General features: G+C 57.7%; 49 protein-coding genes and 1 tRNA gene (2 of these 50 only partly in view). 24 read left to right on the forward strand and 26 right to left on the reverse strand.

Features of this window, described 5'->3' with window-relative positions; all coding sequences use genetic code 11:
* From HUS57_RS08705 to HUS57_RS08730, 6 genes are all read right to left on the reverse strand, one after another.
* Window positions 1-431 carry the 5' end (the start) of a Re/Si-specific NAD(P)(+) transhydrogenase subunit alpha gene (locus tag HUS57_RS08705; RefSeq protein WP_173932787.1) on the reverse strand. It extends 913 nt beyond the left edge of the window, so 431 of the gene's 1,344 nt are visible here — the first part of the coding sequence; it begins with the start codon at window positions 429-431; the stop codon falls past the left edge of the window.
* Window positions 432-501: 70 nt separating this feature from the next.
* On the reverse strand, window positions 502-729 hold the full coding sequence (locus HUS57_RS08710; protein WP_173932789.1) for an aa3-type cytochrome c oxidase subunit IV: 228 nt from the start codon (window positions 727-729) through the stop codon (window positions 502-504).
* Window positions 730-889: 160 nt separating this feature from the next.
* Complete coding sequence (locus tag HUS57_RS08715; RefSeq protein WP_173932791.1) at window positions 890-1,033, reverse strand: DUF3096 domain-containing protein; 144 nt, start codon at window positions 1,031-1,033, stop codon at window positions 890-892.
* 111 nt (window positions 1,034-1,144) lie between these two features.
* Window positions 1,145-1,891 carry a hypothetical protein gene (locus HUS57_RS08720; protein ID WP_173932792.1) on the reverse strand — a complete coding sequence of 249 codons (747 nt, stop codon included), beginning with the start codon at window positions 1,889-1,891 and terminating at the stop codon, window positions 1,145-1,147.
* Window positions 1,892-2,025: 134 nt separating this feature from the next.
* Window positions 2,026-4,335 (reverse strand): EAL domain-containing protein, encoded by a 2,310-nt coding sequence (locus tag HUS57_RS08725; RefSeq protein WP_173932794.1) that lies wholly within the window; start codon window positions 4,333-4,335, stop codon window positions 2,026-2,028.
* A gap of 96 nt (window positions 4,336-4,431) precedes the next feature.
* Window positions 4,432-7,911, reverse strand: a complete 3,480-nt coding sequence (locus tag HUS57_RS08730; RefSeq protein ID WP_173933252.1) for an indolepyruvate ferredoxin oxidoreductase family protein — start codon at window positions 7,909-7,911, stop codon at window positions 4,432-4,434.
* A gap of 331 nt (window positions 7,912-8,242) precedes the next feature.
* On the opposite strand from HUS57_RS08730, the gene HUS57_RS08735 reads away from it, so the two are divergent.
* Window positions 8,243-9,106, forward strand: coding sequence for a gamma-glutamyl-gamma-aminobutyrate hydrolase family protein (locus HUS57_RS08735; protein ID WP_246727807.1), 864 nt, complete (start codon window positions 8,243-8,245; stop codon window positions 9,104-9,106).
* On the opposite strand, the gene HUS57_RS08740 is transcribed toward HUS57_RS08735, so the two are convergent.
* Both HUS57_RS08740 and HUS57_RS08745 read right to left on the reverse strand, forming a co-directional pair.
* A complete protein-coding gene (locus HUS57_RS08740) occupies window positions 9,055-9,459 on the reverse strand; it encodes a hypothetical protein (protein ID WP_173932796.1) in 405 nt (134 codons plus the stop codon). The genes HUS57_RS08735 and HUS57_RS08740 overlap by 52 nt on opposite strands.
* An 87-nt stretch (window positions 9,460-9,546) precedes the next feature.
* Entirely contained in the window at window positions 9,547-10,539 is a 993-nt protein-coding gene (locus tag HUS57_RS08745) for a 2-hydroxyacid dehydrogenase (RefSeq protein WP_173932798.1), read from the reverse strand.
* 167 nt (window positions 10,540-10,706) lie between these two features.
* On the opposite strand from HUS57_RS08745, the gene xylB reads away from it, so the two are divergent.
* The 3 genes from xylB (at window position 10,707) to HUS57_RS08760 (ending at window position 13,853) form a co-directional block, all read left to right on the forward strand.
* A complete protein-coding gene (xylB, locus tag HUS57_RS08750) occupies window positions 10,707-12,158 on the forward strand; it encodes a xylulokinase (RefSeq protein ID WP_173932800.1) in 1,452 nt (483 codons plus the stop codon).
* Window positions 12,158-13,468: a xylose isomerase gene (gene xylA, locus HUS57_RS08755; protein ID WP_173932801.1), complete on the forward strand. Its 1,311-nt coding sequence runs from the start codon at window positions 12,158-12,160 to the stop codon at window positions 13,466-13,468. Before xylB ends, xylA begins: the two co-directional genes overlap by 1 nt.
* Window positions 13,469-13,616: 148 nt before the next feature.
* On the forward strand, window positions 13,617-13,853 hold the full coding sequence (locus HUS57_RS08760; protein WP_173932802.1) for a hypothetical protein: 237 nt from the start codon (window positions 13,617-13,619) through the stop codon (window positions 13,851-13,853).
* A gap of 14 nt (window positions 13,854-13,867) precedes the next feature.
* Here HUS57_RS08760 and HUS57_RS08765 read toward each other — a convergent pair whose 3' ends face one another.
* A complete protein-coding gene (locus HUS57_RS08765) occupies window positions 13,868-14,653 on the reverse strand; it encodes an IclR family transcriptional regulator C-terminal domain-containing protein (protein ID WP_173932803.1) in 786 nt (261 codons plus the stop codon).
* A gap of 69 nt (window positions 14,654-14,722) precedes the next feature.
* Here HUS57_RS08765 and HUS57_RS08770 point away from each other — a divergent pair, with 69 nt between their 5' ends.
* From HUS57_RS08770 to pcaF, 3 genes are read left to right on the forward strand one after another with little or no spacing between them, the layout of a single operon-like run.
* Window positions 14,723-15,571 (forward strand): CoA transferase subunit A, encoded by an 849-nt coding sequence (locus tag HUS57_RS08770; protein ID WP_173932804.1) that lies wholly within the window; start codon window positions 14,723-14,725, stop codon window positions 15,569-15,571.
* 4 nt (window positions 15,572-15,575) lie between these two features.
* On the forward strand, window positions 15,576-16,358 hold the full coding sequence (locus tag HUS57_RS08775) for a CoA-transferase subunit beta (RefSeq protein WP_173932805.1): 783 nt from the start codon (window positions 15,576-15,578) through the stop codon (window positions 16,356-16,358).
* A gap of 12 nt (window positions 16,359-16,370) precedes the next feature.
* The gene (pcaF, locus tag HUS57_RS08780) at window positions 16,371-17,576 is read left to right on the forward strand and encodes a 3-oxoadipyl-CoA thiolase (protein WP_173932806.1); all 1,206 of its coding nucleotides are present in this window, start codon (window positions 16,371-16,373) and stop codon (window positions 17,574-17,576) included.
* A gap of 155 nt (window positions 17,577-17,731) precedes the next feature.
* Here pcaF and HUS57_RS08785 read toward each other — a convergent pair whose 3' ends face one another.
* The 3 genes from HUS57_RS08785 to puuE are packed head-to-tail and all read right to left on the reverse strand — an operon-like array spanning window position 17,732 to window position 20,513.
* The gene (locus tag HUS57_RS08785) at window positions 17,732-18,235 is read right to left on the reverse strand and encodes an ureidoglycolate lyase (protein WP_173932807.1); all 504 of its coding nucleotides are present in this window, start codon (window positions 18,233-18,235) and stop codon (window positions 17,732-17,734) included.
* The gene (locus tag HUS57_RS08790; protein WP_173932809.1) at window positions 18,232-19,080 is read right to left on the reverse strand and encodes a bifunctional allantoicase/(S)-ureidoglycine aminohydrolase; all 849 of its coding nucleotides are present in this window, start codon (window positions 19,078-19,080) and stop codon (window positions 18,232-18,234) included. The genes HUS57_RS08785 and HUS57_RS08790 overlap by 4 nt, the downstream gene beginning before the upstream one ends.
* Complete coding sequence (puuE, locus tag HUS57_RS08795; protein ID WP_246727808.1) at window positions 19,077-20,513, reverse strand: allantoinase PuuE; 1,437 nt, start codon at window positions 20,511-20,513, stop codon at window positions 19,077-19,079. The genes HUS57_RS08790 and puuE overlap by 4 nt, the downstream gene beginning before the upstream one ends.
* A 170-nt stretch (window positions 20,514-20,683) precedes the next feature.
* On the opposite strand from puuE, the gene uraH reads away from it, so the two are divergent.
* From uraH to xdhC, 4 genes are all read left to right on the forward strand, one after another.
* Window positions 20,684-21,043, forward strand: coding sequence for a hydroxyisourate hydrolase (gene uraH / locus HUS57_RS08800; protein ID WP_173932811.1), 360 nt, complete (start codon window positions 20,684-20,686; stop codon window positions 21,041-21,043).
* Window positions 21,044-21,108: 65 nt separating this feature from the next.
* Window positions 21,109-22,587 carry a xanthine dehydrogenase small subunit gene (gene xdhA / locus HUS57_RS08805; RefSeq protein WP_173932813.1) on the forward strand — a complete coding sequence of 493 codons (1,479 nt, stop codon included), beginning with the start codon at window positions 21,109-21,111 and terminating at the stop codon, window positions 22,585-22,587.
* Window positions 22,584-24,929, forward strand: a complete 2,346-nt coding sequence (xdhB, locus tag HUS57_RS08810) for a xanthine dehydrogenase molybdopterin binding subunit (RefSeq protein WP_173932815.1) — start codon at window positions 22,584-22,586, stop codon at window positions 24,927-24,929. Before xdhA ends, xdhB begins: the two co-directional genes overlap by 4 nt.
* 112 nt (window positions 24,930-25,041) lie before the next feature.
* Window positions 25,042-25,854, forward strand: coding sequence for a xanthine dehydrogenase accessory protein XdhC (gene xdhC, locus HUS57_RS08815; RefSeq protein WP_173932817.1), 813 nt, complete (start codon window positions 25,042-25,044; stop codon window positions 25,852-25,854).
* A gap of 800 nt (window positions 25,855-26,654) precedes the next feature.
* Here xdhC and HUS57_RS08820 read toward each other — a convergent pair.
* The 9 genes from HUS57_RS08820 to metC form a co-directional block, all read right to left on the reverse strand.
* The gene (locus HUS57_RS08820; RefSeq protein WP_173932819.1) at window positions 26,655-28,397 is read right to left on the reverse strand and encodes an ABC transporter permease subunit; all 1,743 of its coding nucleotides are present in this window, start codon (window positions 28,395-28,397) and stop codon (window positions 26,655-26,657) included.
* A 7-nt stretch (window positions 28,398-28,404) separates the two neighbouring features.
* Complete coding sequence (locus HUS57_RS08825) at window positions 28,405-29,499, reverse strand: ABC transporter ATP-binding protein (RefSeq protein WP_173932821.1); 1,095 nt, start codon at window positions 29,497-29,499, stop codon at window positions 28,405-28,407.
* Window positions 29,500-29,560: 61 nt separating this feature from the next.
* Complete coding sequence (locus HUS57_RS08830) at window positions 29,561-30,559, reverse strand: extracellular solute-binding protein (protein WP_173932823.1); 999 nt, start codon at window positions 30,557-30,559, stop codon at window positions 29,561-29,563.
* Between the two features lie 125 nt (window positions 30,560-30,684).
* Window positions 30,685-31,080, reverse strand: coding sequence for a carboxymuconolactone decarboxylase family protein (locus HUS57_RS08835; protein WP_173932825.1), 396 nt, complete (start codon window positions 31,078-31,080; stop codon window positions 30,685-30,687).
* Between the two features lie 12 nt (window positions 31,081-31,092).
* On the reverse strand, window positions 31,093-32,469 hold the full coding sequence (locus HUS57_RS08840) for an FAD/NAD(P)-binding oxidoreductase (protein WP_173932826.1): 1,377 nt from the start codon (window positions 32,467-32,469) through the stop codon (window positions 31,093-31,095).
* Window positions 32,466-32,783 (reverse strand): (2Fe-2S)-binding protein, encoded by a 318-nt coding sequence (locus HUS57_RS08845; RefSeq protein WP_173932828.1) that lies wholly within the window; start codon window positions 32,781-32,783, stop codon window positions 32,466-32,468. Before HUS57_RS08845 ends, HUS57_RS08840 begins: the two co-directional genes overlap by 4 nt.
* Window positions 32,767-33,882, reverse strand: a complete 1,116-nt coding sequence (locus HUS57_RS08850; RefSeq protein WP_173932830.1) for an FAD-dependent oxidoreductase — start codon at window positions 33,880-33,882, stop codon at window positions 32,767-32,769. The genes HUS57_RS08845 and HUS57_RS08850 overlap by 17 nt, the downstream gene beginning before the upstream one ends.
* A 10-nt stretch (window positions 33,883-33,892) precedes the next feature.
* Window positions 33,893-34,603 (reverse strand): aspartate/glutamate racemase family protein, encoded by a 711-nt coding sequence (locus HUS57_RS08855; protein WP_173932832.1) that lies wholly within the window; start codon window positions 34,601-34,603, stop codon window positions 33,893-33,895.
* A gap of 55 nt (window positions 34,604-34,658) precedes the next feature.
* Window positions 34,659-35,846: a cystathionine beta-lyase gene (gene metC, locus HUS57_RS08860; RefSeq protein ID WP_173932835.1), complete on the reverse strand. Its 1,188-nt coding sequence runs from the start codon at window positions 35,844-35,846 to the stop codon at window positions 34,659-34,661.
* A gap of 153 nt (window positions 35,847-35,999) precedes the next feature.
* On the opposite strand from metC, the gene HUS57_RS08865 reads away from it, so the two are divergent.
* The 4 genes from HUS57_RS08865 to HUS57_RS08880 all read left to right on the forward strand — a co-directional run bounded on the left by HUS57_RS08865 (window position 36,000) and on the right by HUS57_RS08880 (window position 40,613).
* Entirely contained in the window at window positions 36,000-36,689 is a 690-nt protein-coding gene (locus HUS57_RS08865; protein WP_173932837.1) for a GntR family transcriptional regulator, read from the forward strand.
* A 58-nt stretch (window positions 36,690-36,747) separates the two neighbouring features.
* Complete coding sequence (locus HUS57_RS08870) at window positions 36,748-39,072, forward strand: molybdopterin guanine dinucleotide-containing S/N-oxide reductase (protein ID WP_173932839.1); 2,325 nt, start codon at window positions 36,748-36,750, stop codon at window positions 39,070-39,072.
* Window positions 39,073-39,088: 16 nt separating this feature from the next.
* The gene (locus HUS57_RS08875) at window positions 39,089-39,430 is read left to right on the forward strand and encodes a RidA family protein (protein ID WP_173932840.1); all 342 of its coding nucleotides are present in this window, start codon (window positions 39,089-39,091) and stop codon (window positions 39,428-39,430) included.
* Window positions 39,431-39,632: 202 nt separating this feature from the next.
* A complete protein-coding gene (locus tag HUS57_RS08880; RefSeq protein ID WP_173932842.1) occupies window positions 39,633-40,613 on the forward strand; it encodes a zinc-binding dehydrogenase in 981 nt (326 codons plus the stop codon).
* A 1,070-nt stretch (window positions 40,614-41,683) separates the two neighbouring features.
* On the opposite strand, the gene HUS57_RS08890 is transcribed toward HUS57_RS08880, so the two are convergent.
* From HUS57_RS08890 to HUS57_RS08910, 5 genes are all read right to left on the reverse strand, one after another.
* Window positions 41,684-41,759, reverse strand: a tRNA-Phe gene (locus HUS57_RS08890).
* A gap of 279 nt (window positions 41,760-42,038) precedes the next feature.
* Window positions 42,039-42,887 (reverse strand): ABC transporter permease, encoded by an 849-nt coding sequence (locus tag HUS57_RS08895; RefSeq protein ID WP_173932846.1) that lies wholly within the window; start codon window positions 42,885-42,887, stop codon window positions 42,039-42,041.
* The gene (locus HUS57_RS08900) at window positions 42,877-43,647 is read right to left on the reverse strand and encodes an ABC transporter ATP-binding protein (RefSeq protein ID WP_173932847.1); all 771 of its coding nucleotides are present in this window, start codon (window positions 43,645-43,647) and stop codon (window positions 42,877-42,879) included. The genes HUS57_RS08895 and HUS57_RS08900 overlap by 11 nt, the downstream gene beginning before the upstream one ends.
* Before the next feature lie 46 nt (window positions 43,648-43,693).
* On the reverse strand, window positions 43,694-44,719 hold the full coding sequence (locus HUS57_RS08905; protein ID WP_173932849.1) for an ABC transporter substrate-binding protein: 1,026 nt from the start codon (window positions 44,717-44,719) through the stop codon (window positions 43,694-43,696).
* 230 nt (window positions 44,720-44,949) lie between these two features.
* The gene (locus HUS57_RS08910) at window positions 44,950-45,690 is read right to left on the reverse strand and encodes a response regulator (protein ID WP_173932851.1); all 741 of its coding nucleotides are present in this window, start codon (window positions 45,688-45,690) and stop codon (window positions 44,950-44,952) included.
* Window positions 45,691-45,973: 283 nt separating this feature from the next.
* On the opposite strand from HUS57_RS08910, the gene HUS57_RS08915 reads away from it, so the two are divergent.
* From HUS57_RS08915 to HUS57_RS08955, 9 genes are all read left to right on the forward strand, one after another.
* Entirely contained in the window at window positions 45,974-46,780 is an 807-nt protein-coding gene (locus HUS57_RS08915) for a helix-turn-helix domain-containing protein (RefSeq protein WP_173932853.1), read from the forward strand.
* 325 nt (window positions 46,781-47,105) lie between these two features.
* Window positions 47,106-48,014, forward strand: a complete 909-nt coding sequence (locus tag HUS57_RS08920) for a hypothetical protein (protein WP_173932855.1) — start codon at window positions 47,106-47,108, stop codon at window positions 48,012-48,014.
* A gap of 10 nt (window positions 48,015-48,024) precedes the next feature.
* A complete protein-coding gene (locus HUS57_RS08925) occupies window positions 48,025-49,143 on the forward strand; it encodes a hypothetical protein (RefSeq protein ID WP_173932857.1) in 1,119 nt (372 codons plus the stop codon).
* Window positions 49,124-50,656, forward strand: a complete 1,533-nt coding sequence (gene pelF, locus HUS57_RS08930) for a GT4 family glycosyltransferase PelF (protein WP_173932859.1) — start codon at window positions 49,124-49,126, stop codon at window positions 50,654-50,656. The genes HUS57_RS08925 and pelF overlap by 20 nt, the downstream gene beginning before the upstream one ends.
* Window positions 50,644-52,140 carry an exopolysaccharide Pel transporter PelG gene (pelG, locus tag HUS57_RS08935; protein WP_173932861.1) on the forward strand — a complete coding sequence of 499 codons (1,497 nt, stop codon included), beginning with the start codon at window positions 50,644-50,646 and terminating at the stop codon, window positions 52,138-52,140. Before pelF ends, pelG begins: the two co-directional genes overlap by 13 nt.
* A gap of 25 nt (window positions 52,141-52,165) precedes the next feature.
* Window positions 52,166-53,587 (forward strand): polysaccharide biosynthesis/export family protein, encoded by a 1,422-nt coding sequence (locus tag HUS57_RS08940; protein ID WP_173932863.1) that lies wholly within the window; start codon window positions 52,166-52,168, stop codon window positions 53,585-53,587.
* Window positions 53,588-53,793: 206 nt separating this feature from the next.
* The gene (locus tag HUS57_RS08945; RefSeq protein WP_173932865.1) at window positions 53,794-54,576 is read left to right on the forward strand and encodes an endo alpha-1,4 polygalactosaminidase; all 783 of its coding nucleotides are present in this window, start codon (window positions 53,794-53,796) and stop codon (window positions 54,574-54,576) included.
* Window positions 54,577-54,578: 2 nt separating this feature from the next.
* Window positions 54,579-56,867: a hypothetical protein gene (locus HUS57_RS08950; protein ID WP_173932867.1), complete on the forward strand. Its 2,289-nt coding sequence runs from the start codon at window positions 54,579-54,581 to the stop codon at window positions 56,865-56,867.
* Window positions 56,864-57,671: the 5' portion of a hypothetical protein gene (locus HUS57_RS08955; protein WP_173932869.1), read on the forward strand. It continues 590 nt past the right edge of the window; the window shows 808 of its 1,398 coding nt (coding positions 1-808); its start codon is at window positions 56,864-56,866; its stop codon lies off the right edge, out of view. Before HUS57_RS08950 ends, HUS57_RS08955 begins: the two co-directional genes overlap by 4 nt.

A 57,671-nucleotide genomic window follows, 5' to 3' on the forward strand; every position in this document is an offset into this window, starting at 1 on the left:
ATGACAGCGCGATACCCGGCTAGATTCGCCTGGCTCGAAAGAACGTCCATCACCTGCGCACGAGTGATTCGCGGCATGAACTCCATGGCAAAGGCCGAAACACCCGCCTTTGCCATGGAGTTAATTGCAGCGCCAGCCTGATAAGGATCCATGGTGGCGATGACTATCGTGCCGGACCTGTAACGTGAGACTTCGGCGTCAGCCGGCCGGCGAACCTTCAGCACCACATCCGCTTTTGTCGCGTCCGCAGCCTTGCCGATCGATGCGCCCGCCGCTTCAAACTCTTCGTCCGTAAACCGCGAACCAAGACCTGCACCGGCTTCCACCACGACGTTAAGCCCAAGCCCCACCATCCGCTTCACTGTGTCTGGAGAGGCCGAAACACGCAGCTCCCCATCCAATTCCTTGGGCACGAAAACGGTCTGTCCCACCTTGCAATCCTTGTCGTTGGGAACCCCCTCTACGATCCGCGGCAGCGGATCGCCACGTTCACCCCAGTCCTTAACGCAGGATCCAGGTGCCGAGAGCGCAGATGATGAGGAAGAGAATGGTGCTGGAGATAAATCCGGCCGACGTGAAGAAGCCGAAGGCCATTGCGATCAGGATAGCGCTGACCACAAGCGAGGAATATTTGATAATAGTCAGGAAAAGCTTGTAGGTGCGCTCGTGTTCCGCATAGTCCATTTCGGCACCTGTTTCAGCCGGACCGACCGATATGTCATCTGCCATCGCGTAACCCCCTCGGGATTGAATTTGCAAGGGCAATAGCGAAAAGCACGGTGAAGGGCAATGGGCGCATGGACGCAGGCTGCAAGGAGAAAGGATTGATTGGGGAAGAGTTCCCGAGATTACAATCGTAATTTTGCATCAAGCATCCGCATCTTGCGTCTTAGCCCAGCAGATTCGGGAAAAGACCGATCAGGCCGACTATGATGAGGTAGAAAGCAACGATGTAATTGAGCAGCCGGGGCATGATCAGGATGAGAATACCCGCAATCAGCGAGACAAGCGGCGCAAGGGCTATAGTGTTCATGAAACCTCTTCCTGCTCTCTTCAAAAGATCGAGGGCTGAACATGCCCCCAGTGTCCACAATACTCGTGACGGGCGAAAGATCCCTTCTTCCGCGAGCGGCTGAAGGTATGCTCAGGCGGCTCGCTTCTGGTACTTTGCCGTCGGCAGGATGGTAAGCGGCGCAAGCTCCCCATTCTTTGGCCGCTCGAACAGCATCCTGCGCTCAAAGGCGGTGGAGCGAAAGAATGGAAAACGCTCGATCGTGTTCTCCATGTTTTCCGAGCATTTCGACTGCAGGAGGTGTACGGGCACCGTCAGGCCTGGATAGTTGCGCGCATCGGTAGCAGGAACTGAGCGGAAGATGCGCTGGTAGAATGCGGAATGCTCTTCCTTGATGGCCGTCAAGCAATAGGTCGGGGTGAAGTACTTGCAGGCCAGAACGGCCAGACGGAGAGTGACATATGGCAGAACGCGCAATGTCCGCGACCACTCGGCGGCGGCAGCAAAACGGCTCGGATCAACGAAACTCTCCCCTGCCTTGATTCGCGGAGCGAGGACATCGTCAAAAACCTCGCTGCTGGGTGAAACTGGCATGGAGGCATCCACGTAATGGAGCCGAATTGTGCTGACCAGGATGCCGTCATAGTAAATGCCGTAACGGAAGGCATTCGGCAGGTCATCGAACTGGTCGGTAACCATGCGGGCTGCATCTTCCCTGACCATGCCCGCGGATAGATACGAATCATAGCGCAGGCGATAGATGGCTTCGAGGTCTTCACCACTTTCGCAGAAACGGTACTCCGTCCTCTCCAGAACGCTCAAGACCGTTCTGACAAATGGAGACTCTGCATCGTGCGATGCGGTCGGATGAACAGACATTTGCGGACCCCTAGAGACTTTACCGGCACGATACTGAAAGCATTTAGTTCAAAAAATATAAAAGTTATCCGAAATATCTAAAGATCATCAGGGTCAAAAATACAAAAAAGCTCTGGGGGTTGGCCTCGGGATGTTCAGTGCTGTGCGGAAATCCTGCGGACCTGGAAACTGTCGTCGACCGACCAGACAGTGTTCGACATCGTCTCGATGCCTGAAGAGGAAAGCGCTGCGCCGAAAAGGAAGCCTTGCACACGATCCGGCCTGATCGCTTCACCGAGCAGCTTAAGTTGCTCGAAAGTCTCCACACCCTCGACTGTCACTCCAAGCCCAAGATTACGCGAAAGCTCCACCACGCCCTTGAGAAGCTGGCGGGAGCGCATGTTTGCTGTGATGTCGTGCAGAAAGCTTCCATCGATCTTGACCCGGTCGAGCGGCAATGTGTGCAGGTAGCTAAGGCTGGAGTAACCAGTACCGAAATCATCGAGAGCAATACGGATCCCGAGTTGCTTCAGCGCCTCGATGTGGCTGCGATTGGACGGGCGATCATCCAGAAGCGCCGTTTCCGTCACTTCTACTTCGAGCCTGTGAGGCTGCAGCCCAGACTTGGCCAGCGCACCGCGTACCTTGTCGACTACCGCTCGGCTGTGGAAGTCCTTGGCAGACAAGTTAACCGAGACGCTGAGATGGTCGGGCCAGTTCATGCACTCCTGGCAGGCCGCATCGAGTACCAGCGCGCTAATCTCCGAGACTAGGCCCATTTCCTCCGCAAGAGGGATGAAAACGGAAGGGGACACCGGACCTAATTCTGGATGATCCCAACGACAAAGCGCTTCGCAGCTTGTGATGCGCATGCTTTGCATGTCCACGATTGGCTGATAGACCACCCGCAGCGCCTTCGCCTGAATGGCACTGCGCAAGTCTGCCTTCATGACTTGGCGGTTGCGGAAGGCAGCGTCCATTTCGGCCTCGAAAAGACGCCATCCGTTCTTGCCCTGTTCTTTCGCGCTGTAAAGGGCCAGGTCGGCTTTCACGGTAATGCTGTCCATATCGTGACCGCGCACGGGCACCACAACGCCACCCCCGCTCACCTGAACCCTGAGGGCGTGGCCAGCCACGTCAACTTCGCCTTGCAGTTGCGAAATAATGGCCTCAAGCTGGCTCCTGAAATCTTCCTCGTCCTCGACGCGATTGAAGAAGATCATGAATTCGTCGCCGCCAAAACGACTGATCTTGACGTTATCGTTCACAAGCGACGAAAGCCGTTCGGCAACCGAGTAGATCAGTCCATCGCCCACCGGATGCCCGAGCGTATCATTGATGCTCTTGAAATCATCCAGGTCGAGAATCGCCGTCCCACACAGCCGGCCCGGGTCGCCGCTCTGCATAAGTTCGGTGATCATTTCGTGGAAATAAGCCCGGTTAGGCAGATTCGTCAGACTGTCGAAGCGGGCCATGTAGCGAATCTTCGTCTCGGCCGCTACACGCTGAGTGACCTCATCGAACGTGAGGACCCCGAGTTCATCCTTGCCTTCCCGAGCGGAAAATTCATAGTAGCGGCCATCCGTCAGCTTCAACAGGACCTTGCGACCCCGCCCTTCCTTGAGGGCGCGCGTCAACTGCGCCTCAGCGAACTGATAATCCCCGAAGGTCAAAAGCTTACCGGCGACTGCCCGTAGCAGCAGCGCCTTCAGCGTACGACCGAGCAACTGTTCGGACGAGCGAAATCTGAGGGTTTCCGCAGCCTGGGCGTTGGCAACCACGACACACCCCTCGGGGCTGAACATCACGAGTCCGTGCGACATCGTGTTGAGCGCACGATCGAACCGCTGCGCGAGTTGCCTTGCGCGTTTGCGGTCAAGAACCGCCGAGAAGAGGATCCTGCGCACGTCGGCTGCACTGCCATTGATGATGGCAATGAAAGGCATGATAAGCAGGCCGAGAACGACATGAGCAATATCACCGCGCAGAAAAAGCCCAAGCGCTATTGGCCCGATCATCGTGGTGGCAAACAGCATCACCATCCGCGGGGAGCCGTAGTTTCGGGCAACGACTGTCACCAGCGAGCCCATATTGATAGCCAGCGCGCCGAGTTCTGCGAATGGATGAGGGTAGATATAGATCGAGGTGAATGCGAAACCGCCGAGTAGCAGCCCCTGAAGACTCCCCTTGAGAACGTAGTCGAACTCCCACTTACGTGCCGTTTCCAAATCGAGCTCATCCAGCTCTTTCCGGCTACGGCGCAAACCGGTAAATCTCCAGAAGCCGATTGCAACGAGCACCGCAGCGAACAGCCCGTAAAGGGGGTGGCCGGTTTGCTCATAAGCCATGAGCGCCACCAGCATATGGCAAAGCGCTCCAACTAGCAGCGTGTGGCGCCGCTCGAACAGTGACCTGACGAACTGAATGTAGACGTCGTCGGGAACGTCACCAGCGCGATGAACCATATACTCCTTCCCACCTAGGCAAAGATTTTAGTGGTGTGATCTTAAGAAAAATTGAAGCAATGCAGAATCATCATGGCTGGATACCATGGTGGGAGCCTATTCAGCAGCCTGCAATAACGAATGAGGCTTGTTGCTTTCGAACCGGGCCAATAATCGTCCGCGTTCCTCCTCGGCATTCCTGACGCTGGCTTGCTTGACATGGCCAAACCCGCGAATCAGAGTCGGCACCGACGCGAGCGCTAAAGCAGCCTCTACCTGTCCCGGCGCCAGCGACCGTTCAATCATGTCGAGATCGGCCTCATACCGCATAAGAATTTCTCGCTCCATACGCCGCTCGGCGGTATGGCCGAACGGGTCAAAGGCCGTCCCGCGCAGGCGCTTCAGGCGTGCAAGAATGTAGAAGGCCTTCATCATCCAAGGGCCGAATTTCATCTTCTGAGGTTGCCCCGAACTGTCGCGCCGGGCAAAAGCAGGGGGGGCGAGGTGAAACTCGAGCCTGTCATAGCTTTCGAACTCGCTGGCGAGCTGGCGCTGAAAGCTCCCATCGGTATAAAGCCGCGCCACCTCATATTCGTCCTTAATGGCCATGAGCTTGAAAAGGTTACGTGCGGCCGCTTCAGTCACCGCCGTCGAGCCTGGTATCGCCTTAGCCTCCGCGGCCCGAAGGCGCATGATGCGGGCGCGGTAGCGCTCGGCATAGGCTGAATCCTGGTAGTCTGCCAGATAAGCCGTCCGCCGCGAGATGATCTCGTCCAGATCCTTCGCCATTGGCTCTGGGGTTGAAAGTGCCGATCGCGCTACCAGGCCCTGGACATGCTCGGGTGCATGGGCAGCCCTCCGTCCCCAGCGGAACGCTGCAATGTTCATGGAAACAGCCTGACCATTAAGCTCGATGGCCTTCTCGACCGCCTCCGCGGAAACTGGCAGCCCGCCTAGCTGACATGCCATCCCCAGCATGAACATATTGGCCGCGATCGAATTGCCGAACAGGACCGAGGCTGCTTGGGTGGCGTCGAAAAAATATGCCCTGCCCTCGCCTGCCGCGTCACGAACGGCTTTCTTGAGCTGTTCGACCGGCAGCGAGAAGTCAGCGGAGCGGGCAAAAACGCCCGGCATTATCTCCGCCGTATTGGCCACGACCAGGGTATGTCCCTGCCGGATTGTGGCAAGCACCTTGCGGGCGCCCGAAACGACCAGATCGCAGCCGAGCACCAAATCCGCTTTTCCGGCCGCTACGCGAATTGAATTTATTTCGGCCGGTGAGGAAGCAATGCGAAGATGCGAATACACCGCCCCACCCTTCTGAGCGAGGCCCGCCATGTCGATAACTCCCGCGCCCTTTCCTTCCAGATGCGCCGCCATGCCGAGAATGGCGCCGATGGTAATCACCCCCGTGCCGCCAATGCCATTGACAATGCCGGACCAGCCAAGATCGTCGAGCGGGAAAAGCCTCGGCTCCGGAATGCCGGCCAGGGGGACGATATCGCTAGCCATACCGTTACCAAGCTTCCTGAGGCTTGCACCATGCACGGTCACGAAGGAGGGACAAAATCCCTTTACGCAGGAAAAGTCCTTGTTACAGCTTGACTGATCAATGCGCCGCTTGCGCCCGAATTCAGTTTCTACCGGTTGCACCGAGATGCAGTTCGACTGAACGCCGCAATCGCCGCACCCTTCGCACACCAGTTCATTGATGATCACCCGCATGTCAGGATCAGGATAGGTGCCGCGCTTGCGCCTGCGGCGCTTCTCGGCCGCGCAGGTCTGGTCATAAACGAGAACGGTGACACCCTGCGTATCTCGTAATTTGCGCTGCACTACATCGAGATCGTCGCGGTGATGGACAGTCGTTCCAGCCGGAAACCGGAATTCTCCTTTATATTTTTCCGGGTCTTCACTCACGACGGCGATACGCTTCACGCCTTCGGCCCGCACCTGCTCCACGAGCTGGCCCAGCGACAGACCGCCCTCGAGCGGTTGGCCACCCGTCATGGCTACGGCATCGTTATACAGAATCTTGAAGGTGATGTTGGAACGGGCGGCAACGGCGAAACGGATCGCTAGCGAACCGGAATGGTTGAAGGTTCCGTCTCCGAGATTCTGGAAGATGTGCTCGCGCTTTGAGAAAGGCTGTTGGCCAATCCACTGCACCCCCTCCCCGCCCATGGCGGTGAAGCCAATCGTCCCGCGATCCATCCACAATGCCATGAAGTGGCAGCCTATGCCGCCGCCAGCGATGGAGCCTTCAGGCACGCGGGTGGAAGTATTATGAGGGCAGCCCGAGCAGAAGTGGGGCACCCGCGAGGCCACGTCCTTTGTCTGTGCAAGCATCGCCTGAAACTGCTGCAACCGAGCGACATGGCCGGCGATCTCCTCGGAATGTCCGATGACCTTGAGGATGCGCTCACCTATTGTAATGGCGATTTCATTGGGATCGAGCGTGCCGCTGACCGGAAAGAGCTTCTCACCACATTCATCATTCTTACCGATAATGACGGGATTGTTGGGGGTGCCGTAGAGGTTCTCGCGGAGTTGCGCCTCAAGCAGGGACCGCTTTTCCTCGACCACGATCACCATTTCCAGCCCGCGCGCGAAGTCTGCCACGTGCTGGTAATCAAAGGGCCATGGACAGGCAACCTTGAAAAGCCTGACGCCCAATGCTGCGGCGCGGATCTCGTCGATTCCCAGATCGGTCAGCGCCTGGCGAACGTCAAGGTAGCTCGTGCCAATGGTCACGATGCCAAGCTTGGGCCTCGCTCCGCCGGAGAAGACGATACGGTTCAACCCGTTTTCACGCACAAAGGCCGCCGCTGCCGCGCGCTTATAGCGGTGCAGCCGCTCCTCCTGGGCGAAAGGACCGAATTCGTGGCGGATATTGAGGCCGCCTGGCGGCATGTCTACCTGGGGAAGGACGATGTTCAGCCTTTCTAGTGCTACGTCCACGGAGGCCGTCGATTCGATGTTGTCCTTCACGCATTTTATGGCCGTCCAGGTGCCGGCGAAGCGCGAAAGCGCGTAGCCGTAAAGGCCATAGTCAATAAGTTCCTGCACGCCAGCGGGATTGAGGATAGGCACCATGGCGTCGACAAAGGCGAACTCGCTCTGGTGCGCTACCGTGGAGGATTCGGCGGCGTGATCATCGCCCATCAACGCCAAAACGCCGCCATGCCTGGAGGAACCTGCTAGGTTGGCATGCCGGAAAACGTCACCCGTCCGGTCGACACCTGGCCCCTTGCCGTACCACAGGGAAAAGACGCCGTCATAGCGCCCCTCACCCAAAAGTTCCGTCTGCTGGGAGCCCCAGCAGGCCGTCGCTGCCAATTCCTCGTTGAGGCCTGGTTGGAACACAATATCGGAAGCGGCAAGCTCCGTGCCGGCCTTCCACAATTGCATATCGATGCCCGCCACCGGCGACCCGCGATAGCCTGACACAAAACCAGCGGTGTTAAGCCCCGCGCGGCGGTCTAGTTCCCGCTGCATGAGAAGCATGCGCACGATCGCCTGAGCGCCGGACACAAAGATGCGTTCCTTGGAAAGATCATATTTGTCGCGGAGCGAGACTTCATGAAGCGTCACGGTAATTTCCTCCTCGACGGTTTCTACCGCCGACAGCGATCGCTTCGGCACGCGTGGGACTCAACCGCGATAAACAGACAACGGTTCCCGCACCGAAGCTGCCGGCACCTTTGGAGTCACAGACAGTTTTCCCCCGCAACGCTTCAACGTCAAACGAAATCGGGTAGCGGCAAAAAAGAGCAAGAGCCGCAGCCAATAGACGCAATCTTAAGACATTTTGTTAGCAAAACTAGTATCCTCACGCATGCTTATACATCCTCACCGTTGCATCTGGAATCCCAACCTGGGCGCAAGACTTGGAAAGGCAGGGGACCGGAACTAGATGTAAGGCATGTCCTATTCCCAGAGAATCATACAACCACTCGTCGCCGTATCAACGGACGTCAGAGAGTTCGAGAAATATACGTGGCACGCGACTCCGGAGCAGTACCTGGAGGCAGCCGTTTCGGTCGCAGGCGTTCTCCCGTTACTTTTGCCCTCTTTTGCAGACAGGCTCAATTTTGACTGGCTCCTATCGTCCGTCGACGGCGTATTGCTGACCGGATCGAAGTCAAACGTGCACCCTGGCCTTTATGGCGGTGTTGCTGACGAGAAGAGCGGCCCTTATGACGAACGGCGGGACGCAACGACCATTCCGCTCATTCGCAAAGCTATAGAGAAGGGGATACCGCTCCTTGCCATTTGCCGCGGCATTCAGGAGCTGAACGTAGCGCTTAGCGGCACGCTTGCGAACGACATTCAGGAGCGTGATGGGATAATGGACCACCGGGCTCCTCAAAGCGACAGCCAGGACGAGCGCTTTGCCATCCGCCACCCGGTTACCATCAATCCGGGGACATGCCTTGCCGATATACTCGGAACAAGTGAAATCTCGGTTAATTCCGTCCACCGCCAGGCAGTGGAGAGACTCAGTCCGAAACTGCAGGTGGAAGCCACGGCGCCAGACGGGACGGTGGAGGCTGTCTCGGTAAAGGGGGCGCGGGGCTTTGCACTGGGCGTCCAATGGCACCCAGAATATTGGGCGGCTACAGACTCACCGTCGCAACGCCTCTTTGCTGCATTCGGTGATGCTGTTCGTGCCCATGCTGAAACGCGCTTGGCAGGCGCTCGAGCGCAGGAGAGTGGCCGAAATAACGGAGAACCCTACTTCGCGGTGAGCGCGACAAGCGGCGCCACCGGTCGCAAGGATTCGTAAGCCACCCCATCGGCCGCAAAAAATTCCACGATCGGCCTTCCGTCAGCCGCCACGAAGGTCACACCGCCGCTTGCATCCTGGCGCCAGTAGCGCGCCTCCGCCAAGCGGGGCATTAAAGCAATGCATTCATGATCCAGGTCTAGCTCGGCACGAAGCGCGTTGGCACCGCCATGGCGCACAACCGTGCAACTGCCCTCGCGTCCTGAAACCTGTAGCTGATAGGCCAGAAGCGCTTCCTTGTGCTCCTGGACCTGTTTCGACACGGAATGCGTGGGGTTCTCATTATCGCCAAGTATTGCGAAGGAAGCCGCTCCGAGAAGACCCAATGCGGTTAAGAATGACAGTCCCTTCATTAAAGACCCCTCGCTCGTTAACTGAGCCAGACTGAGCACCCCCCATACGAATCACTAAGCGCTGCTTCATTGGCAATAATATGGCGCTTATGGAAGACCCTTTTTGGTCATGGCCATTACATGGGTCGTCTCAGCGACCGGTGTAAGCGGTTTACCGGTCGAGAACCAGGAGATGAGGTTGTCGATCATCAAATTGGCCACCGCCTCGCGGGTGTGCACCGATGCTGAGCCCACGTGCGGCAGAAGGCAAGTGTTTGGGCAGGACAGAAGATCTTCCGGCACGTTCGGCTCATCTGCGTACACGTCGAGTCCGGCGGCAAGGATGGTGCCATTTTTCAGGGCAGCCGCAAGCGCCTTCTCATCTACCGTGGCACCACGGCCGATATTGATGAAAACGCCATCGGACCCAAGTGCATTCAATATCTGATCGTCTATGGCCCTATCCGTCGCGGGTCCGCCCGGAGCGACGCAGATCAGCGTATCTACCGCCTTCGCCAGCGATAGGAGGTCGGAATGGTAGGTATAAGGAACATCCTCGACCTTGCGGCGGTTATGATAGCTGACCGGCAAGCCGAAAGCCTCAAGGCGGAGGGCGATTGCCCGACCGATGCGGCCGAGGCCATAAATGCCCACTTTGCGCCCGCGCAGGGACCCCCGGGTGAGAGGATATGGCCCCTCGCGTTTCCAGCGACCATCGCGCAAATATTGCTCAGCCTTCGGCAGTTCCCGTACTGTGTTGATGAGGAGGCCGATCGTTGTATCGGCCACCTCCTCCGTCAACACATCCGGCGTGTTCGTGACCATCACTCCGCTCCGGGCGGCATGGCCAGCATCAACCGAATCATAGCCCACGCCGAAATTCGCAATGATCTGGAGCCGGGGAAGCGCGTCAATGAAGGCGGCCCCGACATTGCCGAAGGACGCCACGGCTTTGACAGACTCCTTCATTTCTTCCGATAAAAGCGCCGGCTCAGCCCGTTCAATGGTGATCGTCCGGAAATGCTGGCGCAGACGTTCAAGCGCATAGGGAATCATCTTTCCGGGCACAAGAACGCAAATATTGGGCTCTTCCTCGTCCATCGCTCACCGCCTTTCTGGGAAGCAGCAGGTATAGCTCTGTGCTTCCTATACGAATGTGAAGTGGAGGATACGGAATTGTCTCAAAGGCTGCCAATTGCTTCTGCCGGATTGTTGTGCATTATTTGTTTCGAGACTCGAAATAAATAGAACCGCACTGGGAGGAATGGATGTATCTCGGTCTGGATCTCGGAACTTCCGGGGTTAAGGCACTTCTTATCACCCAGTCGCAGGAGCTTGTTGCATCGGCAACGGCACCACTGGGGGTGTCACGCCCGCATTCAGGCTGGTCGGAGCAGGATCCGGCTCAGTGGATCCAGGCCACCGAAGCCGCTATCCTGTCGCTTAAAGCCTCTCATGGACAAGCACTTGCCGCCGTCCGGGGGATAGGTCTTTCCGGCCAGATGCATGGCGCCACTCTGCTTGATGAGGCCGACAGGCCGCTGCGGCCCTGTATTCTATGGAACGATACCCGCAGCCACGCTGAAGCGACGCGTCTTGATGCAGATCCGCGCTTCAGGAAGATCACAGGCAACATAGTCTTTCCCGGCTTCACCGCCCCCAAGCTGCTCTGGGTGAAGGAAAACGAGCCTGAAATCTATGCAGCCACGGCCAAAGTACTCCTGCCGAAGGATTTCCTCCGCCTCTGGCTGACAGGCGAGCGCATATCCGAAATGTCCGATGCCGCAGGCACTTCCTGGCTCGACGTTGCTGGGCGACGCTGGTCGGCCGAACTGTTGGAGGCAAGCGGGCTTGCTGAGAGCCATATGCCCAGCCTGGTGGAAGGCACCGAGCGTGCGGGGCAGCTGCGTCCCGAGCTTGCCGCGCGTTGGGGGATGGCGGCCAGCATTGTCGTTGCAGGCGGGGCTGGCGACAACGCTGCATCCGCGTGCGGAGTAGGAGCGGTGAAGCCGGGGGCTGCCTTTGTCTCCCTTGGCACGTCAGGCGTGCTATTTGCCAGCAATGCTGCTTATCTTCCCAATCCAGAAAGCGCGGTGCACACCTTCTGCCATGCTCTGCCCGGCACCTGGCACCAGATGGGCGTCATCCTTTCGGCAACCGATTCCCTCAACTGGCTAGCACGGATTACAGGCGCAGAGCCGGAGGAACTGACAGGCGAACTCGGCCAGACCCTCCGAGAACCGTCCGGCGTCTCCTTCCTGCCATATCTTTCAGGTGAGCGTACTCCGCATAACGACGCGGTCGTCCGAGGCAGCTTCACCGGACTTGAACATGGCACCGGCCGCGCCGCCCTCACGCAGGCAGTGGTGGAGGGTGTCGCTTTCGCCTTCCGTGACTGCCTGGAAGCTTTGAAACAGGCCGGCACTGAGATTGTCCGCGTCACCGCCATCGGCGGAGGGTCGCGCTCCTACTATTGGCTCGCGGCCATCGCCACGATCCTTGGCGTGCCGGTCGAAGTGCCGGCAGAGGGTGATTTTGGTGCTGCCTTCGGGGCGGCACGACTCGGCCTGATTGCAGCGGAAGGGGCAGACCCCCTTTCTGTATGCCTCCCACCCGCCACCGCAGCCTCCATTGAACCAACCATCGCGCTCGCAGAGGGCTACGAAGAGGCGTATCGACGCTATCGCAGGCTTTATCCAGCCATTCGAGGAGTTTCGTGATGGGTAAGGGATTTTTCACGGACCTGGCGCCGGTTCGCTACGAAGGCCCCGAAAGCCTCAACCCTCTTGCCTACCGGCACTACAATCCGGACGAGATGGTGCTGGGACGGCGGCTGGAGGACCATTTACGATTTGCCGTCTGCTACTGGCACAATCTCGTGTGGACCGGAAGCGATCCGTTCGGGGGTTACACCTTCGAGAGGCCATGGTTCGGAGACACGATGGACCATGCGAAACGAAAGGCCGACGTCGCCTTCGAGATGTTCGAGCTCCTTGGCGTGCCCTTTTTCACCTTTCACGACTTCGATGTTAGGCCAGAAGGGGCAACACTTGCCGAGAGTATTTCCCGCCTCGAAGAGATCGCCGATTACTTCGCTGCCAAGATGGAGAAGACGGGCGTAAAGCTTCTCTGGGGTACGGCGAACCTTTTCTCCCACCGCCGTTTCATGGCAGGTGCGGCCACCAATCCGGATCCGGACGTATTTGCATATGCCGCGGGGCTGGTGAAGGCGTGCATGGATGTTACGCATCGGCTCGGCGGCGAAAACTACGTATTATGGGGCGGGCGCGAGGGATATGAAACGCTGCTCAACACGGATATGGGCCGGGAGCTTGACCAGCTTGGCCGCTTCCTGAGCCTCGTTGTGGATTACAAGCACCGGATCGGCTTCAAGGGTGCGATACTTGTCGAGCCCAAGCCGCAGGAGCCAACCAAGCATCAATATGATTTCGACGTCGCCACCGTTTACGGCTTCCTGAAACGATATGGACTGGAAAACGAGGTGAAGGTGAATATCGAGCAGGGCCATGCCATTCTTGCAGGCCACTCCTTCGAGCATGAGCTGGCGCTTGCGGCTGCGCTCGGCATCTTCGGCTCTATCGACATGAACCGCAACGACCAGCAGTCCGGCTGGGACACGGACCAGTTTCCCAATAACGTGCCCGAGGTGGCGCTTGCATACTACCAAATCGTCAAGGCTGGCGGCTTTACGTCTGGCGGAACCAATTTTGATGCGAAGCTTCGCCGCCAGTCGCTTGATCCGGAAGATTTGCTTGCTGCCCATGTTGGAGCGATGGATGTCTGCGCACGCGGTTTCAAGGCGGCCGCCCGTATGCTCGAAGACAAGGCCCTCAGCCGTCCGCTCGGTGAACGCTATGCCGGATGGGAGTCTGCCGAGGCAAAGGCAATGCTCTCGGGAGAACGGACTCTTGAGGAAATTGCCGAACGCGTGATGCGCGAGGACATCGAACCGCTGCCCCGCTCGGGCCGGCAGGAAATCCTGGAGAACATCGTCAACCGATATGTCTGAACGCCCGGTCTAAAGGAACCAGTCGGCTCTAAGTGCATTCCTATTTCACTATAATGGGGCTCATGAGGCTGTCGTAGAAACTTCATCACACTGCCTTCATACAGACAGCATCATCCTTCATGAATTGGTGCCGCGAGCGGAGAGAATTATGGTTGCCGATAAGAACAATAAGAAATTTGACGAGATCGACGCCATTCTGGCACAGGACGGCTCTGCTTCGGTTATCGACACGCTACTGTCGATACCACGGGAAATCCCCACCGCCAGCGATGAGGGCACATGGGAGCGGGCGCTTCACGCTCGCCTTCAGGAAAGGCTGTCGCGCAAGATGCGGGAGATACTCGAAGAGAGCCGCAATCAGAGTAACTCCAAAGGTGCGGCATGAGCACCCGTCACTCATCATTGGAGTGCGAGAAAATCGTCAATCTTAGCAGCAGCCTTGAGCAGCAGCGGGAGCACCGAGGCGCGAAGCTCTTCGCAGGAGAGCCGCGCTGTCTGAGTGGAGACGTTGATGGCGGCGACCACCCGTCCCGACCGGTTGCGCACCGGTACGGCGATCGATCTGAGGCCGAGCTCCAGTTCCTCGTCGACGATGGCATAGCCTGCCCGCCGGACCTCGGCCACATGCCCCATAAGCGAATCCCGGTTCGTAATTGTCTTGGGCGTGTTGGCGCGGATCGCCGCCTTGCCGAGAAGACGGGCGAGTTCGGCATCGTCCAGATCTGAAAGCAGCACCCGGCCCATCGACGTGCAATAGGCAGGCAGCCGGGTCCCCACCGAAAGGGCTACCGACATGATGCGGCGGCCTGCGACCCGCGCCACATACACGACGTCCTCGCCTTCCAGAACTGCCGCCGAACAGGATTCGCCCACCGCTTGGGAGATCTCACGCAGGACAGGCTCCGCATAGCTCCAGGGCGATGCGCCACCCAGCCATAGGCGGGTGAGCGACAGCAGCTTTGCTGAAAGCAGAAAATGCCTCCCGTCCTGCTGCGCATAGCCTTGCGCTACCAGCGTCAGCAGCAGGCGGCGGGCGCCCGCTCTTGTAAGCCCCGCCTTTTCGGCCACTTCCGTCAAGCGCATACCCGCAGGAGCCTTCGCAAGGATCTCCACGACCGCAAGACCCTTCGCTAGCGACCCCACCAAATCGCGGGTGCCAGTTTCAACAGCCCGAATTGACTCCATTCTCCGCGTCATCTAAGAAAGTATCGCATATAAAACATTTGTTCGCAATGCGAACTGCGGGAGGATTCAATGGCGCAGTTCATGCCGCTTCCTGATGCGATTCATGACAATCTGAAAGATGGCGATAAGGCCGCGTTCGAAGGATTTACCCATCTCATTCCCACGGCGGCCGCTCACGAAGCGATTCGGCAGGGCATTAGCGATCTCATCCTAATTCGGATGACAACGGACCTGATCTACGACCAGATGATCGGGATGGGTTTGGCGAGAAAGCTGGTATTTTCCTATGCGGGCAATCCCGGCGTGGGGCTGCTCCGGCGCGTTAGAGACGCGGTGGAGAACGGATGGCCGCGACCGCTTGAACTGGAGGAGCACTCGCACGCGGCGCTGGCAAGCGCCTATGAGGCAGGCGCCGCAGGCTTGCCCTTTGCCGTTTTCCGCGGCTATCGCGGTGCTGGGCTTGCCAAAGTCAACCCGGCCATCCGCAGCGTGACCTGCCCTTTCACTGACGAAGTACTCGCGGCGGTGCCTGCCTTGCGCCCGGATGTCACCTTCATCCACGCGCAGAAGGCCGACCGGAAGGGAAACGTGCTGATCGAGGGCATTGTCGGCATCCAGAAAGAGGCCGTTCTGGCTGCTCGCCGCGCTGTCGTCACGGTCGAGGAGGTCGTGGAGGAATTTTCCGGCCTCCACCCTAATGCCTGCGTGCTTCCACACTGGACCATCACGGCGATCAGCGTCGTTCCGGGCGGTGCGCATCCATCATATGCCCACAACTACTACAAGCGGGATAATGCCGCCTATATCGAGTGGGACGAAATCGCGGCCGACCGGAAACGCTTCCGCGCGTGGATGGACGAGCATGTAATCAATGCGACACCGGAAGATTTTGCCGGCCGGGTGGCTGGGCTGGGGTGACATGATGAGCAAGCAGCCATTCAACTCAAGCGAGATGATGACGATTGCCGCCTCTCGTGCGCTTACAAGCGAGGATGTGTGCTTCGTCGGCATTGGCGCGCCCTCTGCCGCCTGCAATGTTGCTCGCCTCACGCACGCGCCGGACATTACGCTGATTTACGAATCCGGCACCATCGGCACCGCGCCCGACGTGTTGCCGCTTTCCATCGGGGATGGGGAACTGTGCGACACCGCGCTCACCACCGTATCCGTGCCGGAGATGTTCCGCTATTGGCTTCAGGGTGGGCATATCACCATCGGCTTCCTGGGAGCGGCACAAGTCGACCGGTTCGGCAACATCAACACCACCGTTATAGGCGACTACCACAAGCCGAAGGTGCGCCTGCCCGGCGGCGGTGGCGCGCCGGAGATCGCATCCTGCTGCGGCAAGATCTATATCACCATGGCCCAGTCGAAGCGCGGGATGGTGGACAAGATAGACTTCTTTACCTCCTTCGGTCACGGCGAGGGAGGCGATCATCGCCAGCGGCTTGGAATCGAGACAAAGGGGCCATCCCTGCTCATTACCGATCTTGCCATCTGGCACCCTGATCCGGAGACAAAAGAATTCGTGGTCACCGCATTGCATCCGGGTGTTACCCGCGACATGGTGCAAGACACCTGCGGGTGGAAGGTAAGGTTCTCCGACGTGGTGGAGGAAACGCCGCCTCCAACGGAACTCGAACTCACCACCCTTCGCGAATTGAAGGAGCGTACGGCCGCGGCCCATGAGGAAAGAGGCCGGTAGACGGAGAACAGAATGGCTGAAGCTTTCATTTGTGATTTTGTCCGCACACCAATCGGCCGCTTCGGCGGGGCACTGTCTTCCGTTCGCGCAGACGATCTGGCTGCGATACCCCTCAAGGCGCTTTTCGAGCGCTGGTCATCCGTGGATTGGGCCGCGATCGACGACGTGCTCTACGGATGTGCGAACCAGGCGGGTGAAGACAATCGAAATGTGGCGCGCATGGCAGTACTTCTGGCGGGGCTGCCGGTCGATGTTCCCGGCGCCACGATCAACCGCCTGTGCGGCTCGGGCATGGACGCGGTCGCAACCGCCGCGCGCGCCATCAAGGCGGGCGAGGCTGAACTGATCATCGCCGGCGGTGTGGAATCCATGAGCCGAGCCCCCTTCGTCCTGCCAAAGGCGGAAACGGCCTTCTCCCGCAACGCGGAAATCTACGACACCACCATTGGCTGGCGCTTCGTCAACCCATTGATCAAGAAGCAGTATGGCGTCGATTCCATGCCGGAGACAGGCGAGAATGTCGCCGAAGAGTTCAACGTAAGCCGTAACGACCAGGATGCTTTTGCGGTGCGCAGTCAGGAAAAGGCGGTGGCTGCACAACACAACGGGCGCCTGGCCAAGGAAATCGTGCCGGTTACCATCCCCCAGCGCAGGGGCGAACCAATCATCGTCGAAAAGGATGAACATCCTCGCCCGGGGACGAATCTGGAAGCTCTCGGCAAGTTGCCAACGCCCTTTCGCGAAGGCGGCACCGTCACGGCCGGCAATGCCTCGGGCGTCAATGACGGCGCTGCGGCGCTGATCGTTGCTTCAGAAGCGGCGGCGCGGAAGTACGGACTTACACCCATCGCCCGCGTGCTGGGCTGTGCCTCGGCAGGGGTTTCTCCGCGCATCATGGGTATTGGTCCTGCTCCGGCGACGAAGAAGCTGTGCGCGAGACTTGAGCTGAAGCCGACTGACTTTAACGTTGTCGAACTTAACGAAGCCTTTGCCTCCCAAGGCATCGCTGTCCTGCGCGAACTTGGCATTCCGGAAGACGCAGCGCATGTGAATCCGAATGGGGGGGCTATCGCCCTCGGCCATCCTCTCGGCATGTCCGGTGCCCGCATCACCGGCTCGGCAGCGCTCGAACTACGCGAGAGGGGTGCGCGGCTCGCGCTCGCCACCATGTGCATCGGTGTAGGCCAGGGCATAGCCATCGCGCTGGAACGGGTCTAAAAAGCTCTCGGCGAAAGCTGCCGGATGGTGGCGGCTCGTTCCGGCATTGCCGTAATCATAGGCTGTGAAGTGGTCCGGCCTTACCGTGCGAGCGGTTCCGTGGCGGCACGCGCTATGGCCTTGTCCGATGTAGATCGCGGATGTGCTATGCTCAGCTAGGATGAATGTCCCAGCACGTCGATCCTGAAGGGCTCTTCGAAAAAGAACTCTTCCAGGTTGATGCCTTCTCCTCCGCGGTCAACGATCAGGAAGTCCTGCTCCTGATCAACCGGTGTGAGCACACCGTGCCATGTATTGCGGGCATAGTTCACGCCCTGCCCCGGCTTGGTAAGAAAGGCCAGAGGCCTGCCCGGCCGGCCGCCCTCGTCCGGACAGACAACGACTAGAAAGGGCTGCGGCGATAGCGGGATGAAGGCCTGACTGCCGAGGGGATGGCGCTCCACCATCTTCAATGTGAGCGGCAGGGCGTAGGGCTGTCCGCGTGCGATGCTGATGAGGACACGCGCATCCTCCCCTACCGCCTCCACACGCGCAAGATCATGAAACCGTTCAGTCATCCCGTTATTGATCGGAAAGCTCGCAGCGCCATCAGCTTCAATCACGTCGCCGAACGGGGCGAAGGCTTCACGAGTGAGCGGAACAGCAACGATCCTTCTCATCGGCTTAGCTGCCAAGCCGGCCGGAGCGAAGCATGTCGATTCACATCCTTGTAGAGGAGGTAGCGGAAACGGCCGGGCCCGCCCGCATAGCAAGCCTGTGGGCAGAAGGCTCGCAGCCACATGAAGTCGCCCGCTTCCACCTCCACCCAGTCGCGGTTCAGCCGGTAAACGGCCTTACCTTCCAGCACGTAAAGACCGTGCTCCATGACGTGGGTCTCGGTGAACGGAATGACGGCCCCGGGCTCGAAAGTGACAATGTTCACATGCATGTCATGGCCGATGTCGTCCGGATCGACGAAACGGGTGGTTGCCCAGCGGCCGGCAGTACCCGGCATGGATGTGGGCGCGACATCCCGCTCATTAATGAAAAGCGCCTCCGGAACCGGCACGCCCTCCACCTTCTCGTATGCTTTCCGGATCCAGTGGAAGCGCGCCGGCACCGCACCCTCATTCACCGCGCTCCAACCGCTTGCCGGCGGTAGAAAGGCATAGCCGCCCGGCCCCATGCGATGCCCCTTCCCGTCCAACTTTACCGTAAGCTCGCCTTCCGTAACGAACAAAACGCCTTCAGCGCTGCTGTCCGGCTCAGGCTTGTCGCTGCCGCCGCCTGGCTGGACCTCCATTATGTATTGCGAAAAGGTCTCGGCAAAACCAGTAAGCGGCCGGGCGATTATCCACGCGCGAGTTCCATTCCAGAAGGGAAGATTACTCGTTACGATGTCCCGCATCACGCCGCTGGGAATGACTGCATAGGCCTCGGTGAAGACTGCGCGTCCGGTCAGAAGCTCAGTCTGGGGAGGATGACCGCCCCTGGGGGAGTAATAGGTGGGAATATTGGTCGTCATGACGGCAGAATGTCCTTGAGCCTGAGGTAGGCGATCCTTTCCACCTGGCGGCATGCGGTGGCGAACTCCTCCTCGCGGCTGTTCTCAATGCGGGTCTGAAACGCGCGCAGGATGCCTTCCTTGGTATGATCCATCGCGGCGATGATAAAGGGAAACCCGAATTTCGCCGTATAGCGCTCGTTCAGATCAGTGAATCGGGCGCGCTCTTCATCGGTAAGCGCGTCAAGCCCTGCCGCGGCCTGCTCGCGTGTCGACTCCGGCGTAAGCCGCTTTGCCGCGGCAAGCTTTCCGGCCAGATCGGGGTGTGCCTTCAGCACGCCCAGCCGTTCTTCATCGCTCGCTGAGCGGAAAATGCGGGCGAGTGCGTTGTGAAGGCCGGCAGCGCTGTCATGCGCAGGCCCAAGTTCAAGCTTGAAGGCACGTTCGGCAATCCATGGCGAGTGCTCGAAAATGCCCTTGAAGCGCTCCACGAACTCCGCCTCTCCCATACGGCTTGGCCTTATGGCCGGCGGCTTATAGGGATGGTGCTTCATCCAGTGCTCTGCAATGTCGATGCGGCGCGGCAGCCACACCTTCTCATGGCCCTTCACATAGTCGATGAATCGCCGGAGCGAGGCAGCACGGCCTGGTCGGCCAATCAGCCGGCAATGCAACCCGACACTCATCATCGAAGGGCGCCCGCCCCGCCCCTCCTCATAAAGCGTATCGAAAGCATCCTTCAAATAAGCGTAAAATTGGTCGCCCGAATTGAATCCCTGCGGGGTGGCGAAACGCATGTCATTGGCGTCAAGCGTATAGGGGATGATGAGTTGTGGCCGTGTAGGATTGCCGTGGCCATCTCGATCGAGCCAGTAGGGCAGATCGTCGTCATAGGTATCAGAAATCCAGTCGAACCCGCCATACTCAACCGCCAGCCGGACCGAATTTGCCGAGGTGCGACCGAGATAAAGTCCGCGCGGTGCTTCGCCCACAACTTCCGTATGCAAGCGCACCGCGTTCTCAAGGTCGCGTTTTTCCTCCTCTTCCGGATGAGCCCGGTAGTCGATCCACTTCAGGCCGTGACTGGCGATCTCCCAGCCTGCCTCTCGCATGGCGGTCACCTGTTCGGGCGAGCGGGCCAGCGCGCTTGCGACCCCGTAGACAGTTACCGGAACCGAAGCCTGCGTGAACATACGGTGCAGCCGCCAGAAGCCGGCGCGCGCGCCATATTCATAGATCGATTCCATGTTCCAGTGGCGCATGCCCGGCCATGGCGTTGCTCCAACAATCTCCGAGAGAAAAGCCTCCGAGGCTGCATCTCCGTGCAGGATGCAGTTCTCGCCCCCCTCCTCATAGTTCACGACGAATTGCACCGCGACATAGGCACCATCCGGCCATTTCGGATCCGGCGGGCTGGGGCCATAGCCCCTCATGTCTCGAAAGTAACGGCTCACGATCTTCCCCATGGGTTTCATATTATTTTCAAAGATAGCCGAACCTATTGCCCGCCCATTAATGTGAAAATTTTGAAAGTCTTTTCTTCTTCTTTTTTTTGCTACCCTCTTATGCAGCTATTGGATTTGCCGCACAATCAAGCGGGCATTCGAATTGGAGGTGGCATGGAATGGAAGGCCAGGGACGGCTGACGACCCATGTGCTGGATACGGCAGCGGGACGGCCAGCAGCCGGTTTGGAGGTCGCGCTTTATCGCCTGACAGGCGAGACGCGCAGACATTTGAAAACCGTTCGAACCAATCATGACGGGCGTTGCGATGCGCCGCTCCTAGAGGGTGATGCTTTTGCGCCGGGGGAGTATGAACTGGTCTTTCACGTGGGAGATTATCTGGCTGCTCAGCAGCTGACGCTCCCATCCCCGGCCTTTCTGGACAAGGTGCCGATCCGCTTTGGGATGGCTGAGCGGGCGCATTACCACGTCCCCTTGCTTGTTTCCGCCTACGGCTATTCCACCTACAGGGGAAGCTGATGGAAGCGAAGAGAGCTTTGCGCACGGCGAGCCGGCTGAAACGAAAGCGAAGGGGCTATTGAGCCATGACTCGCCACGAGATCCGCTTTCTCCTGAATAGCCGAAAGGTCATCCTCAAGGACGTACCGCCGGAAAGGACTTTGCTTGACTTCCTCCGCCTCGAACAGGGGCTCACGGGTACCAAGGAAGGCTGCGCCGAAGGCGATTGCGGAGCTTGCACGGTACTTGTCGGGCGTCTTTCCCGCGGAAAGCTGGTCTACGAGGGCGTGGATGCATGCATCCGCTTCCTGGGCTCCCTCGATGGCTGCCATGTCGTTACGGTAGAGCACCTGAAGCGTTCGAACGGAAACCTGCATCCGGTACAGCAGGCGCTGGTGGATTTCCACGGCTCGCAATGCGGCTTCTGCACTCCCGGCTTTGTCATGTCGCTCTACGCTCTGTGGATGCGGGAGCCGTTCCCCTCTGATCCTGCGATCGAAAAAGCCCTCCAAGGCAATCTGTGCCGCTGCACCGGGTATGAGGCCATCGTCAAAGCCGCTCGTTCTTTCTCCAGCTATGGCAATGTTGAGGACGACCTGCTGCTGGCGGAGCGCGAGACGGTGACTGCGGAACTCCTGGCCATGAGGGACGGAGCACGAGTGGAGATTGGCACAGGGAGCGACCGCCTCATCGTGCCAGCAAGCGTCGACGATCTTGCAGAAGTGCTTGAGGCCGAGCTTGACCCCACCATCGTCGCCGGCTCGACCGATGTCGGCTTATGGGTGACGAAGTTCATGCGTCCCATCGCGCCGGTGGTCTTCATCGGCGGGCTGGAAGACCTTCGCACGATTTCGAAGCAGGGTGGCACCCTCACCATTGGCGCGGGAGTGAGCTACACGGAAGCCTTTCCGGTACTCTCCGAACACTTTTCCCCCCTCGCCCGCCTGATTGACCGCGTGGGCGGCGATCAGGTCCGCAATATGGGCACCGTCGGCGGCAACATCGCCAATGGCTCGCCTATCGGCGATACACCGCCTCCATTGATTGCGCTCGGTGCGTCGCTGACGCTGCGCAAGGGAAAGGACCGACGCACGATTCCGCTGGAGGACTACTTTATTGCTTATGGCAAGCAGGACAGGCGGCCGGGCGAGTTCGTCGAGGCGGTGCATCTGCCGCTGCCTGATGCGGAGACCCGTTTTGCGGTGTGGAAGATTTCCAAGCGGCGGGACGAGGATATCACCGCCGTGCTCGGAGCATTCAGGCTAAAGCTTGCCGATGACGGGACGGTGGCAGATATTCGCATCGCCTATGGTGGCATGGCGGCAACACCCAAGCGCGCCCTGGCGGTCGAAGCGGCACTTCTGGGGCAGCCGTGGACGCGCGAAGCCATTGAGGAGGCGATCTCGGCTTATGAAAGGGACTTTTCGCCCATTTCCGACATGCGTGCCTCAGCGAAATACCGTTTGTTGGTGGCGAAAAACCTGCTGCGTCGCTTCCACCTTGAAACGACAGGACATCCGGGGCCGATCCAGGTCTCCCGGACCAGCGAGGAATTGCTCGCATGACACGGCACGAAGCGCCCGAACTTAACAAGGCGGCGATAACGGGCGGTGTAGGCTCCACCTCACGTCATGATTCGGCGCACAAGCATGTCACCGGCGAAGCTATCTATATTGACGACATGCCGGTGCCGGCCGGCACGCTGCACGCCTATCTGGGACTATCCACCATCGTCCACGGTACCATTCGCAGGATGGACCTTTCGGCGGTAGAGAATGCGCCAGGGGTGGTCGCCGTGCTGACCGCCAAAGACATCCCGGGCGAGAACGATGTAAGCCCAACCGGTCTTGACGACGAGCCGATCCTTGCCGACAAGATCGTCCAGTTTTTCGGCCAGCCAATTTTCGCCGTTATCGCCGAAACGCGTGATGCGGCGCGGCGGGCCTGTAGGCATGCCAAGGTGGAGTATGACGAGCAGCCGGCGCTGATCGACATAGCGGATGCCGACCTGAAGAATGCCCGGCTCGTGACCAAGCCGGTGACGTTTTCCCGAAACGACGCCGCCGCCGCCATCGCCGGTGCGCCCCGCCGCATCAAGGGCAGGATACGTGTCGGCGGACAGGACCATTTCTACCTAGAAGGCCAGATCGCGCTCGCATTGCCCGGCGAAGATTTGGACGTGACCATCCATTCCTCCACGCAGCACCCGAGCGAGGTGCAGCATATGGTGGCCCGTGCGCTGGGGGTGCCTTCTCATGCGGTTACTATCGAAGTGCGGCGCATGGGAGGCGGCTTTGGCGGCAAGGAAACGCAGGCAAATCTCTTTGCTGCGGTTGCTGCTGTCGCTGCAAAGCGCACCGGCCGGCCCGTGAAGATTCGGCCTGACCGCGACGACGACATGACCGCTACCGGAAAGCGGCATGATTTCCTGATCGAATACGAGGTGGGGTTCGATGAGGAAGGCACCATTCTAGGCGTCGACTACACCTATGCAGCGCGCTGCGGCTTTTCCGCAGACCTCTCCGGCGCTGTAACGGACCGCGCGCTTTTCCACTGCGACAATGCCTATTATTATCCCGCGGTGCGCGCCATCTCGGCACCCATCTACACGAATACCGTCTCAAACACCGCGTTCCGCGGGTTCGGTGGCCCGCAGGGAATGGTGGGTGCGGAGCGGGTCATCGAGGAAGTGGCATTCGCGCTGGGCAAGGACCCGCTGGAGGTCCGCAAGAAGAACTTTTACGGGGTGACAGAGCGCAATGTTACGCCATACCATCAGAGGGTGGAGGACAACATCATCCACCGTCTGGTTGCCGAACTTGAGGAAAGTGCGGAGTACGCGGCCCGCCGCCTTGCCATTGCAGAGTTCAACACCGGAAGCGAAATCGTCAAACGCGGCATTGCGCTGACGCCCGTGAAGTTCGGCATCTCCTTCACCGCCACCCATTTCAACCAGGCAGGCGCGCTTGTTCATGTCTATACGGACGGCTCGGTGCACCTTAATCATGGGGGCACGGAGATGGGCCAAGGGCTTTACGTGAAGGTGGCCCAAGTGGTCGCGGAAGAATTCCAAATCGATATCGACCAGGTAAAGATCACTGCCACCACCACCGGCAAGGTGCCCAATACCTCGGCCACCGCCGCCTCATCCGGCACGGATTTGAACGGCATGGCTGCGCAAAACGCAGCCCGGCAGATCAAGGACCGGCTCATCGATTTTGCGGCTGACTACTATGACGTGCCGAAGGAGCAGGTGGTGTTCCTGCCGGGCCGCGTGCGCGTAGGAAATCAGGAAATCCCCTTTCCCGATCTCGTCTACCAAGCCTATATGGCTCGCGTGCAGCTCTCAGCCGCTGGCTTCTACAAGACACCGAAAATCCATTGGAACCGGGAGAAAGGACGCGGACGCCCATTCTATTATTTCGCTTATGGGGCGGCCTGCACGGAGGTTTCCATCGACACGCTCACCGGCGAATACATGGTGGAACGGGTGGACATCCTTCACGAGACGGGAAAGTCGCTCAACCCTGCCATCGACCTGGGCCAGATCGAGGGAGGCTTTATCCAGGGGATGGGATGGCTCACCACCGAAGAACTCGTGTGGAATGAGAAGGGGCGGCTAACTACCCACGCTCCTTCCACCTACAAGATTCCGCTTGCTTCAGACCGTCCGAAAATCTTCAACGTACGTATTGCTGACTGGTCGGAGAATACGGAGGCTTCCGTCCATCGGTCCAAGGCCGTTGGCGAGCCGCCCTTCATGTTGGCAATCTCCGTGTTGCACGCGCTTTCCGATGCGGTGGCGAGCGTCGCAAACCACAGAATATGCCCGCGTCTTGACGCCCCGGCCACGCCAGAACGCGTGCTGATGGCGGTGGAACGGCTGAAAGCCGCAACTGCGCGGTAGATCGGCGCGGCATGTACGTCTATCCTGCTGATAGGCCTGGTTGCGCGCGTGCCAAGGTTCGACCTGGGCCTGCGATCGGGGCCGCCGCCCCGACGGAGGGGTACCGATTGCCATGAGCGCCTTTGCAAAACACCTGAAGGCCTTTCTTACTAGCGCCCCGGACGCCGCCGTCGTAACCATCAGCCAGGCAAAAGGCTCCACCCCTCGCGAGGAAGGAGCATGGATGCTGGTTTCGCGCGAGGGGATCTTTGGCACTATCGGCGGCGGACAGCTTGAATATTTGGCGATTGGCAAGGCGCGCGAACTGATCGAGCAGAATATCGCCACTGGAGCGATGAATATTCCCCTCGGACCAGAAATCGGCCAGTGCTGCGGCGGCCGCGTTGCATTGGACATCCGCATAGCCGGACCGGAAGACCGCAGGATATTGACGGCGCGTGCGCAGGAGGAGGACGGCTCCCGCCCCAATGTCTACGTTTTCGGCTGCGGGCATGTGGGCCGCGCGCTTGCCTCTGCACTTGCCCTTCTGCCGCTGCGTACCACCATCGTGGAAACGCGCGCCGAGATGGTGGAGGAGATGCCGCCGGAGGTGAAAACCGTTCTAACTGCGGTGCCGGAGGAGGCAGTGCGCTCGGCGCCGGCGGGCTCTGCCTTTGTCGTCCTCACGCATGATCACGCGCTCGATTTCCTTATTGTCGCAGAGGCGCTTGCGCGTGACGATGCAGCCTATGTCGGCATGATTGGCTCGAAGACCAAGAAGGCAACGTTCCGGAGCTGGTATTTGAAAAACGGGGGAGAGGAACAGCGCTTCAGCCGCCTCATTACGCCGATCGGCGGTGCGGACGTGAAGGACAAGCGACCGGCAATCATTGCCGCCCTAACCGCGGCCGAGATACTGAAGGCGACCATCGGAGCTACCCGCTAAAGGACTCTTACCGGCCAGAGCTCTACGGAAAATGGTAGCGGTTCTCGGGATAATGGAAGGTCAGGTCATTCTGAAAAATGGTCTAACGGCGCGTATAACCGCTTCGACCAGATGGTAGCTGGCGTATTGAAGTGGCCCGCGCATTCCGCGCCCATCCCCTCCGGTCGTCTGCGGATTTAGTGGGCCAGCGGTCGGCAACCCAATTGGCAGCCATACCGGCGGAGCGTCTTGCGCCAAGCGGGATGAAGATCAGCATGCACCTCGCCTACAACAAGCCGGGCTTATTCAGCACTCCGCGCGCGAAATTTAGCACGCGAAAGCATCATGGCTCCGCTAGGGGCTGTCTGCAACCGAGCTGATCGTTCGCGGCCTCCAGGTGGAATTATGAGCATGAGAAGTCACCATGCTCCGGTGGCCTTGAGCCGCAGGAAAATAGACGGGCCAACATCATTGCGTAGGTCCTGCGTCAGCCGCTTCACGGCTAATCAGGCAAAGCCGACGGCCTTGGTGGATCATCTAAGGCCGCGTGTGATCTAATGGCCGGTTCCGCGAACCATGGTCGCGACGGTGATGGTCACCTTTGAAAACGCAACAGGTGAAGTCGCCGATGATTGTCGCGCAACGCCTAATGCGATAGCTATCGAACATTAGCAGCTTCATTAAATACGCCCGCACCGGAGCAGATGCTTCAAATCGGCCTTACGACCCAGGTGGCGGTGTTCCCCCAGAAGGTCCTAGCGCCGGCTAACGCATCCCAGGAGCCTACCGCCGTCTACCGACGTATCGCACTTGCAGTCCGATCACCTACTACGCTGAGTAAGGCGTTCAGAGATCCACATCACCGTGAGGACAACCGACGCCATGATGATGGAAACCACCGTCGCAAAGGCTGCGACAGGAGCAAAGGAGCCCTCTGTCCAAAGGTTTAGTATCACTGAGCCAATCACTGGGTTGCCTGTACCAGACAGCATCGCTGATGCAGTTAGATCGCCCGCTAGAAGCACAAATAACATAGTCCATCCAGCCACGAGGCCCGGAAGCATCAGTGGGAACATGATCCTGAAGAAGGTCTTGCCTTCGGATGCGCCCGCAACAGAAGACGCTTCCTGTAGCTGCCGTCCAACCTGCGCTATCGCCGATGAAGCAATGATTGAGGCTTGCGGGAGATACAGAACCGCATAGGCCAGAAGTAGAATGGTCAGCGTACCATGCAGGTAAAATGGCGCACCGGCGAACATCACGATAAAGGCCATCCCTATGACAAGATTGGAGATAGTCGCCGGCAATTTCAGGGTAAAGTCGATTGCGCCAGTCACTAACCAGTTCCGGCTTGTATACATTCGGAAAGCGATGAGAGCTGTTACAAACATTACAACCGTCGCGACACTGATAGCCAAGGTCAAGCTGTTCAGGATTCCCTGACTCGCAAAGGAATTTCCAAACACATTTAAATAGTGGCGGAAGCTGAGGCGGCTCCAATCAATATTCGCGGTCCAAAAACGCTGGAGACTCACCAGGAATAGCGTGCCGAACGGCAAGATCGTAGCAACTAAGATATAGCCGAGAAGCAACATGCGGGCAGGCCAGCGCACCCAGCCAAGCTTGACTAAGGTGACTTGTGCACCCTTGCCGCCGATCGTTGCAAACTTTCCTGAACTGATGACACGACGTTGAATCCACGTCATCACACTGATTACAACGACAATAACTAAGCCAAACAGAAGCGCCGCACCCGTCTTAGGAGGAAATTCGGCCATCATCAGATTGACGATCTTCACTGCTAAGATGTCAATTCCAGCTTGCGAAGCGATGATCGCCGGTACGGAAAATAGTGCGATCCCATAAATGATCGATATGGTGCCGCCCGATATGATGGCAGGCAGAACTGCTGGTAAGGTTACCTTGACCAAGGTCTTGAGCGGGCCTGCGCCATTGACACGGGAAGCTTCTTCCAACGAAGGATCGAGGTTTCGGAGCGCTGAGGCGACACACAAATAGACATGAGGCAGGGTATAGATTAAATAGACGAAAATCAGGCCGGACCAGGAGAATATGCTTACCAACGGGCCGTCTGTTTGAATGCCCATAAACTCCAGCAGGCGCTTTCCCCAAACATTAAGCAGACCCGCGCGATCACTTGCAAGCATGACCCAGCCAATCGAACCTGCAATTGGCGGTAATAGGAGCGGGATAATGGGAAGAACTTTCGATGCCCATGACATCTCGACATCGGTGCGTTCATTAAGCCACGCAAACAGAGAACCAAAGAATACGGCCAGGATAGCAGCAACACCTAGCACCAAAGACGTATTCGCTAGTACAGTTAATGCAGCTTTTGCTGATCCGAGCTGATCAAAAGGCGACGCTCCTGGCGCGTGTGCCCAGAAAACATCATACAGTATGTTGGCGATTGGGACCAGGATTAGCATTGCAAGAAAGATACATAGTGCTGCAGATATTGCAGCGAACCAGTTGCCTCGTCGTACTCTCTTGTTCCCGATCCCGTGTACTCTGCCAGCCATTGTTTGCGAGAGTGCCTGCATAGCTCATTCATCCTTGGTCAAAAAGTGCGACGGATTCGGGCTTGACATTGCACCAAACGCTTTGCCCAGGTGGCAGGAGCTCTCCTTTGTGTTTCCAAATTACAATATTAAGTTCACCGAACCGGACAATATACTCGGTGTGAGCGCCTAGAAAAACACTTGCAACAATTTCACCTCGCCACGACTCCTCACTTACTGGCGTCTCGGTTGATACAGACCAGTCTTCTGGTCTTGATATGGCGAAAACCTCCTGTTCCTTCCGCCCAGCCACAGCCTCTGGGGAGACGGGTATGCTGCCGTGTTTTGTCTTGATGCGGATACAATCACCAGAGGAACTCAGACGACCGCTGATCTTGTTAATTGAACCAACAAACTCAGCAACTTCAAGGCTTTTAGGTTGGCGATAGATGCGCTCAGGCGTGTCTATCTGTGCGATCCTACCATTGGCTACGACCGCAATCTTGGTTGCCAGACCCATTGCCTCGTGCTGATCATGCGTAACATAAAGGGCAGTGAAACCGAGCTTCCGCTGCATTGCGAGCAGTTCTACTCGCAGATGCTCGCGCACCTTTGCATCCACGTTCGAAAGTGGTTCATCAAACAAAATAAGGCTATCGCCCCTGACGAGCGCGCGAGCAAGCGCCACCCGTTGTTGCTGACCACCGCTGATCTGGCTGGGAAACTGCTTTGACAGATGCTCAATCTGCATCGCCTCCAGAATCTCCGTTACACGCGAGGTAACTGCAGCACGACGCAGTCCTTCCATTTGCAAAGGGTAGGCAATATTGTCAGCAACACTAAGGTGGGGCCAAAGGGCGTAGGATTGAAATACCATCCCTAGCCGACGGGTCTCTGGGGGTAGACTTATGCGCCGGGACGAATTGAAAACATCAACTCCACCGATGGAGATAGATCCACTACTTGGATATTCCAGCCCTGCAACACTTCGTAGTAGCGTCGTTTTCCCGCATCCGCTTGGCCCCAGAAGAACGATAAACTCGCCCTGTTTGATATCCAACGATACGTTGTCGATAGCATGGACTTCTTCGCCATCCTTGCGATAGAAGACCTTGGTTACCGAACGTAGTGACAAATCCGACATGCCATTAGCCCAAGCTAGATCCCTATGCCGGGCGATTCCGGCACAGGGAGGATGATGATGCTTACTGGATGTTCAGCAACCGAGCGATGTTGTCTCTTTCATCATCGGTCATCTTAGCAATGTCCGGTGAGACATAGCGCTCAGGCATTGGCATTGTGCCATCTGCGCCCGTCGTTGATATGCCATTGCTACCGGTGTAAATGCGCTGGCCTTCATCAGTAAACATAAAATTGTAAAGACAACGCGCGGCGTTCGGGCTATCGGACCCTTCAGAGATTACCGCAATATACTCGTATCCAGTAGCAGGTTCAGGCGCAATCCAGCCGATTGGAGCACCTTCATCTCTGAGGGATGCCATCCCCGCTTCTGCTCCAGGCAAGGCAATCGCCAATCCGCCAGCAGCGACTTGCTGGGTTCCTGGAGTTACGCTGTCAAGTATTGCCGGCTCCTGCGCGAGCAGTCGCTCGAAAAATTCATCACCATACTCCTCGTGTAGAATACGGTAAACGGCCATATTGCTCGGAACTGTTCGCGGGTTGGCGAGCGCGATTTGCCCCTTCAGTTCCGGCTTCAGAAGATCCTCCCAAGACTGAATTCCATCCTGACCGACGATGTCCGTATTGTACATGATGCCAGCAAGTTGAATTCCGGCAAGACCTACGCCATTCTGGAAGAACTTGTCGTCGACATTGTTCAATGCTGGAAGTTCCTGCTTATCGAACTTAGCAAACCAGCCTTGGCGTTCCCCCTCTTCGATAAAAATTGCATCGGCTATGTATACGACATCCGCATTGACAACACCTGCAGCGCGCTCTGAGGCGTAGCGAGTAGCTGTCTGCCCACTCGTCATGCGAAGATGCTGAACCGTAATATTCGGATACTTCGCCTTAAAAGCGGCAAAGAACTCATCATTTCGCGCGGGAAGCGCCACCGTATATACAACGAGTTGGGGTTCTTCTGCTCCGAGTGCGCAAATCTTCTCCAGCTCGTCGCCAGACGCGCCTCCAGCCAGAACCGCGGTGATCGCAGTTGAGAAGGCTAAAATACTAATCCGTTTCATGTGGTGCTCCCATTTTTACGAGGTATTAGTTTTGGTATAGAACGTTCGAATTGATACGAGACGTTGTGGAGTGTTGTTGCCTCAGGCGACTATCAAGCATTGTTCGTACGCAGGCTCGATCCGTTTTACTGATCGAAAGCTGCATCGATAGGCACGCGCAACCCGTTTACGAGCCGGTTAGTCTGATTTGCCATGCCGATGACACTGAGCAGTTCGCCAAATTGTTCCTGAGTCATACCGGCCTTTTGAGCTGCGGCAGTGTGGCTCGCTATGCAGTAGCCGCAATTGTTCGTGATCGAGACGGCGAGATAGATCATCTCCTTGGTTTTTACATCGAGAGCGCCGGGTGACATCACCTCTTTGATGCTTTCCCAGGTGCGGCGAAGAGCCGCCGGATCGTTCGCCAGGTATTTCCAGAAATTATTCGGATCGTCTATTTGCTTCACAGTTTTAATGTCATCGAAGATTGCGCGCACTTCGTCGCTCGCGCTTGCATATTCGACGGGTTTCGGTCTGCTCACTTCGGTTCTCCTTTAGAGTCCGCCAATCTCTGCTATGGTCACAGGCTTCACAGGCATTCTGAGACGGTAATAGCCAACTGCGTCCGGTGAACTACCTGTGTCAGCGCAAAAGCTTTCGACAACGGTATTCCCGCACATGCGCCCTTGGCAGGGTCCCATTCCTGCACGGGTGAAGCTTTTGAACTGGTTGGGTCCCGGGCATCCTTCGCTCAATGCCCGGGAGATTTCCTCACGGCGCACTTCCTCGCACCGGCAGATGGTCACTTGCGGATCTGTTGGTGAGCGAAACCGCGCAAGTGGAAGGTACCGGGCATCTAGAAATGGTCTTATGCGCTGATCTTTCCTGCGGAGCCGGAGCAGGGGCACGGTCTCGCGCCTGAAGTCCGCAGCCTTGAGGAAACCAAGGTCATGCATGATCGCCAGGGCAGCTATTTCACCTGATAAGGCAGCTGACCTTGCTCCCACGATCCCAGCGCCGTCACCTGCACACACCAGCCAATCGCAGGAGGTGCGCCCGAAAGGGTCGACCACTGGGCGGAAACAGGCCTGCAGATCATCCCAGTGATGGTCGCAGCGTGCAGCCATGGTCAGGTTGATGTTGGGAATGATACCTTGATGGAGGAAGACATTCTCGCATTCGAGGGAGAAGTCACGTCTACCATCATTCCAGTGGACTCCAGCCACCTTAGTTGTGCCCATAATCCTCACGGACTCTACTCCCGAGTAATAGGGCACTCCGGAACTCTGGATATTACTTAAGAGCTTGAGACCTTTCATGAGGTAGGAGGGCGAGCATAATGCTCCGGCTACGTGTTTAGCTGCGCGGAACCAGTTGGTTCCCGGTGCGGTATCAAGTAGGGCGCGAACCTTGACGCCTGCTTCTAGGTACTGGTTGACAATCAGGTACAGCAGCGGTCCGCAACCTATGAAAACTGCGTCATCGGCAACGACGCCATCCAATTTCAGCAATATTTGCGCCGCACCCGCTGTCATCACGCCCGGTAACGTCCAGCCTCCGATCGGGAAGGGTCGTTCCATCGCTCCGGTTGCAGCCAAAATACGGTCAGCCAGCAGCTCGCCGGACCCACTCTTCGAAGTCCACGACAATTCCCCCGGTGCAACCCGCCAAACGGTGCTTCCTGGATAGTAGTCAATGCCGGCATCAAGAAAGGGTTGAGCAATATTCTTGCCAGCTGCATAATCTGCACCGAGCACGTGCTGAAGTTTTTGGGAACGCGACCTCATGACGTCCCGGTAAATCTGGCCACCAGGCGTGGGTTGCTCATCGAAGACTGCAACGCTCAATCCGAACTGCTTTGCGCGTAATGCTGCCGACATGCCAGCCGGGCCTGCACCAATGATGGCAAGGTTTACATGCGCGTCTTTCATTCGTAATCACCTAATGAAGCTTCGTGCATGTATTGAGCCTTGCCATCCTGTATTTCCACGATCATGCCTTCGCGAACGCTTTCAAGGCAGGTCTGCCTGTTGGGAATGCCATCGATGGTTGCTAGGCAATCGAAGCAAACTCCCATCATGCAATAAGGTAGACGCGGCGCGCCGCTTACCGGCGAAACACGGGTGAGCTGTACACCGGCTGCCAGCAGGGCACAGGCAAGATTGGCATTCGCCGGAACTTCTACGCGCTGCCCGGAGACAAGGATGGATACTTCCCTGGTAGATGGCTCAAGCTTTCTGAACATTGAACCTCCGCGATGAAAATGGCGCCAGGTCGCCGCCAAGACGTCCTTGAATCAATTTCTCGACCAAGGCAGAGCTATGGAAGGGAGCAAGGGTTACGCCACTATGGACGCTAACGGCATAGACACCGGGCAGTTGGGATGATTCTTCATAGACCGGAATTCCGTCGGGGGTCATGATGCGCAAAGCGCCCCAACTTCGAACTACCCGAGCATGCTTTAAGATGGGGAATGCCTGCGCAGCACGCCGGGCGGTCTCACGAAGAATCGGCAAGGTTGTTCCATCATCAAACCCGGCCTCCTCCGAAGACTCGCCTATGATGCAACCACCCTCGACCGTCTGTCTGATAAAGTTTGTTCCGTAGTCGAGGAAGGGGGCAAGCTTTTCCGTAACAAGAACCTGGCCCCGGACGGGCCTTACTGGCGCGTTAATACCGGCTATCGCTGCCAATTCCTTGTTGGCAAGGCCTGCGGCGAGTACAATTCGTGAGCCGGCAGTTACACCGTCGGTCGTTTCCAGCGTATACCCCATGCCTTCAGGCCGAAAGGACAGGAGCTTGCAACGCGGGCGATAGGCACCACCCCGTCTCTGGAACGCCAGGATAAGCGCGCGTAAAAGATGAAGCGGGTTTGCCGTACCGTCGTCTGGCGAAAACGTTGCACCGACGATGCTCGGTCCCACCCCGGCAAGGCGCTTCCTCAATTCGGAGCCATCGAGAATTTCGAAAGGGCTTGATACCGATGCGGCACGGTCGATCGCCCGCATCATTGCGGTACGCTTCTGAAAGTCCTCATGCGTAAAGCACAAATAGAAGGCACCCGGGCGCCGAAAGTGGAGATCAATTTCAGTTTCCGCCTGCAGCTCATTCGCATAAGAGGCCCAACTATTCGCTGCCGCGCGGGTCAGGTCCGCATAGGCTGGGTTATTGTGCCCTTTGCCCTGAACCCAGATATTGCCGAAATTCCCCCGCGCAGCGCGATGCGCTATGTCTCCTTCGTCTAGCAGCATGACGCTTAACCCATTACGTGCTAGTCCGTAGGCGATGGCTGCACCCACAGTACCACCGCCAACGACAACGAAATCGGGGGATTTCGGGTCCATGATTAGACCCTTACTGGTTGATGAAGCGTCGGGGACGCAGGCTAGCCTGGAACAGGTTGACCATGGTCAGCGTGTCGAAAACGGGAAGACCCAACGCGTCGGAAATATCAGCGCTAAAGGGGGCAAGGTTGGTGCATTCCAAAACCAATGCCCCAACGTCGGGATTCTGCTCAACCATCTGGCGGGCCGTAGCAACAACCTCCTGGCGAAGCGTGCCAAAGCTAACCGAGTTGTCGCCCTCCTTGATCCACCGTACAAAATTTGAGTCTTGCGCCATCCCCATGACAGGCGTGTCTTGAGCGATGCCTACCGCGTCGAGATAGGGTCCGTTCAGCACGTCGCCATTATAGGTGAGAATTCCAACGCGCTTCCCGGTCGGCAGCATTCGCTCGACCATCGGCACCTGAAGAAGACTGCTTGTTGCAACGGGAACACTGCAATAGTCCGCAAGTTCCCGTTGATAAATCGAAAGAAAACCGCAGGTGGTTGTAATGCCGTCCACTCCAGAGGCTATCAGCTCATCCGCTGCCAGCTTGAATGGCTCCAAAAGGCTGGAGTTGTGGAGCTCTGTCATCTTGGACGGAACTGCACCCTTCACCACCTTGTACTGGACCGGGAACGACCAGGTTTCGGCATTACCAATATCACCTAGATAGCGGCGAAAGGCGCTCTCAACCATCAGAATGCCGACAGAGACACCATAATAGATCTTCTTTCTCATCTATCGTTCCAGTTCAGGTTAGAATTCACGCGCCACAGCGCCTTTGGCAACACAGTCAGTCAGGAATCTTGTCGAGTGCCTGCTTAAGATCCGCCTCGAGATCGATCGGATCTTCAAGACCAACAGAAATACGCACCAGACTCCCGCGCTCATTCCAGCGGGTAGCCGTACGTGAATTGGTCGGATCGCCGGGCAGCACAAGGCTTTCGAACCCACCCCAAGAAAAGCCTAGCCCGAATATGTTAAGTGCCTCTGCAAAGATTGCTGCCGAAGCGCGATCTTCTGAATTCAGCACGAAAGCGAAAAGGCCGCTAGCGCCTGTAAAGTCGCGTTTCCATATTGCATGGTCTGGATGAGATGGCAGCGCCGGGTGGATTACCTTCTTCACCTTAGGATGGCATTCAAGCCATTTGGCAATTCTGATACCGTTTTGGCCATGCTCACGCAAACGGAGCGATAGCGTCCGTAATCCGCGGGAGGCCAAGAAAACATCTTCCGAGCTAACCCGATATCCAAGCCAGTTCGCTGCCGCACGCAGCGCGGTGTAATGCTCTTGGCCGGCACAAACCAAACCAAGCATGCCGTCGGAGTGACCTATCACATATTTGGTTGCAGCCTGGACAACGATGTCGACGCCAAGTGCTGTCGCTTTCATGCATATGGCTGTTGCCCATGTATTGTCACAGACGGTCAATATACCGGATTGTCTAGCCACCCGCGCGATGGCCGGAATATCCTGAATTTCAAAGGTTAGAGACCCGGGCGATTCTAAGTAGATCATCTTGGTATTTGCCCGAAGAAGATCACGGATATCGCTGCCAATTCGAGGATCATAGTAAGTGATCTCGATACCGTTTCGCTGGATGAAAGAATCCAGTGCTACGCGGGCAGGCTCGTATACGGAATCAGTGACAAGAACGTGATCCCCGGGCTTGAGAAACGCCACCAATGGCAGCACACAAGCAGCAAGACCGGAAGGGACTGCAATAGTTCCATAAACCCCTTCGAGCTTTGAGATCGCACTTTCAAACGCAAAAACATCGGGCGTTCCAAAGCGGCCGTAAAAAAGCTCGCCTTGCTTAAACTTATCAGCCTTTGAAGCCTCAAGCTGCGCCATCGTCTCGAAGGAAATCGTCGAGGCGCGGTAAATGGGCGAATTTACTGGAACCTTTTCCCCGCTTGGACGGCCAAGGTGGCAAAGCGTCGTGCTGACAGCCAGGTCGCCATCAAAATTGCTGCCCATCAGCTCCCCCCTCTCCGGCAAACTGGGTGCACTAAAGCCTATTGCATGCCAAAGGTCAATATTGTATGCCAAATTAATTGCATACAAATTGATGATTGATAGAAAGGAGCAAACCTGCTGCGAGGAATGTTCCGACGGCAGGGAGACGCTAGAATGAGAGATGAGGTGTTATCGCTACCGCAGCAGGTCGCCGAATATATTCGTTATCAAATCATCCATGACATCCTAAAGCCCGGCGAACGAATCCGTGAACGGCATATCGCCGAGACTTTGAACGTTTCGCGCACACCCTTGCGAGACGCATTGCAGATTCTCGCTATGGAGCGCCTCGTCGAGTTGCATCCCAATAGAGGCGCAACTATCGTCGATCCAGACACACAAGAGCTATCGCATATGCTCACGGTTTATTCGGAGTTGGAAGTGCTAGCTGGGCGCCTGGCTGCGCGACATGCGACAGAAGCCGATATTCTTAGACTTGAGCAGTGTAGCGTGGAGATGGATTTTGCCTTCAAGAGAGGCGATCGAGCCAGGTATTTCGCTGCAAATCAAGGCTTCCATCTAGCTATTATTAAGGCTTCGCACAATCCGGTCCTGATCGAGATGCACGGTCACCTGAATATCAGGCTCTACCGTATCAGATACCTGGCGGTAATGAATGCGTCGGAATGGAAAGTCGCGGCCAGTGAACATGGCAGCCTACTTGAAGCGCTACGCAATCGAGACGGGGATTTGCTTGCAGAACTACAGACAAAACATCTGAACTTTGCTTGGCGCCTCATTCAGGCGGCTGAAAGCACACGACCCGCTCCGGCAAACCGGCTCCTGGAGCGGCAGGACGACTAGCATTTTGCCCAGCTCACAACCGAAACACGGCTTTTGCACCTAGAGGAAACGTGTCATCATGTTGCCCGAACCGACAAATCCGACGGTAATCGCTCATTGGGGCTCATATCGAGCTCAGTTCAGCGGTAATCGGCTCAAGGAACTTCTGCCGATTGAGGGCGATCCCGATCCATCCCCATTGGCAAACTCGATGATCGACGCGCTTGATAATCCAAGCCGGATCAGGAAACCAGCAATCCGAAAATCCTTTCTCGATGGCGGTCACGCATCAGGTAATAAGAGAGGATGCGATCCGTTCGTCGAGGTTGAGTGGGATGAAGCGTTGACGTTAGCCGCGTCGGAACTGGAGCGCGTCGCGGAGACTTATGGAAATGCTGCAATCTATGGTGGTTCCTATGGATGGGCTAGCGCCGGACGTTTCCACCATGCACAAAGCCAAATCCATCGGTTTCTGAATTGTCTGGGAGGATATACAAAGTCGGTCCAGAATTACAGCTACGCTGCGGCTGACACCATCGTTCCCTATATTCTCGGCAATAAAGACGGGCTGGTCTCAAAGCACAGCTCATTGCGTTCGATTGCCGAGAACTCAGAAATGATCGTGATGTTCGGCGGACTGCCTCGGAAGAACGCACAGGTTAGCTCTGGTGGAATTTCAAGACACATCCTGCAAGAAACATTGGATAAAGCAGCAGCGAAAGGCACCCGACTTATAAACATCAGCCCAATCAGAGACGATGCAGTATGTGATCCCGCGCCAGAATGGATCCCCTTGATTCCAAATACCGACCTGGCCTTGATCCTCGGCATAGGGCATACGTTATTATCGCGCGATCTTCACAACCAGGCTTTTCTAGAGCGCTATACGGTTGGCTTTTCTAAATTTGCTGAGTATCTCACGGGAGCCTCGGATGGCGTTGAAAAGTCCGCACAATGGGCGAGCGCCATCACGGGGGTGCCAACAGAAACCATCATAGGACTGGCCACCGAAATGGCATCTCACCGCGTGATGATCATGATGGCATGGTCGTTGCAACGCGCGGATCATGGGGAGCAACCATACTGGGGTGCAATTGCGCTGGCTTGCATGCTTGGACAGATCGGCTTGCCGGGCGGTGGATTTGGCTTCGGATACGGTTCGGTTAACGGAATCGGGAATGCTATCGTAGAAATGCCGTGGCCTTCCTTGCCGCAGGGAACAAACAAGGTCGATAGTTATATTCCCGTCGCGCGCATTGCGGATATGCTTCTGCACCCGGGAGAAACCTTTGAATTTAACGGAGCGCAGCTTACCTACCCGGACATCAAGCTTATTTATTGGGCAGGCGGGAACCCATTTCATCATCACCAGGACCTGAACCGGCTCAGGAAGGCTTGGGCGCGCCCCGAAACCGTGATTGTCAATGAATCATGGTGGAATCCGTTGGCCAAGCATGCGGACATCGTTTTCCCAGTAACAACAGCTTTGGAGCGCAATGACATTGCGGCTTCAAGTCGAGATCGCTTCATCGGCGCCTCACATAAGGTTGCAGAACCCTATGAGCAGGCGCGCAATGATTATGATGTATTCGCCGCGATTGCAGAAAAGTTAGGGTGCGCCGACGCCTTCACTGAAGGCCGCGATGAAGAAGCCTGGTTGAGACATCTCTACCTTAACGCCGTGCAAAATGCTGGCCGGGTTGGTATCAACCTTCCAGATTTCGAATCCTTCTGGAAAGCGGGCTTTGTCCTCCTCCCAGAGCCGGAGAATGATCGGCCACTACTGGATAGGTTTATCACCGATCCGGAAAGCAATCCGCTGCAAACGCCTAGCGGCAAGATCGAGCTCTTCTCGGAACGTATCGAGAGGTTCGGATACGATGATTGTCCCGGGCACCCCGCATGGTTGGAGCCTTATGAATGGTTGGGAAGCGCGTCACGCTCGGCGACATCGCTACACCTGATTTCAAACCAGCCAGCCACCCGCCTTCATAGTCAATATGACAGTGGCAGCTACTCACGCTCCTTCAAGATCGAGGGGCGCGAGGTAGCGCGGATAAATCCTTCGGACGCAGCGGCAAGAAACATCCAAAACGGAGATATAGTTAGATTATTCAATCAACGCGGGAGTTGCCTCGCTGCTGCGTTGCTGTCCGACGAGATTCGACAAGGCGTGATTCAGCTATCGACGGGAGCGTGGTACGACCCACTCGATCCCGACAGCCCGAACTCACTCGAGAAGCACGGCAATCCCAATGTACTCACGAAGGATCAAGGGACATCAAAGCTTGCTCAAGGACCTAGTGCCCAAACCTGTTTGGTCGAAATGGAACTTTATGATGGTGAACCAAGCCCGGTCACCGCTTTCGACCCTCCAACCTTTGTTTCTCGCAATCAAACCTAACCGTAGGAAAATATAAGTGAAGCGCATAGACTCGAATTCCCGACGCAGTCGGGCAGTTGTTACCAACGGAATTTGTCACCTGGGCGGGCAGGTAGCTGACGATGTTAACGGTGATATCCGTGTACAGACACAGCAGGCCCTTGCGAAAATTGACGATCTTCTGGCCCAGGCAGGTACTGATAAGTCCAAGCTCGTTTCGGTAACGATATGGCTGAAGAGTATGGATGACTATGCCGGCATGAATGAAGTGTGGGATCGTTGGATCGATCCTCAAAACCCGCCGGCGCGCGCCTGTGGTGAAGTTCGCATGGCGGACGATCGTTTTCGTGTCGAAATCATCGCTACCGCTGCCGTATAGATGGCAGTGGATCAGCAAGATGCCTTATCGCACATATGCCTCGGCTTCTCATCAAGCGGAGCGCGGATGCTAAGGCAACGATTTTCGCGAGCCCGTCGTGATACTGAGCTAATGATCATGCTGACCTGGAGATCGCTCGTTTCACGGACCGTCCAAACCACTACAAACAAGTTCTTCGAATTCACTTAAGGGGAAGCAGTTAATGAAGGCGCTAGTGCTGATAGAACACGGCCCGACCACCAACTTTGAGATCCGGGATATCGCTCAGCCCGAGCCGACGGAGGGGCAGGTACTCGTCGAAATTGCGGCCTCCTCTCTGAACCCGATAGATAACAAGATCCGTGGTGGCCTGCCGATCGGCCCTGAGCTCCCGGCACCGATTGGATGCGACTTTGCTGGACGTGTTGCAGCAGTCGGTAATGGCGTCACGAAGTTCAAGGTCGGAGACGAAGTCTTTGGTTGTGCCGGAGGTGTGAAGGGGCGCGGCGGAACGCTGGCAGAGTACATTGCCGCAGATCAAGAACTAATCGCCATCAGGCCCAGCAATATCTCCTTTCGAGAAGCAGCTGCACTGCCGCTTGTGTCTATTACAGCGACCAATTTGCTTGAACGTCTACAGTTGCGCGAGGATGACAGGTTGCTCATCCATGGAGGAGTTGGCGGTGTCGGGCATATTGCACTTCAACTTGCCCGCGGCATCGTAAAATCAATCGCGGTCACTGTTGAAAGCAGTGAGGATGCCGAGCTAGCTAGCAGCTTGGGCGCTGATGAAGTTGTTCTTTTCAGAGAGGAAGAACCAGCCGCCTACACCCAGCGTCTAACCGGCGGCAAAGGGTTTACCGCAATCATCGATACAGTGGGAGGAACCCATCTGACGAAGTCATTCGAAGCGGCTGCATTGGAGGCTCGCATTGCGACCACGGCTGCACGCGCAGAACTCGACCTCGGCCCAGTCCATGCAAAAGCGCTCACGTTGCATGGCATATTCATGTTAATCCCAATGTTGCACAACTATAATAAGCATAGACATGGCGAGATACTTGACAATATTCGGGACGACGTTGAGGCTGGTAAGTTGAAGCCGATTGTCGACGAACGCCGTTTCACGCTGGCCGAGGCACCGCACGCATACGACGAACTTGAAGCGGGACGCGCCAGAGGCAAGATCGTCATCGATATTTGACAGATAAGCCCCTCACCGTCCGTGCTCCGCGGACGGTTAAATCTTCAGGAGCGCCTTGAGCTTTGAGAATGCCATCTCGATCGGATTGAAGTCGGGTGAATAGCGCGGCAACAGGAGCCGCGCACCAACCTTCTCGATCGCCTCGCGCACACCGCTGATTTGCGGGCTGGTATGCTATCCACGACGTCGCCGGGGCAAAGCTCGGGTGCGAGAACCTGCTCCGCATAGGCGAGGAAGGCCTGACCGTTCAGCAGCATCCGCGCGGCCCTGCCGTTCAACCGCAAGCCGGCGCTGAAGGTGATGGTTTCCCAATGGCCATGAGGGAACGGCCGCCCGGCACCGCTGCCGCACAGGCTGCGCCCACGTGATTATGCCATCTTTGTGGATGCCGTAGTCTCATCGATGAAGATCAGTCTATCGGGATCGAGGTCGCATGGGCCGTCGAACGAAGCTATGCGGCGGCGCAGGACATCGGGACGCTGCTGCTCTGAAGCGTGCGCCGTCTTTCTTTGAACGTGATGCCGCGCCGGTCGAGGAACAGCCAGCCGTCAACGGCGCTGCCCGCACGCGTGCTCGCTCTCCGATCGGGCCAAGCGTGACCTCCGGCTACGTCTCAATGAGGTCAAGAATGAAGGCCTCATGCGCGACAAGCTTGGAGCGCGACGGCTGTCCCTAATTGCGGGCTTGTGTCTTGCCGGTCCCGTGATAGCGGCGATACCAGTTCCTGGCTGTCAAATTCCCGATCCGGAAGCGAGGAAAGTCTTGAGGAAATAGGAAGAGAAATTGTTGGGCAGCCGCATAGGCGCTCCCGCCGTAACCATCCTTCCCACGGCGCAGGAATTTCCACAGCATTTCTCAGCCGCCAGTAAAGCGATATGTCGGGCCATTTACCACTTGATGGCGCTTTATTCATCCTCTCAGCCCCTTGTATAATCACGGCTCAATCCATGTTGCATCCATGTCGCGTCGAGTAGCCGAGCACGATGAAAAACCTTGAAAATCAAGGGAGTACATTTGCAACATGATGCAACATGGTTTCGGGGAAGGATGGGAAAACTGCCTGATTTTGTTGGTGCCCAGGGGCGGAATCGAACCACCGACACGCGGATTTTCAGTCCGCTGCTCTACCAACTGAGCTACCTGGGCTTCCATGTTAGGGCGGGGCTTGCCGCGCCTGACCGGCAACGTTGGCGATCGCCGAAAGCGCGTGGGTTATAGCATGAGTTCGTGCGCTGTCCAGCGCCTTTGGCATTAAAAAACCTCTGCAACGGGCGAGCGGAGGATTCCTCCACAGGACCACCGCATCTCGTTCCGCTAAAGGGCGTCAGGAAAGAAGAAGGCGTTCGAAGGGAATCCCAACAGATGCCCTTTGGTAACAAGCACTATGCCGGACGCTCTTCCGCTTGGCTGCCTGTTTTGCTCCGCTCAAGAGCGCCAGGAAAGAAGAATGCGCTCGGCCCTGCCGATAAGCCAACCAATGGCGAGGCCGAGGACAGAAAGAAGCGTCACGCCAGCGATGAGCTGATCGGTAGCGAAAAGCGCTCCGGCCGTCAGGATGTAGGCCCCGATGCCATATTGCGCACCGATCATCTCGGCAGCCACGAGAAGCACGATCGCGATGGATGCGGAAATGCGGAAGCCGGACAGGATGGAAGGCATTGCGCCCGGCACGATGATCTTGCGCACAATAGAAAGCCAGGAGAGCCCGAAAGACTGCCCCATCCGGATCAGGTTGCGATCCACATTGTCCACCCCGCCCACAGTGGCAATCACAGTTGGGAAGAAGGCACCGAAAAGGATCGTTGCCACCTTGGAGCCCTCGCCGATGCCGAACCAGACGATGAAGAGGGGCAGGAGCGCGATTTTGGGTATGGGAAACAGGGCGGAAACAAGCGGCATGAGCCCGGCACGGGCGAGCGAGAAGAGGCCGATCGCCAGACCAACGGCGATGCCGAGGAGGCTTCCTGCCGCCCATCCGGCCGAAAGGCGATAGAGACTGGCACCCAGATGCTGCCAGAGGGTTCCCGTAACAATCAGATCGACAAGGGCGCGGACTGCCTCGGAGGGCGCCGGCAGCGCAATTGGGCTGATCACGCCGGTGCGTGATCCCACCTCCCATAGGCCGACGACAAGAAGGAAGACGACCGGTGCGACCGGCCCCAATGGCCGGTAGGTGAAACCGCCGCCGCGAAATGGTACGGGCCGCGCCCCCTCCCCTGCTTGGACCTGTCCGACCACCGCATCGGCCCTTTTCGTGATTACATCATGCGACATCAGCAATTTCCCGGTCAGCCTCGCGAGCCTCCTCGCGCATGACCTGCCAAACCCGGCGCTGCAGGCTCTCTAGTTCGGCCAGGCGCTCCGGCCGCTCCTCAAGCGGTATTCCGATTTCGACCACCTCGCGGATGCGGCCAGGACGGCGCGAAAGCACGACGACACGGTGGCCCAGGCGCACAGCCTCGGCAAGATTATGGGTGACATAGCATGCGGAGAAACGCTCCCGGTGCCAAAGCGCTGCGAGGTCGTCCATCAGCAATTCACGCGTCTGGCTGTCCAGTGCGGAAAGCGGCTCGTCCATCAGCATTATTGCTGGCCGTACAGCGAGCGCTCGGGCAATGGCCACACGCTGTTTCATACCGCCGGAAAGCTGACGTGGATAGGCCCGGGCAAAATCGGAAAGGTTTGTGCGGGCAAGCACGTCCGAGATAACGGCGCGCTGCCTTTCCACCCCAAGGCGGTGGTCTTCCAATGCCAGACTGACATTGCCCTCGACGGTACGCCACGGCAGGAGGGCAAAGTCCTGGAAGATGTAGGTAATGGGGTTGAGCGAACCTTCGGGCGGCGCGCCCGCGACCATAACCTTCCCAGCATTGGGCTTTTCCAGCCCGCCGGCAATCCTGAGCAAAGTCGATTTCCCGCAGCCCGAAGGCCCGACAATACAGACGATCTCGCCGTCACCCACCGCAAAAGAGACATCCTCCAACACATTGGTGGTGCCGTAACGGTGGGTGATCCCCTTCACATTAAGTTGCATGGACCGAACAACTTGCTCAAGCGCCCGCAGCCCGCGGGCGCTGCCCTCAGAACGTCTCCACGAAGCTCGCGTCGACGAGTTTTTCCATGGTGACCGTCTCCGGCACCAGCTTCTCCGACTTGAACCACTCTAGCTGATCCTCCACGCTCTTAAGGCTCAGCGCGGCGCCGGGGCTCATGCGCATGGCGCCGGCTCGGATGCGTGGATCGGCTGTCTCCAGCGGCTGGTCGGCATAGATGTATTCGTGGATCATGGCAACGATCTCAGCCGCCTCTTCCTCGCTCATCGTTTTGTCGACCAGCGCCGCGTTATAGTCGTCCATGCCTTTGGAAAGCCCGGCAAGGAAGCGCTTTACAAGATCGGCCTTTTCCTCGGCATTGGCCGTGGAGGTGAAGACAGTGGTAACCTGGTAACCTTCGATATAATCGGCAATGGTCCCGATCTCCACCGCCTCGCCACCAGCCGTCAGTCCGGAAGCAATGTTGGGAACGATCGCCCAGGCATCGATCTGTCCGCTCTTCAGCGAGGCGATCACGGCAGGCACCTGCTGCAGCGGCCGCAGCGTAATTTCTTCGCGCGGAAAGCCTTCCTTGTCGGCAATCTTGTGCGCCATGTAATGGAATGACGAACCGGCCGTGGTGATGCCGAAGCTGCGGCCCGCCAGGTCCGCAGGCGTGGTCACGCCCTGCTCGTAGGCGGCCTTTGACACGAGGATCTTCTGCCCTTCGACATCCGGCGTCTCCTGCAGCGCCCCTCCAATCACCTTGATGACGCCCTTGTCGGCAAGGCTGATCAGACCGCCGGAGATGGCCGTCATGCCGAAATCGACATCGCCAGAGGCAATAGCGACCGCCATCGGCTGGGCCGCCTGGAAGCTCACAAGCTCGACTTCCAGATCCTGCTCGGCAAAATAACCTTTCGCGGCAGCGATGATGCTCGGCGCGTGCGAGGTCAGTGACGGGATAATCCCGATATTGATCTTGTCGGCCGCGGTCGCGCCGGTGGCCATGAGGGCTGTGCCAGCACCAGCCAGAAACAAGGCGGCGAAGGTTCTGCGCGAGATCATGAACATTCCTTCCTTACCACTTACGATTGTTCCTCGTGGCTGTTGCATATGGGCAGCCACGGAGCAAGAGAAATGTCAACCCGTACACCCTGATGCCTTCCAGAACGCGCGTCGCGTAAGCGCTGGCGCTCGGCGGAAAGCTTCGGTGCTGGAAGATCGCACAGCGGAAATCCTGCCCCGGCCGGTCTTCTCGTGTGACATTTTGTTTCGAAAGTGTGAAAGTGCACCCTGCCACATCAGCCGGAGATATGGCGTACTTTCGCCGCGAAAACATAGCCGACCCCCCGGACAGACTTGATGATAGTCGGATGCTTTGGATCCGGCTCAATCTTCTTGCGCAAGCGGGCGATGTGGGCGTCGATGGTTCGGTCAAGCGCATTCCAGTTACGCCCGCGCGTCAAGTCCATAAGCCGGTCGCGGGTCAGCACCTTGCCGGCGTGGCGAACCAGCACGGACAGCATCTCAAACTCGCTCGACGTGAGCTCGATTTCAGCGCCATCCGCGTCGATCACGCGGCGCTGCTCGAAATATAGCTGCCAGCGACCGAAGCCAACCGCGGCGCCGTCCGCCTCGGTTCTCCGGCTCGGCCTGCTCCCGCGCGTGCGCCGCATCACCGCTCTTACCCGTGCCAGCACCTCACGCAAGTGAAACGGCTTTGCGATGTAATCGTCAGCACCCATTTCGATGCCCACGATGCGGTCGATCAAGTCGCTGCGGGCAGTCACGATTATAATGCCAATGTCGGATTCATTACGCAGGCTGCGCGTAATGGCCAGGCCATCCTCTCCCGGCAATTCGATATCGAGCAGGACAAGGCCGAAGTTCCGCTCCGCAAGACGAGCGCGCATTTCGGTGCCGCTCACAGCCGTAACAACGTGATAGCCTTCGTTATTGAAGTATTTTTGCAGTATTTCTCGGGGTTTCTCATTGCTGTCGACAATAAGAACGTTTCGGAGATACTGGAGATTCTCACTCATCTCAGATCCGCACGCGCTACGTACACGAACCGAAGCGCATTCCCAACAGGGCCGCGCAAACGGTACTTCGCTACAATGACGGTTCCTTGCGGAGGATGATAGCCACCTCACGAAAACTGTATAGCTGTGCGCGCCCCCATCCGTAGATAAAATTTATTACAACTTTTGCGTTACGTCAAGTTTCGCAACAAAATGATGTAATCCGTCATAGCCCCCTACAACGGAAGTAACATTGGCAGTGTTTACTTGAAATGTGGGGTTGGTGACGAGTTACGGTCGCGTTATGAGTACGTTGCAGCCAACGATCCCGCACGGCAAACCTGGATTTCTCTCGCAATCGCTGAATTCCAGCCTTTTGCCGGATTTGCCGACTGAGCGATTTGTCGCCGGGCGCGCGATCCTGTGGGAAGGCGATCCCAGCAGCGATGTCTTTTACCTGGTTGGGGGAACCCTGCGCTACTGCCGTGTTCTCTTGGACGGACGCCGGATGATCTCCAGCTTTGCTCTTCCGGGTGAGTTCTTCGGCCTCTCCTCGATGGGCCGCTACTTATTCACCATAGAAGCTGTCAGCGATTGCCGCATACAGCGGTTGTCGACCGGGCGCATGAAGGTGTTGGCCAGTCGGGCTCCGCATGTCCATGGGGCAATTGTCGACGCATTGCGGGTGCAGTACTACCAGATGCATACGCGCCTCTTGTCGATGCTGCACAAGAGCGCCGAAGAACGCGTTGCTCATTTTGTGCTCGATATCGGTCAACGCACGACTGGCGATCTGGACAATGGCTCAGTGTTCTGCCTCTCCATGCCGCGCAGCGATATCGCCGACCATCTTGGGCTCACCGTCGAAACGGTATGCCGCGCTCTGACGCGGCTGAAGCGCGACGGCGTCCTCAAGCTCGACAGGCCGAACAGGGTTATCATTAACGACCTTGCTGCATTGTGCGCCCGTGCGGCAGAGGACCCCACCACAGGCGACCTTGGCGCTTCTGGCTCCCCGGCGCGCCGCGGTGACTGGCGTCGGGAAGCTTTAAGCCGCCCACGCCCGTCGCTCATTCGCAAAACTACAAAACTTAAATCACATCCGAACTGAGGGGTGCGGAGACCAAGCAGCCGCAATGCGACTGGGCTTGCAGCCTCCCGAACGGAGCACCTCGAAGGAAAGCTTATTTGCTGTTGATTGACAAAAGTCAAAAAGGCCCGAGGTCAAAATGTTAAAAAAACATTAACACTCTGGCTTCAAGTTAATTTCAGGGGGTATTATGCATAGTCCGACCCATAACGGCGGCAAGCGATATACCAAAGATAAAGAACAAATCACAGAAGACAGCCTAAATTATCACAACAATTTTATCATACCGGGAATAGATATTTTTGGTCTATTTGCAATGATCATTCTGCTGGAGAATTCTGGCATTATGAACTTGCACCTTCTGCAGCTCTCCCCGCATCCGTTCTGGATACCCATTCTCCTTGCCGTGGTGCAGTATGGCCTGACGGCAGGCCTGGTGACAGTGGCCATTGCCAGTAGCCTGCATTGGGTAATGGGAGGCTGGTCCTCTCCTGTGGACCATGCCGATTTCTATGCGTATCTCCAGGCAAACCTTCATGAATCGATCCTGTGGCTCCTGAGCGTTGCCGTACTGGGACTAATCCGCCAGAAACAATTCGATGAGCTTGAGGATCTGCGCGAAGAGGCCGCGCAAAGGGAGAAGCAGGCCAGGACGCTCGCAGATCATTCCCAGGCACTGCGGCAAGAGATTGCCCGGCTCGAACATACGGTCGTGGTATCAGGTGCTGGAAATGCAAGCCTCTCGATCGAGTTGCTCAACGATCTGGCCACGGCGCCCGCCCACCAACTGGAGGATGCTTTCAGCCACGCGTTGGGGCGGTTGCTCGGGGCCAGAAACATTCAGCTCATAATGCTGGAGCATAGCCCGAGCATTCTTACCGGGGAAGATGATCATCTCTCCGCACTGATCCAGACGCCGGACCTGCCTCCTGCGGCTACACCGCTAATTCTTCATACCCTTAGTTCCTCTGGCCGACCGCTAAACTGCACCCGTAGACAGGATGCATCCAAGCTCGGCGGGACGGCGGCAATGGCTGCCTTGGTGCCGGGGTTCGACAAGCGAGCGCTGGGGCTCGTTCTTGTAGGGAAAGTCGAGCCGGCTTGCTTGTCCCCGGCAGGTGAGGCAGCACTCGCACTTTGCTGCTTCATTCTCGGAATGCGGATCTCCATGAACCGCATGACTGCATCCGATTCCACACTGCCGCGGCGAGCGTCCGGTGGACTCGCAATGGAACGATATTCTACGAAATCCTGAAGGGGCTGCCATGACCATTGTCGCGCAACGCGACGAGATGCCAGGAAGGGGCGTGGATCTTCATCCACTCTATCTGCTGGCCGTTGCAATCATAGATGCTGCAGTCATCATGGCAGGAGCGGCGGGCATCCTGGCCATTCCAATATTGCTGACCATGCACCTGGCGCTTGCTGGCGCTGTCTGCTTCGTTCGCGGTTCCGATGGAGACAATGGGGTAGCAGCCATCGGCGCCATCTCCGTGCTGGCAATGGGCCCTCTGGGCGCGCTGGGCATGATCATGCTGGCGCACCGCCTTAGGCATGATTGCTCATCTGCCGATAGCCTTGCACCGTCGCATCACCCGTCCGCCGAACCGGCTCATCTCGACCCGCCACATGCTATATACAACGAAGTTGCCGAGGGTCGCGCCTATAGTGCGGAAAGATCCCAGGTCTTGCGCTTTGCCGAGGTGATCGCAGGAAACAGCGTGAGAGAAAAACAGGCGCTGCTTGGCACCATTTCCAAGCAGTACCATCCTGACTATCTGCCCTTCCTACAAGTCGCGTTGAGGAGCCAGGAGGCGCAGGTAAGGGTCTCCGCCGCCGCTGTTTACGCCAAGCTGCGGGAAGGTTTTTCCCGGCCAATCCAAAAACGGCAGGCAAAAACGACTCCGCAGACGAAGTCGCTGCACGGCAGGGAGGCGCTGGAACAAGCACAGGCCCTTGCCGATGCGGCTCGATCCGGCCTTCTCAGCATTTCCGATGCCTATCGGGCGCGGAGCATCGCGCTGAGCATCCTTGTGCAGGAGCGGCCGGCTGCCGTCGATCTTGACGAGACCGAGACGCTACTGTGCGGCTTGCTTCTGGAAATGGAACGTTATGATGAGATCGAGGCGCGGCTTGCTCCATTGATCCCGAAACTGGGTGGCTCGCTACGCGACATACTCTTCAACGCCCGCCTCCGCGGGGGCCTCTCCGAGAGGATCCCGTTCCTGTTGAAGTCCGGTCAGAGCGAGGTCGTGTCCTTCGACAGATCTCGTGCCGCAGCGTCCAAACTGCCGCTGCTTGCCCCGTTCGGCGACGACACATGCCGGCAACCAGCAGTCCTTTCTCAAGCAGACAGAGGACAGGATGAGCATTCCCGCTTTTGACCTTGCCCGGGGGAAGGAAACGGATGTGTGCCTCATCGTGGAGGGGTGTTACCCGTACGTGCTTGGCGGCGTTGCGGGCTGGCTCGACTGGCTGATGCGTAGCCAGCCGGAACTGACCTTTTCTGTCGTCTCTATTGTTTCGGGGAAGGGCCCGCGCGAAAGCAAATACGTTTTCCCCGACAACCTGCTGCGCTTCTGCGAACTCGATCTGCAAGGCCCGCCCCCAACATTCCGGGCAAGACCCTTCAAGCCGGGGGAAGCGGACGTTCAACGTGTCGTACAGATTCTGGACCGTTTCGCGCGAACCGGACAGCTTGAAGCCCTTGACGACCTGCTACATTGGCTCCGCAACCCGCAGATGCCGCCTACTTTCCACGAGCTGACGCAATCGGAGTTCTCGTGGAGGGTAGTCACCGGACTCTATGCGCGGCTGATGCCGCACGCCTCCTTCCTCGATTTCTTCTGGGCTTGGCACACACTCATCCGCGGGCTTTTGGCAACCGCCATGTTTCCCCTGCCGCGCGCCCGCATCTATCACACCATTTCTACCGGCTATGCCGGCCTGTTCGCTGCACGCGCATTTCTGGAAACCGGACACCGAACCATCCTCACCGAGCACGGCATCTACACGAATGAAAGGCGCCTTGAAATTCTCATGGCCGACTGGATCGTGGATACGGTGGACAAGGGCCTGAGACTGAATGACCCGCGCATGGACCTGCGCGATCTTTGGATCAGGGTCTTCGAGAGTTATGCGCGCGCCTGCTATGAAGCATGCGAAACCGTCACCACCCTTTACTCGGACAACCAGACACTACAGGTCAATCTCGGAGCGCCCCGGCACAAGCTGGCGGTCATCCCGAACGGCATCGATCTGGCGCATTTCGGCAGTGTAGCCCCGCCCAGGCAGGACGCGCCACCAACCATGGCAATGGTCGGGCGTGTCGTGCCGATCAAGGACGTCAAGACCTTCATAGCCGCCGCCGCCGCGGTACGTCACGCCGTCCCCGGCTTGCGCGCTCCCATACTGGGGCCGCTGGACGAAGATCCCGCCTATTTTGCCGAATGCCGGCAGATGGTGGCGGATCTCGGGCTGGAATCAATCGTGCGGTTCGAAGGGCGCGTGGATGTGAAGCAATGGCTGTCTTCGATCCATGTTGTGGTGCTGACCAGCCTTAGCGAAGCGCAACCGCTGACGCTTCTGGAAGCCGGAGCGGCCGGCATTCCCTGCGTCACGACCAATGTCGGCTCCTGCAGGGAGATTCTTCTGGGACGCGAGGATGAAGAGCCTGCCTATGGGGCCGGAGGTATCGTCACTGACGTGGTTGCCCCTGAACAGATCGCGGAGGGTGTAATTGCGCTTTTGACCAACGCGCAATTGCGTCAGGAGATGGGTGAGCGCCTGCAACGCCGCGTGCGGCGATTTTATTCTTCCGAGCGTGCGAGCAATGCTTACCGCCGCCTCTACCGCGAGCCTGCCGCGTCCGATGGAGCTTCTTCATGGCAGGAATAGGGATAACCTCTCGCGCGCTGTTCCGACGCAGCGGCGTGATTGGGCCAGCGGCAACGCTCAGCCACGGCGCGGTGATCGCCGCCGGACCATGGATCTTTACCGTTCTTTCCATAGCCGTAATCGACAGGGCGACCATAGGAATTCTGTTGGACGAGCACAGCTATGCCTTTCGTGGCCTCGTCATCTACGCCTTTGCGTTGTCGCTGTTTGCCACCATGCCGGTGGTCAATGTAGCGGTCCGGCAAGTCGCAGACGACATTTTCCTGGGCAATTTCCATGAAATCCGCCCGCGCTACGTCGCAGCCCTCATCCTTAGTTCACTGGCCTCAGCGGCAGTGGCCGGAGTGACGCTAACCCTGCTTCGTGTTTCAGGCATCGACCTTGTGGTCGCGATCGCCGCAACAACGGTGGTGGGGCTTATCTGGCCCAGCCTCGCCTTCTGTAGTGCAACGCGTGATTATTCCGGCATTACCTCCGGTTTCGTCATAGGGCTCGTTGTTTCGATAATGGCGACGGTGGCGGTTGCCCATGCCGATTGGGGATCGGCAGCAATGATGGCAGCTTTCACGACGGGCCTCGGTCTGGTTTTCTTTGCACTGGCCGGCCGGATCCTAAGCACCTTTCCTTCCCCCGTAAGGCAGATAGGTCCCCAACTCGCCAATCTGCTGAAGGGCTTCGTCAGCTACCGGGTGCTGGCGCTGGGGTCTGGGATAGCCATCGCAGCCTTGTGGATGGACAAGTGGATCATGTGGGTCAGCCCTCAGGGGGTGCGGCTGGAAAATGGGCTTATCAGCGCACCGGTTTATGATGGCGCAATGTTCATTGCCTACCTGGTGATCATTCCCGCACTCGGCATGTTCGTCACCGGGATAGAAACGACATTCTTCAAGGCATATCGCGGCTACTTTCATGCAATCCATGCGCGCGCTCCGCTGTCGCGGATCCATGTCGCCCGCACCACGCTTGACCGCCAGGCAACACGTCTCCTTTGGCGCATGATGGCAATACAGGCGATACTCTGCACCGTCGCGGCAATGGCAGCTCCCTCTTTGGTGAATGCCGTGGGATTGCAGTATCAGCAGATCGGGATACTACGCCTTGGCCTCGCAGCAGCCCTCTTTCAGTTCATATTTCTCGCAGCCACCTCGCTCCTCCTCTTCTTCGAGCGCCACGGACGATTCCTGGTATTGCAGACCATCTTTCTGGTTTGTCAGGTGGGCTTTACGCTTCTTTCAATCTGGCTCGGGCCCGAATATCTCGGCTTGGGTCACTTGGTGGCCTGCGCCGCCGCCGCTTTCGCTGCCATGGCAGTACTCGACCGCACCTTAAAAAAACTCGTTTACCTCACCTTCGACACCGCCTTGCGGCAAAGCCTGGCATTCGGATCTCGCAAGGCGCGCCGACAGGAAAAGCCGGTCCAGATCCATGATTTTCCCATGTCGCTCTATCCGGACGGACCGCCTAAGCCGCTGCTGGCGCCATGAAAACGCATCACAAAGGACAAGACTCATGCTCAAGCTCCATGCCTCAGCTTCCAGGCCCCCCACAGGTTTCCTGCATTTCCTGGCCGTCGCCGCGGCGTTGATTGCGTTGATGGGGGGAACCTGGTTCCCCATCACCACCGCCGCCGCCGAGGAGGCAGCGCAGGACACGGCTCCGGTACAAGAAACCTCCACGGAGGAAGCGACCGCGTCAGCGACAGCCGAGACACCTCCAACACAGGTATCACCGGCGCAATTTCACATCGGGGACCGGCTTCAGATCAGCTTCTTTGAGCATCTGGAGCTTCCACCGCCGGGCGGGTCCGACAGCTCCGCTATGACTGCCGCCATGCGCACCTTTTACCAGCGGCTGGACCTGACAGGCGAATATAACGTGGAGATGGACGGCACAATCGCAATTCCGTTGCTCGGGCGGTTCTCCGTCGGTGGCAAGACCCTTGAGGAACTGCGCGATGAGATCTCAACAACCTTCCAGCAGCAGATCGGGCGCAGCGGCGAGGTTTATGTGAATATTCTGGCGCGACAGCCTGTTTTTGTTCTCGGCGTGGTGCGTAATCCCGGCTCCTATCCCTTCTCGCCCGGCATGATCGCATTGCAGGCGATCGCGCTTGCAGGAGGATTTGAACGCCTGCCCGAAGGCGCTCCGCAGCACATGGAGTTAAGGCGCGAACGTGAGCGCCTCGCCCAGGCGATGCAACGTCTGAAGCGCCTGACAGCGCAGCGGGCCCGTTTGACGGAGGAACGCGACGGGCAGCGTGTGGCCGCCTCCCATCCCATATTGGCACAGGCTGCGCAGGATGCCGACGAAATGCTGGAGGGCGAGCGTAGTCTGGGTGAAGTGGAGGCCGCCGTACGCCAGGGTGAGGCCGAACTTCACGGCGCCGCGCTAGAAAGTGCCCGCGGGGAGTTGGAGACGCTTCGCGAGAGCGCTACCCTTTTCAACCAACAGATTGAAGCTCGCACTGAGCGGCTGCGAGTATTGCAGCAGATGCAAGGCCGCGGCGTTGCCAATCTGGAAGCGGTCTGGGGCGCCCAGAAAGATCTGACGGATCTTGAGCTCCAGCGCGAGCAACTACTCTCGGCGATTCATGTTGCCGAACAGAAGGTGGTGCAGGCTGAGCTGACCCAATCGAAGGTCGATCTGGAGCATCGCGCCCGCATTACCCGCGACCTTGTTGCCGTGGAGGACGAAATTGCCGGCCTCGAAACCACAATTACCACCGCACGAGACATGGTGCGGACCCTTGAGGCGGCCCTGCGCGGGCTGGGAGCCGACGACAAGGCAAGGATTGAGATTCTACGCCGCACCGATGAAGGGGTACTCAACTTCGTGGCAAGCGAAAGCGAGGAGTTGGCACCAGGTGATGTGATTAAGGTGGTCGCCGAGCGGTTGGACATGATGTCGACAGCACAAACAGAACGACGCTGAGCAGGTCAGCTTGTTCAGGGGCTTAATTAATGTCGAGTTCAGGTATTTTTTCTCTCACGCGGCGGAATGTCATTGCTGCTTTCCTGGCAGGTCTGATGTTCGCGATGCAGAGAGCCGGAGCCACAACACGGGGTTTGAGCACGGAGAGGGTCCAATCGCGGCGCGCGCTTGCGCGCGTCAGATGTTGGGGTTGTCAGTATCAAAACGTGAAGCTTAGCGAGATCTCAGCCTCGAACCTCGATCTCATCATCATCGACGCAAGCCTCGATGACGGTCGCCGGCGGTTTGTCACGCCGGACGAAAGGAGACTCCTCCAGCGCAAGCCTAATGGTCAGCGGCGCATTGTCCTTGGTTATCTATGTGTCGGGGAAGCCGACGTGAAACGCTGGTACTGGCCGCCGCAGTGGCGGGAGCAGGTGCCCGACTGGGTGGGACCGGAGAACCCAAAATGGCCAGGCTCACGTTACGTCCGGTACTGGGATGACCGCTGGCAATCCATGGTCTTCCGTGCCCCTGACTCCATCCTTGACCGAATTCTGGACATCGGTTTCGATGGCGTCCTGATCGACCGTGCCGACGCCTATCTTGATTGGGAGAAAGAAAGGCCCACGGCCCAGCAAGACATGATTGACCTTATCGCCGAGCTCGCCGCCAAGGCACGCGGGCGCGATCCAGGATTCATCCTGTTGCCGCAGAACGCCGAGTTGCTACTCACGCGGCAGCGCTATCTCGACCTCATCGATGCGCACAACAAAGAAAGCCTGCTCACCGGACTGAAGGGCGAGGGCATAGAAAACGACAGGAGGGACGTGGTTTGGAGCCTGGGCTATTTGCGCAAGGCGCAGGCCGCGGGAATAAAGATGTTGGCCACCGAATACCTGGCCGACATGGAGGCAATCGCCTCCGCCCGCAAGCACCTTACCTCGCTTGGCTTCCTTCCCTTTTTCGGCCACCGTCAGCTTGACCGACTGCCACTTGAGGAATGCTGACGATGTTTGCGTGTCTGTCTTTCCTCAGATACCTGGCGGGCCGGTTATGCTTCTTCGGCGGCATGGTGCTCATCCTGACCCAACATGCGGCGGCGATTCCGGTCCAGCGTGAAATTCTTGCAATTTATGACAGCGTTCACGAGGAGCTATCCTCAGCCACGATGGTCCATTACATGGCCGAGATGCCACTTAACCACCTGGGGTATATCGTTAAGTATCACGACATCCGCACGAAGCCGCTGCCTCCTGTCGAGACCATGTCACGTTATCGCGCGGTCATCACCTGGTTCACCTACAATCTGGAGAATCCAGCCTACTACCTGGACTGGGCAGCGAAGGTCTCAGAAAGCGGCACCCGCTTCATCATTCTAGGAAGCGTAGGGGCTGATCCGAGCGATAACAATCTTCCGCTCCTGAACCGAGTTCTCGCACGGATCGGAGTACGATATACGACGGACTTCGTGTCCATTACCATGGGCTCAAAGATCCTTTTCCAGGACGAGGATCTTATCGGGTTCGAGCATCCGGTCGATCCTGCGATGCCTGAATATCCCATCATCGAGACAATCTCACTCGAAGCCTATGTGGCTCTTGAGGTTATGGCACCCCAACGTAGCCTCAACAGGCCCACTGCGCTTGTGACGATCGGGCCGGGCGGCGCCTACGTGGCTGCCGAATTCGAGATCTTTTACGACGAACAACTCAACCGCAGCCGGTGGATCATCAACCCATTCGCGTTTTTCCATCGCGCGCTGGGCGGGGAGGTTTTCCCAATCCCCGATACCACCACCGTATCGGGACGGCGGCTCTACTTCAGCCACGTCGACGGCGACGGCTGGATCAATCTCGTGGAAATGGAACGATACCGGAACCCGCCAACCACATCGGCGGAGGTCATGCTGAAGGAGCTGATCGAACCTTTTCCAGATCTTCCTGTAACCGTGGGGCTTGTGGCGGGGGACCTCGACCCGCAACTTGGTGGAGGCAAGATTGCCGAGGATCTGGCTCGGCGCATCTTTGCCCTCCCTCATGTAGAGGTCGGGCTCCACACCAGCACCCACCCGTTTGACTGGGGCTTTTATGAAAATTACAGCCGTTCGGCGGAGCTTGCCCTGCTGGAAGAAGGCGTTGCCACAAACCAGCCAACCGGCATGTTCAGCCGGCTGACCGCTAGCATCGGCCTGTCCCAGGAGCGTTCAGCAAAGGAAGCCATGCGGCAGCTCTACGTGTCCGGGGGCAAGGAACTGCCGCGCGCCTATATGCGCGATCCATTCCGGCTGGATCAGGAAGTCGACCTTGCCATTCAGCAGACGGAGGCGCTGGCGCCGCCTGGAAAAGCTGTAGAGCTTTATCAGTGGACTGGCGACACTCGGGCGTTCGAAGCTGTCGTGAAGGCAACGCGCCGGGCAGGCATAAGGAACCTCAATGGCGGCGACAGTCGCTTTGACGACGAGTATCCTTCAGTCGGCTATGTCCCGCCATTGTCCCGCGAGGCGGGAAGCGAACGGCAGATATATGCTGTGAACAGTAATGAGAACACCTACACCAATGACTGGACGGAGCATTTCCACGGCTTCCTAAGCCTCAGCGAAACGATTAGGCGAACGGAAAATCCACGGCGGCTCAAAGGCGTCAACGTCTATTACCATACGTTTTCGGCCGAAAAGGAAGCGTCACTGAATGCTGTTCGCACCCATTTGCGATGGGCGCGCAAGCAGAAACTAGCTCCGATCGAAGCCTCCCGCTATGCAACAATAGCCGACGGCTTTTTCAGCACTAAGATTGAAAGGCGCGGGCCATGGAGCTGGCGGGTTTCCGGGCGTGACGGTTTGCAGACGGTCCGCTTCGACGATGCCGAAGAACTGGACGTCGACCTTGCTGCGAGCGTCGGGGTCATTGGCCGCACCCGCCATCAAGGGTCCCTCTACATCGCCCTTGACGAAACCGTGCCCGCCGCCACCATCAAGCTGAAGGCCAGGGACAAGGCGCCCGGACCCGAACATGCTCCGGTCACCGCACTTGACAACAGCCGCTGGCGCATATGGGACCTTGAGCGCGATGCTTGCGGCATAAACTACCAGGCAAGCGGCTATGGACCTGGAGAATTCACCTGGGTCGGATTCTTGCCGGGAACCACCTACGAGCTGGAGGCGCGGCACGACGAAAAGATGGCCTGGAGCAGCTTCGCAACGGCAGATGCCGACGGTCGGCTGGAATTCGAGATCAAGGCCGATGCCATCAGTGGTATCGAAATCCGGCTGTCCTGTATCCCGACCGGAAGTGGAGCGTGACCGTGCGGCCACCGTTCATTGCATTTGCCTGTTCGCTGGTTGCAGTTGCCGTCGGATTTGCCACTGTCCCGCGTCCGCTGGAACAGGTCACGATGCTGATACGTGACCGACGATACGAGCAAGCTTTGCACCTAGCCAACGCGAAGGTGGAAGCCGGTGAGGCGAGTCCGGAAGTGCTGATGCAGGCATTCCTGCTCAACGAGCGATATGGAGACTTCTATTTTGCGAAGAGCGCCCTGAGATCTTATCTTGCGCTACGCCCGGACGACGTTGAAGCCTGGCGCAAAGCGGCATGGGTCTATGCAAATGCCCATCGCCGGGAGCCTCTCCTGAATGCGCTGGAGAATGTCCTACGGCTGACCGGCGATCCGCAAACAGCCGACAGGCTGGCCCGCTTCTACAGGATGCATGCGCGGTTTGACGACGAACTTCGTGTCCTTCAGACAATCCCTTCCGATAAGATCGGCGAAGCGCGCGGGATGCGTTTGGCCTCACTGTTAGCAGCAGAGGAGAGGCTGAAGGAGGCGAGCGCCCTGCTTGCCGACCTCGATCGGATTTTGCCCATAGATGCCAGGCAGCCGCGGATGTTGCTGTTTGAGATTTTGGTCGAAGACGGCAGGTTTGTCGAAGCGGTGGAACATGCGAGCAACTGGCTTGAAACCTGGCATGGTGCAGAAAGTCGCGTGGAGTTCGTACGGTCGCTGCTAAGGGCCGGGGCCGAGGAAGCCGCCATCCAAATTGCATCCATGGCAGACGGCTCGGTGGAGCCCTTCATACTGGACGAGCTCATTTCGCTGCTATCGT

The sequence above is a fragment of the Chelativorans sp. Marseille-P2723 genome (assembly GCF_902809845.1).
GTDB lineage: Bacteria > Pseudomonadota > Alphaproteobacteria > Rhizobiales > Rhizobiaceae > Chelativorans.

Coding starts and splice junctions, on each gene's coding strand:
- HUS57_RS08710 (WP_173932789.1), bottom strand. CDS start 729: ATGGCAGATGACATATCGGTCGGTCCGGCTGAAACAGGTGCCGAAATG.
- HUS57_RS08715 (WP_173932791.1), bottom strand. CDS start 1,033: ATGAACACTATAGCCCTTGCGCCGCTTGTCTCGCTGATTGCGGGTATT.
- HUS57_RS08720 (WP_173932792.1), bottom strand. CDS start 1,891: ATGTCTGTTCATCCGACCGCATCGCACGATGCAGAGTCTCCATTTGTC.
- HUS57_RS08725 (WP_173932794.1), bottom strand. CDS start 4,335: ATGGTTCATCGCGCTGGTGACGTTCCCGACGACGTCTACATTCAGTTC.
- HUS57_RS08735 (WP_246727807.1), top strand. CDS start 8,243: ATGTCCTATTCCCAGAGAATCATACAACCACTCGTCGCCGTATCAACG.
- HUS57_RS08740 (WP_173932796.1), bottom strand. CDS start 9,459: ATGAAGGGACTGTCATTCTTAACCGCATTGGGTCTTCTCGGAGCGGCT.
- HUS57_RS08745 (WP_173932798.1), bottom strand. CDS start 10,539: ATGGACGAGGAAGAGCCCAATATTTGCGTTCTTGTGCCCGGAAAGATG.
- xylB (WP_173932800.1), top strand. CDS start 10,707: ATGTATCTCGGTCTGGATCTCGGAACTTCCGGGGTTAAGGCACTTCTT.
- xylA (WP_173932801.1), top strand. CDS start 12,158: ATGGGTAAGGGATTTTTCACGGACCTGGCGCCGGTTCGCTACGAAGGC.
- HUS57_RS08760 (WP_173932802.1), top strand. CDS start 13,617: ATGGTTGCCGATAAGAACAATAAGAAATTTGACGAGATCGACGCCATT.
- HUS57_RS08765 (WP_173932803.1), bottom strand. CDS start 14,653: ATGGAGTCAATTCGGGCTGTTGAAACTGGCACCCGCGATTTGGTGGGG.
- HUS57_RS08770 (WP_173932804.1), top strand. CDS start 14,723: ATGGCGCAGTTCATGCCGCTTCCTGATGCGATTCATGACAATCTGAAA.
- HUS57_RS08775 (WP_173932805.1), top strand. CDS start 15,576: ATGAGCAAGCAGCCATTCAACTCAAGCGAGATGATGACGATTGCCGCC.
- pcaF (WP_173932806.1), top strand. CDS start 16,371: ATGGCTGAAGCTTTCATTTGTGATTTTGTCCGCACACCAATCGGCCGC.
- HUS57_RS08785 (WP_173932807.1), bottom strand. CDS start 18,235: ATGAGAAGGATCGTTGCTGTTCCGCTCACTCGTGAAGCCTTCGCCCCG.
- HUS57_RS08790 (WP_173932809.1), bottom strand. CDS start 19,080: ATGACGACCAATATTCCCACCTATTACTCCCCCAGGGGCGGTCATCCT.
- uraH (WP_173932811.1), top strand. CDS start 20,684: ATGGAAGGCCAGGGACGGCTGACGACCCATGTGCTGGATACGGCAGCG.
- xdhA (WP_173932813.1), top strand. CDS start 21,109: ATGACTCGCCACGAGATCCGCTTTCTCCTGAATAGCCGAAAGGTCATC.
- xdhB (WP_173932815.1), top strand. CDS start 22,584: ATGACACGGCACGAAGCGCCCGAACTTAACAAGGCGGCGATAACGGGC.
- xdhC (WP_173932817.1), top strand. CDS start 25,042: ATGAGCGCCTTTGCAAAACACCTGAAGGCCTTTCTTACTAGCGCCCCG.
- HUS57_RS08820 (WP_173932819.1), bottom strand. CDS start 28,397: ATGCAGGCACTCTCGCAAACAATGGCTGGCAGAGTACACGGGATCGGG.
- HUS57_RS08825 (WP_173932821.1), bottom strand. CDS start 29,499: ATGTCGGATTTGTCACTACGTTCGGTAACCAAGGTCTTCTATCGCAAG.
- HUS57_RS08830 (WP_173932823.1), bottom strand. CDS start 30,559: ATGAAACGGATTAGTATTTTAGCCTTCTCAACTGCGATCACCGCGGTT.
- HUS57_RS08840 (WP_173932826.1), bottom strand. CDS start 32,469: ATGAAAGACGCGCATGTAAACCTTGCCATCATTGGTGCAGGCCCGGCT.
- HUS57_RS08845 (WP_173932828.1), bottom strand. CDS start 32,783: ATGTTCAGAAAGCTTGAGCCATCTACCAGGGAAGTATCCATCCTTGTC.
- HUS57_RS08850 (WP_173932830.1), bottom strand. CDS start 33,882: ATGGACCCGAAATCCCCCGATTTCGTTGTCGTTGGCGGTGGTACTGTG.
- HUS57_RS08855 (WP_173932832.1), bottom strand. CDS start 34,603: ATGAGAAAGAAGATCTATTATGGTGTCTCTGTCGGCATTCTGATGGTT.
- metC (WP_173932835.1), bottom strand. CDS start 35,846: ATGGGCAGCAATTTTGATGGCGACCTGGCTGTCAGCACGACGCTTTGC.
- HUS57_RS08865 (WP_173932837.1), top strand. CDS start 36,000: ATGAGAGATGAGGTGTTATCGCTACCGCAGCAGGTCGCCGAATATATT.
- HUS57_RS08870 (WP_173932839.1), top strand. CDS start 36,748: ATGTTGCCCGAACCGACAAATCCGACGGTAATCGCTCATTGGGGCTCA.
- HUS57_RS08880 (WP_173932842.1), top strand. CDS start 39,633: ATGAAGGCGCTAGTGCTGATAGAACACGGCCCGACCACCAACTTTGAG.
- HUS57_RS08895 (WP_173932846.1), bottom strand. CDS start 42,887: ATGTCGCATGATGTAATCACGAAAAGGGCCGATGCGGTGGTCGGACAG.
- HUS57_RS08900 (WP_173932847.1), bottom strand. CDS start 43,647: ATGCAACTTAATGTGAAGGGGATCACCCACCGTTACGGCACCACCAAT.
- HUS57_RS08905 (WP_173932849.1), bottom strand. CDS start 44,719: ATGTTCATGATCTCGCGCAGAACCTTCGCCGCCTTGTTTCTGGCTGGT.
- HUS57_RS08910 (WP_173932851.1), bottom strand. CDS start 45,690: ATGAGTGAGAATCTCCAGTATCTCCGAAACGTTCTTATTGTCGACAGC.
- HUS57_RS08915 (WP_173932853.1), top strand. CDS start 45,974: ATGAGTACGTTGCAGCCAACGATCCCGCACGGCAAACCTGGATTTCTC.
- HUS57_RS08920 (WP_173932855.1), top strand. CDS start 47,106: ATGAACTTGCACCTTCTGCAGCTCTCCCCGCATCCGTTCTGGATACCC.
- HUS57_RS08925 (WP_173932857.1), top strand. CDS start 48,025: ATGACCATTGTCGCGCAACGCGACGAGATGCCAGGAAGGGGCGTGGAT.
- pelF (WP_173932859.1), top strand. CDS start 49,124: ATGAGCATTCCCGCTTTTGACCTTGCCCGGGGGAAGGAAACGGATGTG.
- pelG (WP_173932861.1), top strand. CDS start 50,644: ATGGCAGGAATAGGGATAACCTCTCGCGCGCTGTTCCGACGCAGCGGC.
- HUS57_RS08940 (WP_173932863.1), top strand. CDS start 52,166: ATGCTCAAGCTCCATGCCTCAGCTTCCAGGCCCCCCACAGGTTTCCTG.
- HUS57_RS08950 (WP_173932867.1), top strand. CDS start 54,579: ATGTTTGCGTGTCTGTCTTTCCTCAGATACCTGGCGGGCCGGTTATGC.